Annotated in this window: 65 protein-coding genes and 1 pseudogene (1 of these 66 only partly in view); 57 read left to right on the top strand and 9 right to left on the bottom strand. The window is 71.7% G+C overall.

The annotated features are described in order from the left end of the window. The 37 genes from ABT238_RS02025 to glmM all read left to right on the top strand — a co-directional run. Positions 1-1325 carry the 3' portion of a hypothetical protein gene (locus ABT238_RS02025; protein ID WP_350561912.1) on the top strand. The gene continues 481 nt to the left of window position 1, outside the view, so 1325 of the gene's 1806 nt are visible here — the last part of the coding sequence; its start codon lies beyond the left edge, outside the window; its stop codon occupies positions 1323-1325. Between the two features lie 397 nt (positions 1326-1722). Further along, positions 1723-2031, top strand: coding sequence for a 30S ribosomal protein S10 (rpsJ, locus tag ABT238_RS02020; RefSeq protein WP_012785157.1), 309 nt, complete (start codon positions 1723-1725; stop codon positions 2029-2031). A 14-nt stretch (positions 2032-2045) separates the two neighbouring features. After that, the gene (rplC, locus tag ABT238_RS02015; RefSeq protein ID WP_350561914.1) at positions 2046-2693 is read left to right on the top strand and encodes a 50S ribosomal protein L3; all 648 of its coding nucleotides are present in this window, start codon (positions 2046-2048) and stop codon (positions 2691-2693) included. Positions 2694-2697: 4 nt separating this feature from the next. Continuing rightward, positions 2698-3375, top strand: a complete 678-nt coding sequence (gene rplD, locus ABT238_RS02010; RefSeq protein WP_350561916.1) for a 50S ribosomal protein L4 — start codon at positions 2698-2700, stop codon at positions 3373-3375. Further along, complete coding sequence (rplW, locus tag ABT238_RS02005) at positions 3375-3692, top strand: 50S ribosomal protein L23 (RefSeq protein ID WP_030300381.1); 318 nt, start codon at positions 3375-3377, stop codon at positions 3690-3692. Before rplD ends, rplW begins: the two co-directional genes overlap by 1 nt. A 36-nt stretch (positions 3693-3728) precedes the next feature. After that, positions 3729-4565, top strand: coding sequence for a 50S ribosomal protein L2 (gene rplB / locus ABT238_RS02000; RefSeq protein ID WP_030232466.1), 837 nt, complete (start codon positions 3729-3731; stop codon positions 4563-4565). 11 nt (positions 4566-4576) lie between these two features. After that, positions 4577-4858 (top strand): 30S ribosomal protein S19, encoded by a 282-nt coding sequence (rpsS, locus tag ABT238_RS01995; RefSeq protein ID WP_035848164.1) that lies wholly within the window; start codon positions 4577-4579, stop codon positions 4856-4858. 57 nt (positions 4859-4915) lie between these two features. Further along, positions 4916-5263 (top strand): 50S ribosomal protein L22, encoded by a 348-nt coding sequence (rplV, locus tag ABT238_RS01990; protein WP_095874452.1) that lies wholly within the window; start codon positions 4916-4918, stop codon positions 5261-5263. Continuing rightward, positions 5263-6087, top strand: coding sequence for a 30S ribosomal protein S3 (gene rpsC / locus ABT238_RS01985; RefSeq protein ID WP_097237487.1), 825 nt, complete (start codon positions 5263-5265; stop codon positions 6085-6087). Before rplV ends, rpsC begins: the two co-directional genes overlap by 1 nt. 5 nt (positions 6088-6092) lie before the next feature. Continuing rightward, positions 6093-6512 carry a 50S ribosomal protein L16 gene (gene rplP / locus ABT238_RS01980; RefSeq protein ID WP_030232476.1) on the top strand — a complete coding sequence of 140 codons (420 nt, stop codon included), beginning with the start codon at positions 6093-6095 and terminating at the stop codon, positions 6510-6512. Continuing rightward, positions 6512-6736, top strand: coding sequence for a 50S ribosomal protein L29 (rpmC, locus tag ABT238_RS01975; protein ID WP_350561919.1), 225 nt, complete (start codon positions 6512-6514; stop codon positions 6734-6736). Before rplP ends, rpmC begins: the two co-directional genes overlap by 1 nt. After that, on the top strand, positions 6736-7008 hold the full coding sequence (rpsQ, locus tag ABT238_RS01970; protein WP_014136278.1) for a 30S ribosomal protein S17: 273 nt from the start codon (positions 6736-6738) through the stop codon (positions 7006-7008). The genes rpmC and rpsQ overlap by 1 nt, the downstream gene beginning before the upstream one ends. Before the next feature lie 102 nt (positions 7009-7110). Continuing rightward, positions 7111-7482 carry a 50S ribosomal protein L14 gene (gene rplN, locus ABT238_RS01965; RefSeq protein ID WP_030232481.1) on the top strand — a complete coding sequence of 124 codons (372 nt, stop codon included), beginning with the start codon at positions 7111-7113 and terminating at the stop codon, positions 7480-7482. A gap of 15 nt (positions 7483-7497) precedes the next feature. Continuing rightward, a complete protein-coding gene (gene rplX / locus ABT238_RS01960) occupies positions 7498-7809 on the top strand; it encodes a 50S ribosomal protein L24 (protein WP_100892787.1) in 312 nt (103 codons plus the stop codon). Beyond that, a complete protein-coding gene (gene rplE, locus ABT238_RS01955; protein WP_350561921.1) occupies positions 7809-8378 on the top strand; it encodes a 50S ribosomal protein L5 in 570 nt (189 codons plus the stop codon). The genes rplX and rplE overlap by 1 nt, the downstream gene beginning before the upstream one ends. A gap of 4 nt (positions 8379-8382) precedes the next feature. After that, entirely contained in the window at positions 8383-8568 is a 186-nt protein-coding gene (locus ABT238_RS01950) for a type Z 30S ribosomal protein S14 (RefSeq protein WP_030055830.1), read from the top strand. 272 nt (positions 8569-8840) lie between these two features. Then, positions 8841-9248, top strand: coding sequence for a 30S ribosomal protein S8 (gene rpsH / locus ABT238_RS01945; protein ID WP_030055831.1), 408 nt, complete (start codon positions 8841-8843; stop codon positions 9246-9248). A gap of 22 nt (positions 9249-9270) precedes the next feature. After that, positions 9271-9810, top strand: a complete 540-nt coding sequence (gene rplF / locus ABT238_RS01940; RefSeq protein WP_350561923.1) for a 50S ribosomal protein L6 — start codon at positions 9271-9273, stop codon at positions 9808-9810. Positions 9811-9813: 3 nt separating this feature from the next. Then, positions 9814-10197, top strand: a complete 384-nt coding sequence (rplR, locus tag ABT238_RS01935; protein WP_350561925.1) for a 50S ribosomal protein L18 — start codon at positions 9814-9816, stop codon at positions 10195-10197. Positions 10198-10245: 48 nt separating this feature from the next. Continuing rightward, positions 10246-10869, top strand: coding sequence for a 30S ribosomal protein S5 (gene rpsE, locus ABT238_RS01930; RefSeq protein ID WP_350542294.1), 624 nt, complete (start codon positions 10246-10248; stop codon positions 10867-10869). Next, positions 10869-11051 (top strand): 50S ribosomal protein L30, encoded by a 183-nt coding sequence (rpmD, locus tag ABT238_RS01925; protein ID WP_030055835.1) that lies wholly within the window; start codon positions 10869-10871, stop codon positions 11049-11051. Before rpsE ends, rpmD begins: the two co-directional genes overlap by 1 nt. Positions 11052-11053: 2 nt before the next feature. Continuing rightward, positions 11054-11506 (top strand): 50S ribosomal protein L15, encoded by a 453-nt coding sequence (gene rplO, locus ABT238_RS01920; protein ID WP_255752515.1) that lies wholly within the window; start codon positions 11054-11056, stop codon positions 11504-11506. Between the two features lie 329 nt (positions 11507-11835). Continuing rightward, a complete protein-coding gene (secY, locus tag ABT238_RS01915; RefSeq protein WP_350561927.1) occupies positions 11836-13146 on the top strand; it encodes a preprotein translocase subunit SecY in 1311 nt (436 codons plus the stop codon). Further along, positions 13146-13799 (top strand): adenylate kinase, encoded by a 654-nt coding sequence (locus ABT238_RS01910; RefSeq protein WP_350561929.1) that lies wholly within the window; start codon positions 13146-13148, stop codon positions 13797-13799. The genes secY and ABT238_RS01910 overlap by 1 nt, the downstream gene beginning before the upstream one ends. 129 nt (positions 13800-13928) lie before the next feature. Continuing rightward, positions 13929-14768, top strand: a complete 840-nt coding sequence (gene map / locus ABT238_RS01905) for a type I methionyl aminopeptidase (RefSeq protein ID WP_350561931.1) — start codon at positions 13929-13931, stop codon at positions 14766-14768. A gap of 143 nt (positions 14769-14911) precedes the next feature. Next, positions 14912-15337 (top strand): large conductance mechanosensitive channel protein MscL, encoded by a 426-nt coding sequence (gene mscL / locus ABT238_RS01900; protein ID WP_350561933.1) that lies wholly within the window; start codon positions 14912-14914, stop codon positions 15335-15337. A gap of 172 nt (positions 15338-15509) precedes the next feature. Beyond that, the gene (gene infA / locus ABT238_RS01895) at positions 15510-15731 is read left to right on the top strand and encodes a translation initiation factor IF-1 (RefSeq protein WP_003956442.1); all 222 of its coding nucleotides are present in this window, start codon (positions 15510-15512) and stop codon (positions 15729-15731) included. A 33-nt stretch (positions 15732-15764) separates the two neighbouring features. Beyond that, positions 15765-15878, top strand: coding sequence for a 50S ribosomal protein L36 (rpmJ, locus tag ABT238_RS01890; RefSeq protein WP_003956441.1), 114 nt, complete (start codon positions 15765-15767; stop codon positions 15876-15878). Between the two features lie 173 nt (positions 15879-16051). Then, positions 16052-16432, top strand: a complete 381-nt coding sequence (gene rpsM, locus ABT238_RS01885; RefSeq protein ID WP_344338008.1) for a 30S ribosomal protein S13 — start codon at positions 16052-16054, stop codon at positions 16430-16432. A gap of 72 nt (positions 16433-16504) precedes the next feature. Next, a complete protein-coding gene (gene rpsK, locus ABT238_RS01880; RefSeq protein WP_030232513.1) occupies positions 16505-16912 on the top strand; it encodes a 30S ribosomal protein S11 in 408 nt (135 codons plus the stop codon). Between the two features lie 131 nt (positions 16913-17043). Then, complete coding sequence (locus ABT238_RS01875) at positions 17044-18066, top strand: DNA-directed RNA polymerase subunit alpha (RefSeq protein WP_030055844.1); 1023 nt, start codon at positions 17044-17046, stop codon at positions 18064-18066. A gap of 127 nt (positions 18067-18193) precedes the next feature. Further along, positions 18194-18676, top strand: coding sequence for a 50S ribosomal protein L17 (gene rplQ / locus ABT238_RS01870; protein ID WP_350561935.1), 483 nt, complete (start codon positions 18194-18196; stop codon positions 18674-18676). 86 nt (positions 18677-18762) lie between these two features. Continuing rightward, positions 18763-19698 (top strand): tRNA pseudouridine(38-40) synthase TruA, encoded by a 936-nt coding sequence (truA, locus tag ABT238_RS01865; RefSeq protein ID WP_350561937.1) that lies wholly within the window; start codon positions 18763-18765, stop codon positions 19696-19698. A gap of 41 nt (positions 19699-19739) precedes the next feature. Further along, on the top strand, positions 19740-21416 hold the full coding sequence (locus ABT238_RS01860) for an ABC-F family ATP-binding cassette domain-containing protein (protein WP_350561939.1): 1677 nt from the start codon (positions 19740-19742) through the stop codon (positions 21414-21416). A 206-nt stretch (positions 21417-21622) separates the two neighbouring features. Continuing rightward, on the top strand, positions 21623-22066 hold the full coding sequence (gene rplM, locus ABT238_RS01855; protein WP_030055846.1) for a 50S ribosomal protein L13: 444 nt from the start codon (positions 21623-21625) through the stop codon (positions 22064-22066). Positions 22067-22112: 46 nt separating this feature from the next. Beyond that, on the top strand, positions 22113-22616 hold the full coding sequence (rpsI, locus tag ABT238_RS01850) for a 30S ribosomal protein S9 (RefSeq protein ID WP_030300426.1): 504 nt from the start codon (positions 22113-22115) through the stop codon (positions 22614-22616). Positions 22617-22786: 170 nt separating this feature from the next. After that, positions 22787-24151, top strand: coding sequence for a phosphoglucosamine mutase (glmM, locus tag ABT238_RS01845; RefSeq protein ID WP_350561941.1), 1365 nt, complete (start codon positions 22787-22789; stop codon positions 24149-24151). Between the two features lie 81 nt (positions 24152-24232). Here glmM and coaA read toward each other — a convergent pair whose 3' ends face one another. After that, positions 24233-25228 (bottom strand): type I pantothenate kinase, encoded by a 996-nt coding sequence (gene coaA / locus ABT238_RS01840; RefSeq protein ID WP_350561943.1) that lies wholly within the window; start codon positions 25226-25228, stop codon positions 24233-24235. Positions 25229-25327: 99 nt separating this feature from the next. Between coaA and glmS the strand changes: the two genes are divergently transcribed. Further along, positions 25328-27184 (top strand): glutamine--fructose-6-phosphate transaminase (isomerizing), encoded by a 1857-nt coding sequence (glmS, locus tag ABT238_RS01835; RefSeq protein ID WP_350561945.1) that lies wholly within the window; start codon positions 25328-25330, stop codon positions 27182-27184. Positions 27185-27215: 31 nt separating this feature from the next. On the opposite strand, the gene ABT238_RS01830 is transcribed toward glmS, so the two are convergent. Next, a complete protein-coding gene (locus ABT238_RS01830; protein ID WP_350755257.1) occupies positions 27216-27773 on the bottom strand; it encodes a Uma2 family endonuclease in 558 nt (185 codons plus the stop codon). Positions 27774-27943: 170 nt separating this feature from the next. On the opposite strand from ABT238_RS01830, the gene ABT238_RS01825 reads away from it, so the two are divergent. The 3 genes from ABT238_RS01825 to ABT238_RS01815 all read left to right on the top strand — a co-directional run bounded on the left by ABT238_RS01825 (position 27944) and on the right by ABT238_RS01815 (position 32125). Next, complete coding sequence (locus ABT238_RS01825) at positions 27944-29476, top strand: NAD(P)H-hydrate dehydratase (RefSeq protein WP_350755255.1); 1533 nt, start codon at positions 27944-27946, stop codon at positions 29474-29476. Between the two features lie 271 nt (positions 29477-29747). After that, the gene (gene alr / locus ABT238_RS01820) at positions 29748-30932 is read left to right on the top strand and encodes an alanine racemase (protein ID WP_350572542.1); all 1185 of its coding nucleotides are present in this window, start codon (positions 29748-29750) and stop codon (positions 30930-30932) included. Beyond that, positions 30929-32125: an alpha/beta fold hydrolase gene (locus ABT238_RS01815; RefSeq protein ID WP_350755253.1), complete on the top strand. Its 1197-nt coding sequence runs from the start codon at positions 30929-30931 to the stop codon at positions 32123-32125. Before alr ends, ABT238_RS01815 begins: the two co-directional genes overlap by 4 nt. Positions 32126-32181: 56 nt before the next feature. Here ABT238_RS01815 and ABT238_RS01810 read toward each other — a convergent pair. After that, a pseudogene (locus ABT238_RS01810) lies at positions 32182-32951 on the bottom strand (transposase family protein). A 186-nt stretch (positions 32952-33137) separates the two neighbouring features. On the opposite strand from ABT238_RS01810, the gene tsaE reads away from it, so the two are divergent. Beyond that, a complete protein-coding gene (gene tsaE / locus ABT238_RS01805; RefSeq protein WP_350755251.1) occupies positions 33138-33647 on the top strand; it encodes a tRNA (adenosine(37)-N6)-threonylcarbamoyltransferase complex ATPase subunit type 1 TsaE in 510 nt (169 codons plus the stop codon). 118 nt (positions 33648-33765) lie between these two features. Then, a complete protein-coding gene (locus ABT238_RS01800) occupies positions 33766-33984 on the top strand; it encodes a hypothetical protein (protein ID WP_350572113.1) in 219 nt (72 codons plus the stop codon). Between the two features lie 31 nt (positions 33985-34015). Here ABT238_RS01800 and ABT238_RS01795 read toward each other — a convergent pair whose 3' ends face one another. Next, positions 34016-34654 (bottom strand): hypothetical protein, encoded by a 639-nt coding sequence (locus ABT238_RS01795; RefSeq protein WP_350572128.1) that lies wholly within the window; start codon positions 34652-34654, stop codon positions 34016-34018. 195 nt (positions 34655-34849) lie between these two features. On the opposite strand from ABT238_RS01795, the gene tsaB reads away from it, so the two are divergent. From tsaB to ABT238_RS01770, 5 genes are all read left to right on the top strand, one after another. Then, a complete protein-coding gene (gene tsaB, locus ABT238_RS01790) occupies positions 34850-35506 on the top strand; it encodes a tRNA (adenosine(37)-N6)-threonylcarbamoyltransferase complex dimerization subunit type 1 TsaB (protein WP_350572114.1) in 657 nt (218 codons plus the stop codon). Between the two features lie 59 nt (positions 35507-35565). Further along, complete coding sequence (gene rimI, locus ABT238_RS01785; RefSeq protein ID WP_350572129.1) at positions 35566-36099, top strand: ribosomal protein S18-alanine N-acetyltransferase; 534 nt, start codon at positions 35566-35568, stop codon at positions 36097-36099. Then, positions 36092-37180 (top strand): tRNA (adenosine(37)-N6)-threonylcarbamoyltransferase complex transferase subunit TsaD, encoded by a 1089-nt coding sequence (tsaD, locus tag ABT238_RS01780; protein WP_350572115.1) that lies wholly within the window; start codon positions 36092-36094, stop codon positions 37178-37180. The genes rimI and tsaD overlap by 8 nt, the downstream gene beginning before the upstream one ends. After that, positions 37177-37440 carry a hypothetical protein gene (locus tag ABT238_RS01775; protein ID WP_502884413.1) on the top strand — a complete coding sequence of 88 codons (264 nt, stop codon included), beginning with the start codon at positions 37177-37179 and terminating at the stop codon, positions 37438-37440. Before tsaD ends, ABT238_RS01775 begins: the two co-directional genes overlap by 4 nt. Positions 37441-37539: 99 nt before the next feature. Further along, entirely contained in the window at positions 37540-38454 is a 915-nt protein-coding gene (locus tag ABT238_RS01770; protein ID WP_350572116.1) for a polysaccharide deacetylase family protein, read from the top strand. On the opposite strand, the gene ABT238_RS01765 is transcribed toward ABT238_RS01770, so the two are convergent. Both ABT238_RS01765 and ABT238_RS01760 read right to left on the bottom strand, forming a co-directional pair. Continuing rightward, a complete protein-coding gene (locus ABT238_RS01765; RefSeq protein WP_502884414.1) occupies positions 38430-39659 on the bottom strand; it encodes a class I SAM-dependent methyltransferase in 1230 nt (409 codons plus the stop codon). The two genes, ABT238_RS01770 and ABT238_RS01765, sit on opposite strands and share 25 nt — an antisense overlap. Before the next feature lie 15 nt (positions 39660-39674). Beyond that, entirely contained in the window at positions 39675-39848 is a 174-nt protein-coding gene (locus tag ABT238_RS01760; RefSeq protein WP_350755249.1) for a hypothetical protein, read from the bottom strand. Between the two features lie 397 nt (positions 39849-40245). Between ABT238_RS01760 and groES the strand changes: the two genes are divergently transcribed. From groES to ABT238_RS01745, 3 genes are all read left to right on the top strand, one after another. Next, a complete protein-coding gene (gene groES / locus ABT238_RS01755) occupies positions 40246-40551 on the top strand; it encodes a co-chaperone GroES (protein WP_014136232.1) in 306 nt (101 codons plus the stop codon). A gap of 116 nt (positions 40552-40667) precedes the next feature. Next, complete coding sequence (gene groL, locus ABT238_RS01750) at positions 40668-42302, top strand: chaperonin GroEL (RefSeq protein ID WP_350572119.1); 1635 nt, start codon at positions 40668-40670, stop codon at positions 42300-42302. Positions 42303-42468: 166 nt separating this feature from the next. Next, a complete protein-coding gene (locus ABT238_RS01745; RefSeq protein ID WP_350572120.1) occupies positions 42469-43473 on the top strand; it encodes a LysR family transcriptional regulator in 1005 nt (334 codons plus the stop codon). An 85-nt stretch (positions 43474-43558) separates the two neighbouring features. On the opposite strand, the gene ABT238_RS01740 is transcribed toward ABT238_RS01745, so the two are convergent. Continuing rightward, the gene (locus ABT238_RS01740; protein ID WP_350572121.1) at positions 43559-43885 is read right to left on the bottom strand and encodes a WhiB family transcriptional regulator; all 327 of its coding nucleotides are present in this window, start codon (positions 43883-43885) and stop codon (positions 43559-43561) included. Between the two features lie 572 nt (positions 43886-44457). Between ABT238_RS01740 and ABT238_RS01735 the strand changes: the two genes are divergently transcribed. The 4 genes from ABT238_RS01735 (at position 44458) to ABT238_RS01720 (ending at position 49156) form a co-directional block, all read left to right on the top strand. Continuing rightward, a complete protein-coding gene (locus tag ABT238_RS01735; RefSeq protein ID WP_014136228.1) occupies positions 44458-45069 on the top strand; it encodes a response regulator transcription factor in 612 nt (203 codons plus the stop codon). Positions 45070-45386: 317 nt separating this feature from the next. Next, positions 45387-46055 carry an RNA polymerase sigma factor ShbA gene (gene shbA / locus ABT238_RS01730; protein ID WP_350755247.1) on the top strand — a complete coding sequence of 223 codons (669 nt, stop codon included), beginning with the start codon at positions 45387-45389 and terminating at the stop codon, positions 46053-46055. A 286-nt stretch (positions 46056-46341) separates the two neighbouring features. Beyond that, the gene (guaB, locus tag ABT238_RS01725; protein ID WP_350572123.1) at positions 46342-47847 is read left to right on the top strand and encodes an IMP dehydrogenase; all 1506 of its coding nucleotides are present in this window, start codon (positions 46342-46344) and stop codon (positions 47845-47847) included. Positions 47848-48028: 181 nt separating this feature from the next. Then, positions 48029-49156 carry a GuaB3 family IMP dehydrogenase-related protein gene (locus ABT238_RS01720; RefSeq protein WP_350572124.1) on the top strand — a complete coding sequence of 376 codons (1128 nt, stop codon included), beginning with the start codon at positions 48029-48031 and terminating at the stop codon, positions 49154-49156. 84 nt (positions 49157-49240) lie between these two features. Here the strand turns inward: ABT238_RS01720 and ABT238_RS01715 are convergent, their stop codons facing one another. Next, positions 49241-49855, bottom strand: a complete 615-nt coding sequence (locus ABT238_RS01715) for a hypothetical protein (RefSeq protein ID WP_350572125.1) — start codon at positions 49853-49855, stop codon at positions 49241-49243. Positions 49856-50110: 255 nt separating this feature from the next. Here ABT238_RS01715 and ABT238_RS01710 point away from each other — a divergent pair, with 255 nt between their 5' ends. Then, entirely contained in the window at positions 50111-51982 is a 1872-nt protein-coding gene (locus ABT238_RS01710) for a serine/threonine-protein kinase (RefSeq protein WP_350572126.1), read from the top strand. Between the two features lie 42 nt (positions 51983-52024). Here ABT238_RS01710 and ABT238_RS01705 read toward each other — a convergent pair whose 3' ends face one another. Continuing rightward, a complete protein-coding gene (locus ABT238_RS01705) occupies positions 52025-52567 on the bottom strand; it encodes an SHOCT domain-containing protein (RefSeq protein WP_350755244.1) in 543 nt (180 codons plus the stop codon). An 86-nt stretch (positions 52568-52653) separates the two neighbouring features. Here ABT238_RS01705 and ABT238_RS01700 point away from each other — a divergent pair. Beyond that, positions 52654-53625 (top strand): protein kinase (locus tag ABT238_RS01700; RefSeq protein WP_350755242.1); only part of this gene is annotated, 972 nt, incomplete at its 3' end.

Genomic DNA, 53625 nt, shown 5'->3' with positions numbered 1-53625 from the left:
ACGACAAGGGCCTGCCCGGGGTCTACCCGCCCGGCTTCCCGGCGCTGATCGCGCTCTGGGCGAAGATCCGCTACCACGGGGTCGGCGGTGAGGGCTTCGCCCTGCACGACCTGCAGATCCTCTTCAGCGCGCTGGTCGGGCCGATGAGCTACCTGGCCTGGCGGCTGCTGCTGCGGCCGTTCTGGGCGCTGCTGATCGCGCTGCCGGCCGCGGTGGTCTTCCTGGACCCGATCCGCCCGTACAGCCACGTCGTGATGATCATGCTGGTGCCGCTGCTGACCGCGGTGCTGCGCGAGGTCCGCCGGGCCGGCGAGATGTCGACCCGCACGGCGCTGCTGCGCGGTCTGGGCTTCGGCGTGGTCTTCGGCCTGCTGTTCCTCTGGTACTCCGGCTGGTACCTGTGGTCGGCTCCCGGCATCGCCGTGCTGACGCTCTTCGTCTTCCCCTGGCGCGGGGGGCGCACGGCCGTGCGCAACGGGCTCGCGCTGATCGGCACCACCGTGGTGAGCGCCGGGATCGTCGGCTCGCCGCTGCTCTACCAGCTGGCCACGATCGGGGCGGACGTCCCGGACCGGTACGGCTACATCATGGTCTACACCGACCCGACCTACATCATGGGCTGGATGTCCGACCGGGTCGGCCAGACCACCTACCACAACTACCCGGTCTCGGGCGAGCTGGCCGGCCAGAGCGGCTTCGCCGTGCTGCTGATCGTCGGCGTCGGGCTCGGCCTCGGGCTGGGGCTGCGCAGCCTCGCGGTGCGCACGGCCGCCGCCGTGCTGGCCGGCGCCTGGCTGATGCGGTTCACCTTCGCCGGGAAGATGGCGCAGACCGGGACCGTCGCGCTGTACCCCCGGACCACCTGGATCATCCTGTACTGCCTGATGATCCTCGCCGTGCTGGGCCTGATGGCCGCCTACCACCGCGGCAGCGGCTGGCTGGAGCGGGTGCTGCGCAAGGACGACGCGCCGGCCGGTTCGTCGGTGCTCTCCGGCCGGATGCTGCGCCAGTTCGCCGCGGGCCTGGTCTGCGCCCTCGCGCTGTTCGGCACCATGGGCGCCTCCTGGTCGGTCAACCGGTACATGCCGGAGGACGAGAAGGCCGGGACGATGGGGCTCGACGCCTGGCGCGCGCACACCATCAAGAAGGCCGACGGCAGCTGCCCGCGGTACGCGCCCGTCTCGACCTGCGCGGACATCATCATCAAGGACTGGACCCCGGACAAGGACGACAAGAAGTTCGTCTGGTGCGCCGGCGTCCCGACCGAGGACTGGAAGGCGGTCTGCGGCCGCCGCGCTCCCTGGGACAACGGCCCGGCCAAGTAGCCGGGAGCAGCCCGCGCGAGCGCGTCGGGGCCGGTGAGGTGCGCCTCACCGGCCCCGATTGGCTTTCCGGCTCACGCCTGTGGCAGTATGTCCAAGTTGCTCGGTTGAGTGCCGATGCTGCGCGCCTCCCGCCGGGAGGACCGGAAGCGAGTCCCACGTACTCGTCGTTCCCGTGATGGCCGTCAAGCGTGAGTGTTACGCCACGGCAGCTGCGGGGCGAAAGTACGGGAATCTTCCGGGAAGCGTGTGCGGGGCCTCGGCCCGGTTCCCCCCTCCCCGAAAGTTCGAAACCGACGATTTGATCGCCGGTTTTTTGCAAGCGCGAGTGCGACACGCCCGAGCGCGGGGGTCGGCGGGGGTCGTGCAGTGACTAAGACAGAAGGACTACAAAGTAGCCATGGCGGGACAGAAGATCCGCATCCGGCTCAAGGCCTACGACCACGAGGTCATCGACTCCTCGGCGAAGAAGATCGTCGAGACGGTGATCCGTACTGGTGCGCAGGTCGCGGGCCCGGTGCCGCTGCCCACTGAGAAGAACGTGTACTGCGTCATCCGCTCGCCGCACAAGTACAAGGACTCGCGCGAGCACTTCGAGATGCGTACTCACAAGCGTCTGATCGACATCCTCGACCCCACGCCGAAGACGGTTGACTCGCTCATGCGTCTCGACCTGCCGGCGGGCGTCGACATCGAGATCAAGCTCTGAGAGGCGCACCGAAGATGGCTAAGCAGATTAAGGGCATCCTGGGCGAGAAGCTCGGCATGACCCAGGTCTGGGACGAGAACAACCGGGTCGTCCCGGTGACCGTCGTCAAGGCTGGGCCGAATGTCGTGACCCAGGTCCACACCGCCGACAGCTCGGCCGGCTACGACGCCGTCCAGCTCGGTTTCGGCGAGATCGACCCCCGCAAGGTGAACAAGCCCCTCGCGGGCCACTTCGCCAAGGCCGGCGTCACCCCGCGCCGCCACCTGGTCGAGATCCGTACCTCGGACGCGTCCGAGTACACCCTGGGCCAGGAGCTCACCGCCGAGGTGTTCGAGGCGGGTGTCAAGGTCGACGTGACCGGCACCTCCAAGGGCAAGGGCTTCGCCGGTGTCATGAAGCGCCACAACTTCCGTGGTCTCGGCGCCGGTCACGGCACCCAGCGCAAGCACCGCTCGCCCGGTTCCATCGGTGGCTGCGCCACCCCGGGCCGCGTGTTCAAGGGCCTGCGCATGGCGGGTCGGATGGGCCACGAGCGTGTGACCACCCAGAACCTGACCGTTCACGCGGTCGACGCGGAGAAGGGTCTGCTCCTCATCAAGGGCGCGATCCCGGGCCCGAACGGCGGCCTCGTCCTCGTCCGCACCGCGGCGAAGGGGCTGTGAGGAAATGACCACCATTGACATCCTGTCGCCGGCTGGCGACAAGACCGGCAGCCTTGAGCTCCCGGCCGAGATCTTCGACGCGAAGGTCAGCGTTCCGCTGATGCACCAGGTCGTCGTGGCGCAGCTCGCTGCGGCCCGTCAGGGCACCCACAAGACCAAGACGCGTGGCGAGGTCCGCGGTGGCGGCAAGAAGCCGTACCGCCAGAAGGGCACCGGCCGCGCCCGTCAGGGCTCGACCCGCGCGCCGCAGTTCGCCGGCGGTGGCGTCGTGCACGGTCCCGTGCCGCGCGACTACTCGCAGCGGACCCCGAAGAAGATGATCGCCGCCGCCCTGCGCGGTGCGCTCACCGACCGGGCCCGCCACAACCGCATTCACGTCATCACCGACGTGACCGCGACCGAGGCGCCGTCGACCAAGGCCGCCAAGAGCCTGTTCGGCAAGATCACCGAGCGCAAGAACGTCCTCCTGGTCGTCGAGCGTGCGGACGAGCTGGGCCTGAAGTCCGCTCGCAACCTGCCGAACGTCCACATCCTGGACGCCGGTCAGCTGAACACCTACGACGTGCTCGTCTCCGACGATGTGGTCTTCACCCAGGCCGCCTTCGAGCGTTTCGTGGCCGGTCCGGCCGCGTCCGCCAAGGCCGTTGCCGCTGAGGGCGAGCTCGAAGGGAGCGCCGCCTGATGAGCGACGTTACGAGCAAGACGTTCACGGACCCCCGTGACGTCCTGGTGAAGCCGGTTATCTCCGAGAAGAGCTACAGCCTTCTCGACGAGAACAAGTACACGTTCATCGTGTCGCCGGGCGCCAACAAGACCCAGATCAAGCAGGCCGTCGAGGCCGTCTTCTCGGTCAAGGTCGAGGCTGTCAACACGATCAACCGTCAGGGCAAGCGCAAGCGCTCCAAGACGGGCTTTGGCAAGCGCAAGGACACCAAGCGCGCCATCGTGACGCTGGCCGAGGGCAACCGCATCGACATCTTCGGTGGTCCGACCTCCTGACGGAGGCCGTGATCGTCGATCAAGACGAGGACGAAAATGGGTATCCGCAAGTACAAGCCGACTACGCCGGGCCGTCGTGGCTCGAGCGTGGCCGACTTCGTCGAAATCACGCGGTCCACGCCGGAGAAGTCGCTGGTTCGCCCGCTGCACAGCAAGGGCGGCCGTAACAACGCCGGTCGTGTCACCGCTCGCCACCAGGGTGGCGGTCACAAGCGCGCCTACCGTGTGATCGACTTCCGTCGTCACGACAAGGACGGCGTGCCGGCCAAGGTCGCGCACATCGAGTACGACCCGAACCGCACCGCGCGCATCGCGCTCCTGCACTACGCGGACGGCGAGAAGCGCTACATCATCGCGCCGCGCGGCATCGCGCAGGGTGACCGGATCGAGAACGGCGCTGGCGCCGACATCAAGCCGGGCAACAACCTGCCGCTGCGCAACATCCCGGTCGGTACCACCATCCACGCGGTGGAGCTGCGTCCCGGTGGCGGTGCCAAGCTGGCCCGCTCGGCCGGTTCCGGCATCCAGCTGCTGGCGCGTGAGGGCAAGATGGCGCACCTGCGCATGCCCTCCGGTGAGATCCGCCTGGTCGACGCGCGCTGCCGTGCGACCGTCGGCGAGGTCGGCAACGCCGAGCAGTCGAACATCAACTGGGGCAAGGCCGGCCGTATGCGCTGGAAGGGCGTCCGCCCGACCGTGCGTGGTGTCGCCATGAACCCGATCGACCACCCGCACGGTGGTGGTGAGGGTAAGACCTCCGGTGGTCGCCACCCGGTCTCGCCGTGGGGTAAGCCCGAGGGCCGTACCCGTCGCCCGAACAAGGCGTCGGACAAGCTCATCGTGCGCCGCCGCAAGACCAACAAGAAGCGCTAGGAGCAGGTCAGATGCCGCGCAGTCTTAAGAAGGGCCCCTTCATCGACGGCCACCTCATCAAGAAGGTGGACGCGCAGAACGAGGCCGGCACGCAGAACGTCATCAAGACCTGGTCCCGCCGCTCCGTGATCTCCCCGAGCATGCTCGGCCACACGATCGCGGTTCACGATGGTCGCAAGCACGTCCCGGTGTTCGTCACCGAGTCGATGGTCGGCCACAAGCTGGGCGAGTTCGCTCCGACCCGCACTTTCCGCGGCCACGTCAAGGACGACCGCAAGTCGAAGCGTCGCTAGTCGCCTGAGCTTCACCGCCAGATCGACTCAATGACTTACTCCATTAAGGGGACAACCATGGAAGCCAGGGCACAGGCGCGGTACATCCGCGTGACGCCCATGAAGGCCCGCCGCGTGGTGGACCTCATCCGCGGCCTGCCGGCCACGGAGGCCCAGGCGGTCCTGCGTTTCGCTCCGCAGGCCGCCACCGTGCCGGTCGGCAAGGTGCTCGACAGCGCCATCGCCAACGCCGCGCACAACTACAACCACTCCAACGTGGACGACCTCTACATCTCCGAGGCGTACGTTGACGAGGGCCCGACCCTGAAGCGGTTCCGTCCGCGTGCCCAGGGCCGTGCCTACCGGATCCGCAAGCGGACCAGCCACATCACCGTGGTCGTCAGCAGCAAGGAAGGGACCCGGTAATGGGCCAGAAGGTTAACCCGCACGGGTTCCGCCTCGGCATCAGCACGGACTTCAAGTCCCGCTGGTACGCCGACAAGCTGTACAAGGACTACGTCAAGGAAGACGTTGCCATTCGTCGCATGATGACGAAGGGCATGGAGCGCGCCGGCATCTCCAAGGTCGAGATCGAGCGCACCCGCGACCGCGTCCGCGTCGACATCCACACCGCTCGCCCCGGCATCGTCATCGGCCGCCGTGGCACCGAGGCCGACCGCATCCGCGGCGACCTCGAGAAGCTGACCGGCAAGCAGGTCCAGCTGAACATCCTCGAGGTCAAGAACCCCGAGCTGGACGCCCAGCTCGTGGCTCAGGGCGTCGCGGAGCAGCTGTCCTCCCGCGTCTCCTTCCGCCGTGCCATGCGCAAGTCGATGCAGGGCACCATGAAGTCCGGCGCCAAGGGCATCAAGGTCCAGTGCTCCGGTCGTCTCGGCGGCGCCGAGATGAGCCGTTCGGAGTTCTACCGCGAGGGCCGTGTGCCGCTGCACACCCTGCGCGCGAACGTCGACTACGGCTTCTTCGAGGCCAAGACCACCTTCGGCCGCATCGGCGTGAAGGTCTGGATCTACAAGGGCGACGTCAAGAACATCGCCGAGGTCCGCGCTGAGAACGCCGCTGCCCGCTCGGGCAACCGCCCGGCCCGTCCCGAGGGTGGTCGTCCCGCCCGCGGTGGCGAGCGCCGTGGTGGCGAGCGCGGTGGCCGTGGCCGTCGTCCCGCCGCCGCCGAGGCCCCCGCGGCCCCGGCCGTCGAGGCTCCGGCTGCCGAGAACACCGGAACGGAGGCCTGACCGCAATGCTGATCCCCCGTCGGGTCAAGCACCGCAAGCAGCACCACCCGAAGCGCCGTGGCGCTGCCAAGGGTGGCACCGAGCTGGCGTTCGGCCAGTTCGGCATCCAGGCCGTGACCCCGGCCTACGTGACGAACCGTCAGATCGAGTCCGCTCGTATCGCGATCACCCGTCACATCCGCCGTGGCGGCAAGGTCTGGATCAACATCTACCCGGACCGTCCGCTGACCAAGAAGCCGGCCGAGACCCGCATGGGTTCCGGTAAGGGTTCGCCGGAGTGGTGGATCGCGAACGTGCACCCGGGTCGGGTCATGTTCGAGCTGTCGTACCCGAACGAGAAGGTCGCTCGTGAGGCGCTCACCCGCGCCGCCCACAAGCTGCCGATGAAGTGCCGGATCGTCCGGCGCGAGGACGGTGAGAGCTGATGTCGGCCGCTACCAAGGCTGCTGACCTCCGCCAGCTGGACAACGAGGGTCTCGTTGCCAAGCTGCGCGAGGCCAAGGAGGAGCTGTTCAACCTCCGCTTCCAGGCGGCGACCGGGCAGCTCGACAACCACGGACGGCTCAAGCTCGTCCGTAAGGACATCGCGCGGATCTACACCCTGATGCGCGAGCGCGAGCTGGGCATCGAGACGGTGGAGAGCGCCTGATGACTGAGAACACCAACGAGACGCGCGGTTTCCGCAAGACCCGTGAGGGTCTCGTCGTCAGCGACAAGATGGACAAGACCGTCGTCGTCGCCGTCGAGGACCGCGTCAAGCACGCTCTGTACGGCAAGGTCATCCGCCGTACGAACAAGCTGAAGGCGCACGACGAGCAGAACGCGTGCGGTGTCGGCGACCGTGTCCTCCTCATGGAGACCCGGCCGCTGTCCGCGACGAAGCGCTGGCGCGTCGTCGAGATCCTCGAGAAGGCCAAGTAACGAAGCCGATGAGGTACGGCCGTATGTGCAGCGGGCCCCGCGCGGGCGCCGGTGTGAGCAGCGGCCGGCCCGTCGACTCTCGTTGACGATCAGGAGAACGTTGTGATCCAGCAGGAGTCGCGACTGCGTGTTGCCGACAACACTGGTGCCAAGGAGATCCTTTGCATCCGTGTTCTCGGTGGCTCCGGTCGCCGCTACGCCGGCATCGGGGACGTCATCGTCGCGACCGTCAAGGACGCGATCCCCGGTGGTTCGGTGAAGAAGGGTGACGTCGTCAAGTGCGTCGTCGTCCGCACCGTGAAGGAGCGCCGTCGTCCGGACGGTTCCTACATCCGGTTCGACGAGAACGCCGCCGTCGTCCTCAAGAACACCGAGGGTGACCCCCGCGGTACCCGCATCTTCGGCCCGGTGGGCCGCGAGCTGCGCGACAAGAAGTTCATGAAGATCATCTCGCTGGCGCCGGAGGTGCTCTAACCCATGGCGAACAGCATGAAGATCAAGAAGGGTGACCTGGTTCAGGTCATCACCGGCAAGGACAAGGGCAAGCAGGGCAAGGTCATCCAGGCCCTGCCGGCCGAGAACAAGGTCCTGGTCGAGGGTGTGAACCGGGTCAAGAAGCACACCAAGCCGGGTCCGGGCACTCAGGGTGGCATCGTCACCGTCGAGGCCCCGGTGCACGTCTCCAACGTCCAGCTGGTCGTGGAGAAGGACGGCAAGAAGGTCGTCACCCGCGTTGGCTACCGCTTCGACGACGAGGGCAACAAGATCCGCGTTGCCAAGCGAACCGGTGAGGACATCTGATGTCTGAGACGTCTGTTGAGAAGGTGGCCCCCCGCCTCAAGGAGAAGTACAACTCCGAGGTCAAGGGCCAGCTGCAGGAGCAGTTCTCGTACGAGAACGTCATGCTGACGCCGGGCCTGGTCAAGGTCGTCGTCAACATGGGTGTCGGCGAGGCCGCCCGTGACAGCAAGCTGATCGAGGGCGCGATCCGCGACCTGACCGCCATCACGGGTCAGAAGCCGGCCGTGACCAAGGCTCGTAAGTCCATCGCGCAGTTCAAGCTGCGCGAGGGCCAGCCGATCGGCACCCACGTCACCCTCCGTGGTGACCGCATGTGGGAGTTCCTGGACCGTCTGGTGTCGCTGGCCCTGCCGCGTATCCGTGACTTCCGTGGCCTCTCCCCGAAGCAGTTCGACGGCCGTGGCAACTACACCTTCGGTCTGACCGAGCAGGTTATGTTCCACGAGATCGACCAGGACAAGGTCGACCGTCAGCGCGGTATGGACATCACCGTCGTGACCACCGCTCAGACCGACGACGAGGGCCGGGCGCTCCTGCGCGCCCTGGGCTTCCCGTTCAAGGAGGCGTGAGCCAATGGCGAAGAAGTCCCTCATCGCGAAGTCCGAGCGCAAGCCGAAGTTCGGCGTCCGGGCCTACACCCGGTGCCAGCGCTGCGGCCGTCCGCACTCGGTGTACCGCAAGTTCGGCCTGTGCCGTGTCTGCCTCCGTGAGATGGCGCACCGCGGCGAGCTGCCGGGCGTGACCAAGAGCTCCTGGTAATCCAGCAGCCCTAGGCACACCAGCGACACAGAGGTGCCCGATCCCACACCGCTCATTTTTGGGCTGCCGTACGGAATCCCGTAAGGTTGTGGGGTCGGGCCCCCTGTCACGGCGTCTCCATGGGCGACCGTGGCCTTCCCCCCGGGGGAGGGCTCGCATCCCAGTCTTACTACGTCGCAGGTCCCCTGCGCTTGTGCCCCTGTCGGACTCCTCGGAGTGCGGCAGGGGGACCTGGTGCGGAGAAACCACGGCGAGAGAGGCCTGAGGCCATCATGACCATGACCGACCCCATCGCAGACATGCTCACGCGTCTGCGTAACGCGAACTCGGCGTACCACGACTCCGTGGCGATGCCGGCCAGCAAGATCAAGGCGCACGTCGCCGAGATCCTGCAGCAGGAGGGTTACATCTCCTCCTACAAGGTTGAGGAGCCCGTTGAGGGCGAGGTCGGCAAGAAGCTGACCATCGAGCTCAAGTTCGGCCCCAACCGTGAGCGCTCCATCGCCGGCATCAAGCGCATCAGCAAGCCGGGTCTGCGCGTTTACGCAAAGTCCACCAACCTGCCGAAGGTGCTCGGCGGCCTGGGCGTGGCGATCATCTCCACGTCCTCGGGTCTCCTCACTGACAAGCAGGCCGCCAAGAAGGGCGTAGGCGGAGAAGTTCTCGCCTACGTCTGGTAATTCGGGAAAGGGAGGTACAGCAATGTCGCGCATTGGACGGCTGCCCATCCAGGTTCCCGCTGGTGTGGACGTCACCATCGATGGCCAGGCGGTCTCGGTGAAGGGCCCGAAGGGCTCGCTCACCCACTTCGTCGCCGAGCCGATCGAGATCGGCAAGGGCGAGGACGGCACCGTTGTCGTCACCCGCCCGAACGACGAGCGTCGCTCGAAGGCCCTGCACGGCCTGACCCGCACGCTGGTGGCGAACATGATCACCGGCGTGACCGCGGGCTACCGCAAGTCGCTGGAGATCAGCGGTGTCGGCTACCGCGTCGCGGCGAAGGGCTCCGACATGGAGTTCTCGCTCGGCTACAGCCACCCCATCCTGGTCACCGCGCCGGAGGGCATCTCCTTCGTCGTCGAGTCCCCCACCAAGTTCCACGTGGACGGCATCGACAAGCAGAAGGTCGGCGAGATCGCCGCGAACATCCGCAAGCTGCGCAAGCCCGACCCGTACAAGGCCAAGGGCGTCAAGTACGCGGGCGAGGTCATCCGCCGCAAGGTCGGAAAGAGTGGTAAGTAAGCGATGAGCGTCTCTGTCAAGATCGGCAAGGGCAACGCCTACAAGAGCGCCGCTCGCAAGCGCCGCGCGATCCGCGTTCGCAAGCGCATCGTCGGCACCGAGGTGCGTCCGCGTCTCGTCGTGACGCGCTCGAACCGCCACATGGTCGCCCAGGTCATCGACGACGCCAAGGGTCACACCCTGGCGTCGGCGTCCACCCTCGACGTGTCCATCAAGGGCACCGAGGGCGACAAGACCGAGCTGGCCAAGAAGGTCGGAAGCCTGGTCGCCGAGCGCGCCAAGGCCGCCGGCATCGAGTCGGTCGTCTTCGACCGCGCGGGCAACCGGTACGCCGGCCGCATCGCCGCCCTGGCGGACGCGGCCCGTGAGGCCGGGCTCGACTTCTAAGCCGCTCGTCGACTCTGTCGGCGGACGTAATCGAGAGAGGTAATTCCAATGGCTGGACCCCAGCGCCGCGGTAGCGGCGCCGGCGGCGGCACCGGTGGCGAGCGGCGCGACCGTAAGCGCGACGACCGGGGCAACGCCCCCGCCGTCGAGAAGACCGCTTACGTCGAGCGCGTCGTCGCGATCAACCGCGTCGCCAAGGTTGTCAAGGGTGGTCGTCGCTTCTCCTTCACCGCGCTGGTCGTGGTGGGCGATGGCGAGGGCACCGTGGGTGTCGGTTACGGGAAGGCGAAGGAGGTTCCGGCCGCCATCGCCAAGGGCGTTGAGGAGGCCAAGAAGAACTTCTTCAAGGTTCCCCGTATCCAGGGCACCATCGCTCACCCCGTCCAGGGTGAGAAGGCCGCCGGCGTCGTGCTGCTGAAGCCCGCCGCCCCCGGTACCGGTGTTATCGCCGGTGGTCCGGTGCGCGCCGTCCTGGAGTGCGCCGGCGTTCACGACATCCTGTCGAAGTCGCTCGGCTCGGACAACGCGATCAACATCGTGCACGCCACCGTTGCCGCGCTCAAGCAGATCCAGCGTCCCGAGGAGGTCGCGGCCCGCCGTGGCCTGCCGCTCGAGGACGTGGCTCCGGCTGGTCTGCTGCGTGCCCGTGCCGCTGCCGGGGTGAGCGCCTGATGGCTCGCCTGAAGATCACGCAGACCAAGTCGTACATCGGCAGCAAGCAGAACCACCGCGACACCCTGCGCTCGCTTGGCCTCAAGCGGATGCACGACGTCGTGGTGAAGGAGGACCGTCCCGAGATCCGCGGGATGGCCCACACGGTCCGTCACCTGGTGACGGTTGAGGAGGTGGACTGATCATGGGCGACAACCCGATCAAGATCCACAACCTGCGTCCCGCCCCGGGTGCCAAGACCGACAAGATCCGTGTGGGTCGTGGTGAGGGCTCCAAGGGTAAGACCGCCGGTCGTGGTACCAAGGGCACCAAGGCCCGCTACCAGGTTCCGCAGCGCTTCGAGGGTGGCCAGATGCCGCTCCACATGCGTCTGCCGAAGCTGAAGGGCTTCAAGAACCCGTTCAAGATCACGTTCCAGGTTGTCAACCTCGACAAGCTGGCCGAGCTCTACCCGCAGGGTGGCGAGGTCACCGTCGAGGACCTGGTCGCCAAGGGCGCGGTTCGCAAGAACTCCCTCGTCAAGGTGCTCGGCACCGGCGAGATCTCGGTTGCCCTGCAGGTGACGGTCGACGCCGTCTCCGGCTCGGCCGCCGAGAAGATCACCGCCGCCGGCGGTACCGTCACCGAGCTCGTCTGAGCCCGCTGACCCGAGCGAGCCCCGCGTCTCCCGTTCCGGGAGGCGCGGGGCTCGCGTCGTTTCCCGGTGTTTCCGTGCGCGGACGGCCGGAATGCGGTGGCGGGGCTCTCGTTCTTTTGTGTGGCAAATCCGGGCATCCCGTACCCCGTGAGTGGGGGAGCGGCCGTACGCGCTTCTTTCGAGTGGCCGTGCACTGTTAGAGTCCGTGGAGTTCCCTTGTAGGCTGCGCGTAGGCTCGCCTGTGCCGTCTGTACGGGAGCCCGAACCGCAAACTCCCCATTCAGGACCGACCCTCCCGCCGACGACGCGCGGGAGGCGCAGGAGGCACCGTGCTCAGTGCGTTCGCGCGGGCGTTCCAGACGCCCGACCTGCGCAAGAAGCTGCTGTTCACGCTGGGCATCATGGTGCTGTTCCGGCTGGGCTCGCACGTTCCCGTACCAGGGGTCGACTTCGAGGCGGTTCACGCCTGCATCAAGGAGACCAAGAACAACGGCCTGTTCGGGCTGGTGAATCTGTTCTCCGGTGGCGCACTGCTCCAGCTGACGATCTTCGCCCTCGGCATCATGCCGTACATCACGGCGAGCATCATCCTCCAGCTCCTCACCGTCGTGATCCCACGACTCGAGGCGCTGAAGAAGGAGGGCCAGGCCGGCCAGGCGAAGATCACCCAGTACACCCGGTACCTGACCATCGCGCTGGCGGTGCTCCAGGGCACCGGCATCGTGGCGACCGCGTCCAGCGGCGCCCTGTTCTCGGGCTGTGTCTACGCGAACCAGATCGTGCCGGACACCGGCGTCTTCCGGATCGCGGTCATGGTCCTGACCATGACCGCCGGCACCACGGTGATCATGTGGCTCGGCGAGCTCATCACCGACCGCGGCATCGGCAACGGCATGTCGCTGCTGATCTTCACGTCGATCGCGGCGCAGTTCCCCACCTCGATGTGGGCGATCAAGCAGTCCGGCACCATCGGCGGCGGCTGGGTCGAGTTCCTCTCGGTCATCGCGATCGGCGTCATCGTTGTGATGCTGGTCATCTTCGTCGAGCAGGCCCAGCGCCGGATCCCGGTCCAGTACGCGAAGCGGATGATCGGGCGCCGGGCGTTCGGCGGGACGTCGACCTACATCCCGCTCAAGGTGAACCAGGCCGGTGTCATCCCGGTCATCTTCGCCTCGTCGCTGCTGTACATCCCGGCTCTCGTGGTCCAGCTGACCAACAGCCAGGCAGGCTGGGCGGTGTGGATCAACCAGCACTTCGTGCGCGGTGACCACCCGATCTACATGGCCACCTATTTCCTGCTGATCGTCTTCTTCGCCTTCTTCTACGTCGCCATCTCCTTCAACCCCGAAGAAGTTGCCGACAACATGAAGAAGTATGGTGGGTTCATCCCGGGTATCCGGGCCGGCCGCCCGACGGCCGAGTACCTGAACTACGTGCTCACCCGAATCACGTGGCCGGGTTCGCTCTACCTGGGCCTGATCGCGTTGATCCCGATGATCGCCCTGGTCGCCTTCGGACAGCAGACCAACTTCCCGTTCGGCGGCACCAGCGTGCTCATCGTCGTCGGCGTCGGACTCGAAACTGTGAAGCAGATCGAGAGCCAGCTCCAGCAGCGCAATTACGAAGGGTTCCTCCGCTGATGCGTATCGTCCTCGTCGGACCCCCCGGGGCCGGGAAGGGTACTCAGGCGCACCTGCTCGCCAAGACCCTGTCCATCCCCCACATCTCCACCGGCGACCTGTTCCGCGCCAACATCGGTCAGGGCACCCCGCTGGGTGTCGAGGCCAAGAGCTACATGGACGCGGGCCGCCTGGTGCCCGACGAGGTCACGATCGGGATGGCCAAGGACCGCATGCTCCAGGAGGACGCCGCCCACGGCTTCCTGCTGGACGGCTTCCCGCGGAACCTGGGCCAGGCCAAGGCACTGGACGAGTTCCTCGCCGAGCAGGGCATCAAGCTCGACGGCGTGCTCGACCTGGAGGTCCCCGAGGACGAGGTCGTGCGCCGGATCGCCGGCCGCCGGCTGTGCCGCAACGACGGCGGCCACGTCTTCCACGTGGACTACAACGCGCCGAAGACCGAGGGCGTCTGCGACGAGTGCGGCGGCGAGCTGTACCAGCGCTCGGACGACACCGAGGAGGCCGTGCGCACCCGGCTGGAGGTCTACCACACGGAGACCGAGCCGATCATCGACTACTACCGCCAGCAGGGCCTGATCGCCACGATCCCGGCCCTCGGCAAGGTCGACGAGGTCACCCGGCGCGCGATCGAGGCGCTGAAGCAGGACAGCTGATTTCTTAGCGACGTCCGTACGGCCGCGCTGCCCGCTCCAGGGCAGCGCGGCCGTACGGCGTCGTACGGTGGAACGAGTGCACGGCCGCCCGGCAAGGACCGGGCGGGTACCCAAGGAAGGCGTGACCAGATGGTGGAGATCAAGACCCCCGAGCAGATCGCGAAGATGCGAGCGGCCGGGCTGGTCGTCGCCGAGGCGCTCAAGGCATGCCGGGAGGCGGTCGCCCCGGGCATCACCACCCAGGAGCTCAACGACATCGCCGACAAGGTCATCACCGGCCACGGCGCCACCTCGAACTTCCGGGCCCACCACGGCGGCCTCTGGTTCCCGGGCGTGATCTGCGCCTCGGTGAACAACGAGGTCGTGCACGGCATCCCCGGCGAGCGGGTGCTGCAGGAGGGCGACCTCATCTCGATCGACTGCGGCGCGATCCTGGACGGCTGGCACGGCGACGCGGCGATCACCGTCGCGGTCGGCGAGGTCGCCCCCGAGGTCGAGATGCTGAGCAAGGTCACCGAGGGCTCCATGTGGGCCGGCATCGCCCAGATGAAGAAGGGCAACCGCCTGGTCGACGTCTCCAAGGCGATCGAGGGCTACATCCGCCGCCAGCCGCTGCCGCCGAAGGGCAAGTGGGGCATCACCGAGGGCTACGGCGGCCACGGCATCGGCACCGCGATGCACATGGAGCCGCACGTGCTGAACTACGTCGAGCGCGGCCGGGGCAAGGGCCCGAAGCTGATCCCCGGCACCGTGCTGGCGATCGAGCCGATGGTCTCGCTCGGCACCCCGCACACCAGCGTGCTGGAGGACGACTGGACCGTCGTCACCAACGACGGCACCTGGGCCTCGCACTGGGAGCACTCGGTGGCCGTCACCGAGCAGGGACCGGTCGTGCTGACCGCCTTCGACGGCGGCAAGGAGATGCTGGCCAGGCTGGGTGTGACGGCCGCGCCGGACCCGCTGGCGTAGTCGCGCGGGACTCGCGCGGGAGCGGCTCGACGTGATCAGCAGCCGCTGCTGACAAGGGATCAGGGCCCTGGGAGTTTGGACTTCCAGGGCTTTTGTCCTATTTTTATGCGCCGGCAGTGGCTACGAGCGAGCAGGAGAGAGCAGTGCTCAAGGGATTCCGCGACTTCATGATGCGCGGCAACGTCGTCGACATGGCGGTCGGTGTGGTGATCGGCGCCGCGTTCACCGCGGTGGTCACCGGCTTCGTCTCCGCCTTCCTCACCCCGCTGGTGGGCGTGGTGGTCGGTGCCGCGGGCGACTTCGGCTCCTACAAGGCGACCATCGCCGGCGTGACCTTCCCGTACGGGCAGTTCCTCAACGTGCTGATCGCGTTCCTCATGACCGCGGCCGTGCTGTACTTCTGCGTCGTCCTGCCGGTGACCAAGGCCACCGCCCGCTACATGCCGAAGAAGCCGAAGACCCCGAAGCGCCCGTGCCCCGAGTGCCTGACCGAGATCCCCGAGGCCGCCCGCCGCTGCTCGGCCTGCACCGCCCACGTGGAGCCGCTGACCGTTCCGGTCGCCCGCTGATCGGGTACCCCCGTTTTGGAGCAGCCCGGGCGCTGGCGTAGGATGGACCGTCGGCTCACTCGTAGCGTGCTCCAGCACGCCCTCTTCCCCCTCGCCGGGGTCGGGGTGGACCCAGGTTCGCACGAGCGTTCCGCATACGGTAGCCGGTCCCGGAAGGTGGATCTCGCAGTTCATGGCTAAGAAGCAAGGCGCCATTGAGATCGAGGGCACCGTGATCGAGTCTCTTCCGAACGCGATGTTCAAGGTCGAGCTGCAGAACGGTCACAAGGTCCTCGCGCACATCAGTGGCAAGATGCGCATGCACTACATCCGCATCCTGCCGGACGACCGGGTCGTGGTGGAGCTCAGCCCCTACGACCTCACGCGCGGCCGGATCGTCTACCGCTACAAGTAAGAACGTCAGATCTAGACCCGGAGAACCTGAAGCATGAAGGTCAAGCCGAGCGTCAAGAAGATCTGCGACAAGTGCAAGGTGATCCGCCGTCACGGCCGGGTCATGGTGATCTGCGACAACCTGCGCCACAAGCAGCGCCAGGGCTGATCGTCCCCCAGCATTTCTCGTAGTACTTCGCGCGACGCGAAAACGTCATAAGCGGGCCACCCGATCCGTCCCCCGGACGGACTGCCGCCCCCGGTCAGAGGCCGGGGCTCCCTCACCGTGAGGTGTCGGAGTAGGTGGCACGCCAGACCTCTGAAGAACCACAGGAGCCTTGAATGGCACGCCTCGCCGGCGTTGATCTCCCCCGTGAGAAGCGGATCGAGATCGCCCTCACCTACGTGTACGGCATCGGCCGTACCCGCGCCCAGCAGACCCTCGCCGAGACCGGCGTCAACCCGGATGTCCGCGTTCGCGACATCGCCGAGGAAGACCTGGTCAAGCTGAGCCAGTACATCGACGCCAACTTCACGGTCGAGGGTGACCTCCGCCGCGAGGTGGCCGCCGACATCCGCCGCAAGGTCGAGATCGGCTGCTACGAGGGTCTGCGTCACCGCCGCGGCCTGCCGGTCCGCGGTCAGCGCACCCACACCAACGCGCGTACCCGCAAGGGCCCGCGTCGCGCGATCGCCGGTAAGAAGAAGCCGGGCAAGAAGTAGTCCGTCCCGTAACCGGACATCCCTCCGGCCCGCGGGTCAGCGGACCGACCACCTCAGTAGGAGAACAGACTTATGCCCCCCAAGGGTCGTCAGGCTGCCGGCGCGAAGAAGATCCGCCGCAAGGAAAAGAAGAACGTCGCTCACGGCCACGCGCACATCAAGAGCACGTTCAACAACACCATCGTTTCGATCACCGACCCCGCGGGCAACGTGATCTCCTGGGCCTCCGCCGGCCACGTCGGCTTCAAGGGCTCGCGCAAGTCCACCCCGTTCGCCGCGCAGATGGCCGCCGAGGCCGCTGCCCGTCGCGCGCAGGAGCACGGCATGCGCAAGGTCGACGTCTTCGTGAAGGGTCCGGGCTCCGGCCGCGAGACCGCGATCCGCTCGCTCCAGGCCACCGGCCTCGAGGTCGGCTCGATCCAGGACGTCACCCCCACCCCGCACAACGGCTGCCGTCCGCCGAAGCGCCGCCGCGTCTGACGCAGCGCCTTCGGGCACGCTGGGTTCTGCTTTAAACCTCGTACGGGGTCCCGTTTCGTGCGGGACCCCGTACGCTGGTTCTGTTCGGCATCAAATAGTGGGTGCCGAAGATCACTGGAGGATCTGAAAACATGCTGATCGCTCAGCGTCCCTCGCTGACCGAAGAGGTCGTCGACGAGTTCCGCTCGCGGTTCGTGATCGAGCCGCTGGAGCCGGGCTTCGGCTACACCCTCGGCAACTCTCTGCGTCGCACGCTCCTGTCGTCGATCCCGGGTGCCGCTGTCACCAGCATCCGCATCGACGGTGTCCTGCACGAGTTCACCACCGTGCCGGGCGTCAAGGAGGACGTCACCGACCTCATCCTCAACATCAAGCAGCTGGTCGTCTCCTCGGAGCACGACGAGCCGGTCGTGATGTACCTGCGCAAGCAGGGCCCGGGTGTGGTCACCGCCGCCGACATCGCGCCGCCGGCCGGTGTCGAGGTGCACAACCCCGAGCTGGTCCTCGCCACCCTGAACGGCAAGGGCAAGCTGGAGATGGAGCTGACCGTCGAGCGCGGTCGCGGCTACGTCTCCGCCGTGCAGAACAAGGCCTCCGGCCAGGAGATCGGCCGCATCCCGGTCGACTCGATCTACAGCCCCGTGCTGAAGGTCACCTACAAGGTCGAGGCCACCCGTGTCGAGCAGCGGACCGACTTCGACAAGCTGATCGTCGACGTCGAGACCAAGCCCGCCATGCGTCCGCGCGACGCCATGGCCTCGGCCGGCAAGACCCTGGTGGAGCTGTTCGGCCTCGCCCGCGAGCTGAACATCGACGCCGAGGGCATCGACATGGGCCCGTCCCCGACGGACGCCGCCCTGGCCGCCGACCTGGCGCTGCCGATCGAGGAGCTGGAGCTCACCGTCCGCTCCTACAACTGCCTCAAGCGCGAGGGCATCCACACCGTGGGTGAGCTCGTCGCCCGCTCCGAGGCCGACCTGCTCGACATCCGCAACTTCGGCGCGAAGTCGATCGACGAGGTCAAGGCGAAGCTGGCCGGCATGGGCCTGGCCCTCAAGGACAGCCCGCCCGGGTTCGACCCGACCGCCGCCGCCGACGCCTTCGGCGCCGACGACCTGGACGACGCGGGTTACGCGGAGACCGAGCAGTACTGAAAGACTTGACCGCGGGGGCGGTTCCCCGGAACCGCCCCCGTCGTCGTGAAAGCCGTGCGGGCACCGTGCCCGTACGCCCGCTGCGGTACCTGGTACGGCCGCAGTCGGAGATTCGAGGAGTAATTCCATGCCGCGTCCCACCAAGGGTGCCCGCCTCGGCGGCGGCCCGTCCCACGAGCCCCTGCTGCTCGCCGGTCTGGCCCGTGAGCTGTTCCAGTACGGCCGCATCACCACCACCGAGGCCAAGGCCCGCCGCCTGCGCCCGCTGGCGGAGAAGCTGATCACCAAGGCGAAGAAGGGCGACATCCACAACCGTCGCCTGGTGCGCAAGACCATCACCGACATCTCGGTGCTGCACACCCTCTTCACCGAGATCGCGCCGCGCTACGAGAACCGCCCGGGTGGCTACACCCGCATCACCAAGATCGGTCCCCGTCGTGGCGACAACGCCCCGATGGCCGTGATCGAGCTGGTCGAGGCGCTGACCGTCGCGCAGACCGCCGTCGGCGAGGCCGAGGCCGCCACCAAGCGTGCCGTCAAGGAGGCCGACGCCAAGGTCGAGGCCACCGAGACCAAGGCCGACGAGGCCGAGGCCGCCGAGCAGGCCTGACACCGTTAGGTGTGCCGCGGGTCCGCTCTCCCAGCGATGGGGGAGCGGGCCCGTTCCTCGTTTCCGGAGAACTGGGAGTAACAGCAGTGGTCAACGATTGCGCCGAGCGGCCGCCGGTCAAGGACGGCCCGGCCGACGGGTACGTCCGGATCCGGCTCGACCTCGCGTACCACGGCGCCGACTTCTCCGGCTGGGCCCGGCAGAAGGGCGGCCGCCGGACGGTCCAGGAGGAGATCGAGACCGCTCTGCAGGTCGTCACCCGCAGCTCCGAGCCGTTCCCGCTCACCGTGGCCGGCCGCACCGACGCCGGCGTGCACGCCCGCGGCCAGGTCGCCCACGTCGACCTGCCCGCCGAGCTGTGGGCCCAGCACGGCGAGAAGCTGCTGCGCCGGCTCGCCGGGCGGCTGCCCGGCGACGTCCGGATCTACCGGGCGGCCGAGGCCCCGGCCGGCTTCGACGCCCGCTTCTCGGCGGTCTGGCGCCGGTACGCCTACCGGGTCGCCGACCACCCCGGTGGCGTCGACCCGCTGCTGCGCGGCCACGTGCTCTGGCACGACCGGCCGCTGGACCTGGACCGGATGAACGCCGCCGCGAAGCTGCTGCTCGGCGAGCACGACTTCGCCGCTTACTGCAAGAAGCGCGAGGGCGCGACCACCATCCGCACCCTGCTGGAGCTGCACTGGGACCGCGTCCCGGTCGACGTCTACGCCGCCCAGGAGGGCTCGCTCGCGGTCGCCACCGTCCGGGCCGACGCCTTCTGCCACAACATGGTGCGGGCGCTGGTCGGCGCGATGCTGCTGGTCGGCGACGGCCACCGGCCGGTGGAGTTCCCCGGCGAGGTGCTGGCCGGCGGCGTGCGCAACTCCGCCGTCAACGTGATCCGGCCCTACGGGCTGACGCTGGAGGAGGTCGGCTACCCGGCGGACGACCAGCTCGCCGAGCGCAGCCGGGCCGCCCGCCGGATGCGCACCCTGCCGGGCGCCGCCGCCCCCGGGGCGGGCCCGCGGCCGGCGGACGGTTAATCGGTTTTGGTCCGGGGCGGTCGCTTGGGACAATCGCCCCCATGGGACACGTCGAGATTTCGCACCTGGAGTACTACCTGCCGGACGGGCGGGTGCTGTTCGACGACGCGTCCTTCCGGGTGGGGGAGGGCGCGGCGGTCGCGCTGGTCGGCGCCAACGGCGCGGGCAAGACCACCCTGCTGCGCATGATCGCGGGCGACCTCCAGCCGCACGGCGGCTCGGTGACGATCAGCGGCGGGCTCGGCGTGATGCGCCAGTTCGTCGGGACCACCGGCCGCGAGGAGCAGCGCCGGGCCGACGACGAGGGCGGCCCCGGCGCGCTGCCCGCCGACGCCTCGGTGCGCGACCTGCTGGTCTCCGTCGCCCCCGAGCGGATCGCCAAGGCGGCCCGCGCGGTCGACGCCGCCGAGCTGGCGATGATCGCCCAGGACGACGAGAAGACGCAGATGGCCTACGCCCAGGCGCTCTCCGACTGGGCCGACGTCGGCGGCTACGACTACGAGACCGACTGGGACGTCTGCACCATGGCGGCCCTCGGGGTGCCCTTCGACAAGGCCCAGTGGCGCGGTCTGAACACGCTCTCCGGCGGTGAGCAGAAGCGGCTGGTGCTGGAGGCGCTGCTGCGCGGCCCCGAGGAGGTGCTGCTGCTCGACGAGCCGGACAACTACCTGGACGTCCCGGGCAAGCGCTGGCTGGAGGAGGCCATCAAGGCCACCCCGAAGACCGTGCTGTTCATCTCGCACGACCGCGAGCTGCTCTCCCGCACCGCCGAGAAGATCATCAGCGTCGAGTCCGGCGCGGCCGGCTCCAGCGTCTGGGTGCACGGCGGCGGCTTCGACTCCTTCCACGAGGCCCGCAAGGCCCGCTTCGAGCGCTTCGAGGAGCTGCGCCGGCGCTGGGACGAGGAGCACGCCAAGCTCAAGAAGCTGGTCGTCACCCTGCGCCAGGCCGCCTCGATCAGCCACGACATGGCCTCCCGGTACGCGGCCGCGCAGACCAGGCTCAAGAAGTTCGAGGACGCCGGCCCGCCGGAGGCGCCGCCGCGCGAGCAGAGCATCACCATGCGGCTCAAGGGCGGGCGCACCGGCGTGCGCGCCTTCACCATGGAGCGGCTGGAGCTCACCGGCCTGATGCAGCCCTTCGACCTGGAGGTCTTCTACGGCGAGCGGATCGGTGTGCTCGGCGCCAACGGCGCCGGCAAGTCGCACCTGCTGCGGCTGCTGGCCGGGGACGAGACGGTCGCCCACACCGGAAGCTGGAAGCTCGGCGCCCGCGTGGTGCCCGGCCACTTCCGGCAGACCCACGCCCACCCCGAGCTGCTCGGCCGTACGGTGCGCTCGATCATCGAGGAGGAGCACGCGCTCAGCCGCGGCGCCGCGATGGGCGCGCTGCGCCGCTACGAGCTGGACCGCCAGGAGGAGCAGAAGTTCGAGTCGCTGTCCGGTGGCCAGCAGGCCCGGCTGATGATCCTCAAGCTGGAGCTGTCCGGCGTCACCGCGCTGCTGCTCGACGAGCCGACGGACAACCTGGACCTGGAGAGCGCCGAGGCGCTGCAGGCCGGTCTGGAGGCCTTCGACGGCACGGTGATGTGCGTCACCCACGACCGCTGGTTCGCCAAGACCTTCGACCGGTTCCTGGTGTTCGGCGCCGACGGCCGGGTCTACGAGTCGGCCGAGCCGGTCTGGGACGTCACCCGGGTCGAGCGGGATCGCCGATGAATTTTGACCCGCCCGTCGCCTCCCGGTAGCCTGGGCGCTTGATGTGCGTATTGGCTCGCTCTATCTCACGTGAGAGGTCGGTACGCCGGAGACATCGGGTCGACGACCAGCGGCTCCCCCTTGAATTGCGTCCAAGGCGGCCAGGCTGATCCCTCCTCCAGGTGCTCCTGTCAGGACTCACTCACTGAAAAGCGAAGGCTACGACCGTGCGTACGTACAGCCCCAAGCCCGGCGACGTCCAGCGTCAGTGGCACGTCATCGACGCGACCGACGTCGTGCTCGGCCGCCTGGCCTCCCAGGCCGCCAACCTCCTCCGGGGCAAGCACAAGGCGATCTACGCGCCGCACGTTGACACCGGTGACTTCGTCATCATCATCAACGCGGACAAGGTGCACCTGTCGGGTAACAAGAAGACCCAGAAGCTGGCGTACCGCCACAGCGGCTTCCCGGGCGGTCTCCGCTCGGTCCGCTACGACGACCTCCTGGCCAACAACCCGGAGAAGGCCGTCGAGAAGGCCATCAAGGGCATGATCCCCAAGAACAGCCTGGGCCGCCAGATGCTCTCCAAGCTGAAGGTCTACTCGGGCGACCAGCACCCGCACGCTGCCCAGCAGCCGGTGCCGTTCGAGATCACCCAGGTCGCGCAGTAATTCCGGCCACCTAGCCCCCCAACACTGAAAAGAGCTGAGGAACACCGTGGCCGAGACCACCGAAACCCTTGAGGTCGACTTCGACGAGACTGTCGTCGAGGGCGAGTACACCTCCGAGGAGAGCTACACCTCCGAGTCCCTGGCCGGCCGCTTCGGCGAGGCCGTCCCCGGCGCCGGCCTCGGCCGTCGCAAGGAGGCGATCGCCCGCGTGCGCATCGTCCCGGGCACCGGGCAGTGGAAGATCAACGGTCGCACCCTGGAGAACTACTTCCCCAACAAGGTGCACCAGCAGACCGTCAACGAGCCCTTCAAGCTCCTGGAGCTGGACGGCCGTTACGACGTCGTCGCCCGCATCACCGGCGGCGGCGTGTCCGGCCAGGCCTACGCGCTGCGCCTCGGCGTGGCCCGTGCCCTGAACGAGGCCGACGTGGACAACAACCGCGGCGCCCTCAAGAAGGCCGGCTTCCTGACCCGTGACGCCCGCGCCGTCGAGCGCAAGAAGGCCGGTCTGAAGAAGGCCCGCAAGGCGCCGCAGTACAGCAAGCGCTAATTGCGCCCCCGGGGGTGCGTACCGCCCTGGTGGTGCACGCCCCCGGATGCGCTCTACACGCCCCGGAGTACCCCGTGTACTCCGGGGCGTCGTGTTCCCCGGCCATTGTGCGGAGCCCGGGGATTCGATCGGATTCACTGCAAGGCATTGCGGCGATGGAGGACGGGACAGTGGGACGACTCTTCGGTACGGACGGCGTGCGCGGTGTGGCCAACGAGGGACTGACGGCGGAGCTGGCGCTCGGCCTGTCGGTCGCGGCGGCGCATGTGCTCGGTGAGGCGGGGGCCTTCGACGGCCACCGGCCGGTCGCGGTGGTCGGCCGCGATCCGCGCGCCTCGGGCGAGTTCCTGGAGGCCGCGGTCATCGCCGGCCTGGCCAGCGCGGGTGTCGACGTCCTGCGGGTCGGTGTGCTGCCCACCCCTGCGGTGGCCTATCTCACCGGCGTGCTCGGCGCCGACTTCGGCGTGATGCTCTCCGCCAGCCACAACGCGATGCCGGACAACGGCATCAAGTTCCTCGCCCGCGGCGGCCACAAGCTGGACGACCGCATCGAGGACGCCATCGAGGCCCACTACCACAAGCACGCGGCGGGCGGCGAGGAGTGGAACCGCCCGACCGGCGCCGCCGTCGGCCGGGTCCGCGAGTACACCGAGGGCTTCGACAAGTACGTCGCCCACCTCATCGGCGTGCTGCCCAACCGCCTGGACGGCATCCGGGTCGTCATCGACGGCGCGCACGGCGCGGCCGCGTACGTCGCCCCCGAGGCCTTCGCCCGGGCCGGCGCCGAGGTCGTGCACACCCTGGGCGCCGAGCCCACCGGCCTCAACATCAACGACGGCGTCGGCTCCACCCACCTGGACCGGCTGCGCACCGCCATGCGCGAGCACGCGGCCGACCTCGGCATCGCGCTGGACGGCGACGCCGACCGCTGCCTGGCCGCCGACGCGGACGGCAACGAGGTGGACGGAGACCAGATCATCGCGATCCTGGCCGTCGCCATGAAGGAGGCCGGCACGCTGCGCCGCAACACCGCGGTCGCCACCGTGATGTCCAACCTGGGCTTCAAGCTGGCCATGGAGCGCGAGGGCGTCGAGCTCGTCGAGACCGCCGTCGGCGACCGGTACGTGCTGGAGGCGATGAAGGAGCAGGGCTTCGCGCTGGGCGGCGAGCAGTCCGGCCACGTCATCCTGCTGGACCACGCGACCACCGGCGACGGCACGCTGACCGGCCTGATGCTGGGCGCCCGGCTGGCGGCGACCAAGCAGCCGCTGGCGGACCTGGCCGCCGTGATGACCCGGCTGCCGCAGGTGCTGATCAACGTCAAGGGCGTCGACAAGGGCCGGGTGAACACCAGCGTGGAGCTGTCCGCCGCGGTCGCCGCGGCCGAGGCCGAGCTGGGCGCCACCGGGCGGGTGCTGCTGCGGCCGTCGGGCACCGAGCCGCTGGTGCGGGTGATGGTCGAGGCGGCCGACGAGGTGCAGGCGCGGTCCGTCGCCGAGAAGCTGGCCGAGGCGGTCCGCACCCACCTGGGCTGACCGGGCCGGGCTGACCGGGCGCACGCACACCGGAAGGCCCCCGCCGCGGGCGTCCGCGGCGGGGGCCTTCCGGCCGTTCCCTCAGAGCTTGCGCAGCAGCGCCCGGCGGACCTTGTGGTCCGGGCCCTTCTGCAGGATCAGGGTGGCCCGGCCGCGGGTCGGCAGCACGTTCTCCAGCAGGTTGGGCCGGTTGATGGTGCGCCAGACCTGGCGGCCGTACTCCATCGCCTCCTCCTCCGGCACCTCGGTGAAGCGGCGGAAGTAGGAGTTCGGGTCCTGGAAGGCGGTCTCGCGCAGCTTGCGGAACCGGTCCAGGTACCAGCTCTCGATGTCGTCGGTGCGGGCGTCGACGTAGATGGAGAAGTCGAAGTAGTCGGCCACCGCCAGGCGGGTGCGGCCGTCGGTGCCGGGCAGGGCCGGCTGGAGCACGTTCAGGCCCTCGACGATCAGGATGTCCGGGCGCTCCACGGTGAGCCGCTGCTCCGGCACGATGTCGTACACCAGGTGCGAGTAGACCGGCGCGGTGACCCGCTCCTTGCCGGCCTTCACGTCCGCGACGAAGCGTGTCAGCGCCCGGCGGTCGTAGGACTCGGGGAAGCCCTTGCGGGCCATCAGGCCGCGCCGGCGCAGCTCGGCGTTGGGCAGCAGGAAGCCGTCGGTGGTGACCAGCTCGACCCGGGGGTGCTCGGGCCAGCGGGCCAGCAGCGCCTGGAGCAGGCGGGCGGTGGTGGACTTGCCGACCGCGACCGAGCCGGCCACGCCGATGATGAACGGGGTGCGGGTGCGCTCGGTGTCCGGGGTGTCCAGGAAGGTGCCCAGCGTGCCGCGCAGCTCGTGCGTGGCGTGGATGTAGAGGTTCAGCAGCCGGGACAGCGGCAGGTAGACGTCCCGGACCTCGTCGAGGTCCAGGGCGGTGCCGAGGCCGCGCAGGCGTTCCACCTCCTCGGCGGTCAGCGGCAGCGGCGTACGCTCGCGCAGCGCGCTCCACTCGGCCCGGCTGAGGTCCACGTAGGGGGACGGCGAGGGGCCGGGTGTGGTGTCGCCCCGCGTACAGAGTTCGGTCAGCACATGCTCCATTGTGGGCCGTAGCGCCGTTCGGGGTGGTTGTGGTGTCGGTCACGGCCTGCGGGCGAACCGTGCGAATGGGGCGTTCGGAGCGCCCTTATGCTGGCACGCATGTGCGGAATTGTTGGATACGTGGGCTCCCAGCCCGCCCTTGACGTTGTAATCGCAGGCCTGCAGCGACTGGAGTACCGGGGTTACGACTCGGCCGGTGTCGCGGTGCAGGTGCAGGGCTCCGACGGGCAGTGGAGCCTCGCCACCGACAAGCGGGCCGGAAAGCTCGCGAATCTGGAGAAGTCGCTCGCCGAGGCCCCTCTTCCCGGCGGCACCACCGGCATCGGCCACACCCGCTGGGCCACCCACGGCGGTCCGACGGACGCCAACGCCCACCCCCATCTGGACGACGCCGCCCGGGTGGCGGTCGTCCACAACGGCATCATCGAGAACTTCGCCCAGCTCCGGGCCGAGCTGGCCGAGCGCGGCCACACGCTGCGCTCGGAGACCGACACCGAGGTCGTCGCGCACCTGCTCGGCGAGGAGTACCGGGGCGACCTGGCCGAGGCCATGCGGGTGGTCTGCCGCCGGCTGGAGGGCGCCTTCACCCTGGTCGCGGTGCACGCCGACGCTCCGGACGTGGTGGTCGGCGCCCGCCGCAACTCGCCGCTGGTGGTCGGGCGCGGCGAGGGCGAGAACTTCCTCGCCTCCGACGTCGCCGCGTTCATCGCGCACACCCGCGAGGCGATCGAGCTGGGCCAGGACCAGGTCGTCGAGCTGCGCCGGGACGGCGTGACGGTGACGAACTTCGACGGCACCCCCGCCGACGTGCGCGAGTACCACGTCGACTGGGACGCCTCGGCCGCCGAGAAGGGCGGCTACGACTACTTCATGCTCAAGGAGATCGCCGAGCAGCCGAAGGCCGTCGCCGACACCCTGCTCGGCCGGATCGGCACCGACGGCCGGCTGACCCTGGACGAGCTGCGGATGTCGGACGCCGACCTGCGCTCGGTGGACAAGGTCGTCATCGTCGCCTGCGGCACCGCCTTCCACGCGGGCATGATCGCCAAGTACGCGATCGAGCACTGGACCCGGATCCCCTGCGAGGTGGAGGTCGCCTCCGAGTTCCGCTACCGCGACCCGATCATGGGTCCGGGCACGCTGGTCATCGCCATCTCGCAGTCCGGCGAGACCATGGACACCCTGATGGCGCTGCGGCACGCGCGCGAGCAGGGCGCCAAGGTGCTGGCGATCTGCAACACCAACGGCTCGACCATCCCGCGCGAGTCGGACGCGGTGCTGTACACCCACGCCGGCCCGGAGGTGGCCGTCGCCTCCACCAAGGCGTTCCTGACCCAGCTGGTCGCCTGCTATTTGGTGGCGCTGTACCTGGGCCAGGTGCGCGGCACCAAGTGGGGCGACGAGATCTTCGCCGTCATCAAGGAGCTCGGCGACGCGCCGAAGCAGGTCGAGCAGGTGCTGGAGACCATGGAGCCGGTGCGCGAGCTGGCCCGCTCCCTGGCGGACGCGCGCTCGGTGCTGTTCCTGGGCCGGCACGTCGGCTTCCCGGTGGCGCTGGAGGGCGCGCTCAAGCTCAAGGAGCTCGCCTACATGCACGCCGAGGGCTTCGCGGCCGGCGAGCTGAAGCACGGGCCGATCGCGCTGATCGAGGAGGGGCTGCCGGTGGTGGTCGTCGTGCCGTCGCCGCGCGGGCGGTCGATCCTGCACGACAAGATCGTCTCCAACATCCAGGAGATCCGGGCCCGTGGTGCGCGGACCATCGTGATCGCGGAGGAGGGCGACGAGGCGGTCGTCCCCTACGCCGACCACCTGATCCGGATCCCGGTCACGCCGACCCTGCTGCAGCCGCTGGTCTCCACCGTGCCGCTGCAGGTCTTCGCCTGCGAGCTGGCCACGGCCAAGGGCCACGAGGTCGACCAGCCGCGCAACCTGGCGAAGTCGGTCACCGTCGAGTAGTCCGGCCGGGTGCCCCTGCGGTGGCTGCGTCCTACCGCAGGGGCGCCGTGTCGAGCGCGAACGAGAACGGCGCGGGCGGTTTGATCCGCCTGCCGGACTCGGTCTCGTGGATGGTGGTGTCATCGCCGTCCTCGGGGTCCGTGAACAGCGTCACCTTGCCTTCACCGCGGTCGAGGAGGAGAGAGCACGGGACGCCCGCGGCGGCATGGCCCAGGCGATTGGGCTCTCGGTCCTTGACGGGGCTGGTCGATGTGACCGCGAGGACGAGTGCGACCCCCACGGTGGACGACCACGACTCCTGGGCGCGGAAGTGACCGGCGGGAGCGACCGTGGCATCGGGGATGAACCGGCCCTTCGGAGTGATCAGCCCCTTGCCGCCGCTGACGTACAGCTCCTCGGCCGCCTCCCGCGCGACGGCTCGGGCGAACCGGGCGATCGCATCCTCGTGGTCACCGTCCGGCGGTGGCGTCACGGCGATCTCCCCTTCGATCAGCTCGGCCTTGAAGCCCGGAGGCGTGTCCAGCTCCAGGAACGCCCGGAGGACGTCGTCCCCGCCCATCGGGTGCTCGACCGCCGGCATGGCGACCATGGCCCTTCTCCCTCCTGTGGGTCCGTGCCGAGCCACACGGCAGGCACCCGGACCGACACCGGCGGGGGATCGAAGTGGTTGTCACTCGAAAGTGTGCCGCAGGCCCGGCTGCCGTGCGGCGGCGGCGCGGGCTAGCGTCGGCGGTAGCCGACCGCTGAAGGAGTCTCCGTATGCGTCACGCCCATCGCGTCGAAGTCGTCCGTGCCGCCGAGGCCGCGCTGATGGCGCGGCTCCCCGAGGGGACGCTGATGCAGCGCGCCGCCGTCGGGCTCGCCGCGACCTGCGCGCGGCTGCTGACCCGCCGCCGCGGGCGGGTGTACGGCAGCCGGGTGGTGGTGCTGGCGGGCAGCGGGGACAACGGGGGCGACGCGCTGTACGCCGGTGCGGCGCTGGCGCGGCGCGGGGCGCGGGTGTCGGCGGTGCTGCTCGTCCCGGAGCGGGCGCACACCGCGGGGCTCGCGGCGCTGCGGGCGGTCGGCGGGCGGGTGGTACCGGAGCAGGAAGTCGGCCTGGCCGACTTCTCGCGCGCGGACCTGGTGCTGGACGGCATCGTCGGCATCGGCGGGAAGGGCGGGCTGCGGGCGGAGGCCCGGCCGTACGCGCGCGCCGGGCGGGCGGGGGTGGTGGTGGCCGTCGACGTGCCGAGCGGGGTGGACGCCGACACCGGTGAGGTCGCGGGGGTGGCGCTGCGGGCGGACGTCACGGTCTGCTTCGGTACGTACAAGCCCGGGCTGCTGATCGACCCGGGCGCCTCGTACGCCGGGGCGGTGCAGCTGGTGGGGATCGGGCTGGAGCTGCCGCCGGCCGAGGTCGCGGCGCCGCAGCACGCGGACGTGGCCGCCCTGCTGCCGGTGCCGGGGGCGGAGAGCGACAAGTACCGGCGCGGGGTGGTCGGGGTGGCGGCCGGATCGGCGCGGTACCCGGGGGCCGCGCTGCTGGCGGTCGCGGGCGCGCTGCGCGGCGGCGCGGGCGCGGTGCGGTACGTGGGGACGGCGGCCGAGGAGGTGGTGCGGCGGTTCCCGGAGGCGCTGGTCACCGAGGGCGGGCCGGCCGGTGCGGGGCGGGTGCAGGCCTGGGTGGTCGGGCCGGGCGGGGGCGAGGGGGCCGAGCGGGCGCTCGCGGAGGCGCTGGCCGCGGACGTGCCGGTGCTGGTCGACGCGGACGGGCTGACCGAGCTGGCCCGGCTCGGGCCGGGCGCGCTGGCCGGGCGGACGGCGCCGACGCTGCTGACCCCGCACACCGGCGAGGCGGCCCGGCTGCTCGCCGGGGCGCAGGGCGCCGGGGGCCGTGCGGGCGACGGGGGCGGCCGGCCGCCGGCCGCCGACGAGCTGGCGGCCGCCCGGCTGGCCACGGCGCGGCGGCTCGCGGCGGCGTACCGGGCGACGGTGCTGCTGAAGGGTTCGACCACGGTGGTCGCCGATCCGGGCGGCGCCGTGCGGGTGAACCCGACCGGTACCTCCTGGCTGGCGACGGCCGGCAGCGGCGACGTGCTGGCCGGTCTGGCCGGCTCGCTGCTCGCCGCGGGCCTCGCCCCGCTGGACGCCGCCTCGGTGGCCGCCTACCTGCACGGCCTCGCCGCCCGCCGCGCCGCCGCCACCCCCGGCGCCCCCGTCACCGCCCTGGACGTGGCCGCCGCCCTCTCCGGCGCCTGGAACGACGTCCGCTCGGCAGCCGCCGAGCCGGCCACGGAACCGGCCGCGTAGGAATATGCAGACCGGTCTGCTTACTCGCCGGAGCAGGAAGTCGGCCCGGCCGACTTCCCACTCCACGCCCGGGCTGCGCCCGGGGCGAATCGGTAGACCGGTCTGCATATTCCGGGCGGGCCGGGGGTGGGGGCGGAACCGTGGAGTGATTCGTGGGCGTCCGGGAGGTGTGGTGGGGGGTTGCGTGGGGTGGGGTGCCGACGGGCCGTTCGGCGAGGACCCTGGGATGTCTGGGAGACTGACCCTGATGACAACTGCGAAGACGACCGTTATGGCCACTCTCACCGAAGGCGCGCGGGCCGAGGTGACCATCGATCTCGCCGCCCTGCGCGGCAACCTCGACGCGCTGCGCGAGCGCATCGGCGGAACCACGGTGATGGCCGCGGTCAAGGCGGACGCCTACGGGCACGGCGCCGTCCGCTGCGCCCGGGAGGCGGTCGCCGCAGGAGTCCGCTGGCTGGGCACCGCCACGCCGGACGAGGCGCTCGCGCTGCGCGCCGGCGGCATCCGGCCGGACCAGGCCCGCATCCTCTGCTGGCTGTGGACCCCCGGCGGCCCCTGGCGCGAGGCCCTCTTCGCGGACCTCGACATCTCCGTCAGCGGCCAGTGGGCGCTCACCGAGCTGCTCGCCGCCGTCCGCGCCACCGGCGTCCCGGCCCGGGTCCACCTCAAGGCCGACACCGGCCTCGGCCGCAACGGCTGCCAGCCGCACGACTGGCCCGAGCTGGTCGCCGCCGCCCGCCGCGCCGAGCTGGACGGCCTGCTCACCGTGGTCGGCGTCTGGTCGCACTTCGCCGCCGCCGACGAGCCGGGCCACCCCTCCATCCAGGCCCAGCTGGACGCCTACCGCGCCGCCCTGGCCACCGCCGAGGCGGCCGGCCTGCGCCCCGAGGTCCGGCACCTGGCCAACTCGCCGGCCACCCTGCTGCTCCCGCAGTCGCACTTCGACATGGTCCGCACCGGCCTCGCGGTGTACGGGCTCTCGCCGGTCCCGGACGTCGGCTCGCCCGCCGACTTCGGCCTGCGCCCGGTGATGTCGCTGACCGCCCGGCTGGCCCTGGTCAAGCACGTTCCCGGCGGCCACGGCGTCAGCTACGGCCACCACTACACCACCCCCGGCCCGACCACGCTGGGCCTCGTCCCGCTCGGATACGGCGACGGCATCCCCCGGCACGCCAGCGGCATCGGCCCGGTGCAGGTCGACGGCAAGTGGCGCACCGTGGCCGGCCGGGTGGCGATGGACCAGTTCGTCGTCGACCTCGGCGGCGACACCCCACCGATCGGCGGGGAGGTGCTCGTCTTCGGCAACGGCGAGCGCGGCGAGCCGACCGCCGAGGACTGGGGCCGCGCCTGCGGCACCATCTCCTACGAGATCGTGACCCGGATCGGCTCCCGGGTGCCGCGCCGCTACGTCGGCGGCCTGGACGAGGCCGCGGACGGGGGCCTGCTCGGATGAGCGAGCAGGCCGGCGCCGACCCGGTCGAGGCGGTGAGCGGGGTGGCCCGCGCCGTCAAGGCGGCCGGGGCGGCCACCGGCGTGAGCCGGGCCGGCCTGATCGGCATCTCGGTCGGCGTGCTCGCGGCCGGCGCCGCCGCCGGCGTGGCGATCGAACGGCTGACGGTCGGCCGGACGATGCGCCGCCGGGCCCGCGCCGAGCTGGACGCCAAGGCCCCGTACGGCTCGCTGCGCGGACGCCCCCGCACCGTGGCCGCCGCGGACGGCACCGAGCTCTACGTCGAACTGGACGGCACCGGCCGACCGGGCGGCGCGGACGGCGGCCCCGAACCGCTGACCGTGGTCTTCTGCCACGGCTACTGCCTCAACCAGGACAGCTGGCACTTCCAGCGCGCCGCGTTCCGCGACGGCCTGCGCCTGGTCTTCTGGGACCAGCGCAGCCACGGCCGCTCCGAGCGCTCCCGCTCCTTCCTGGCCGGCGAGCCCGCCGGCATCGACCAGCTGGGCGGCGACCTCAAGGCCGTGCTGGACGCCGTCGCGCCGACCGGCCCGCTGGTCCTGGTCGGCCACTCGATGGGCGGCATGACGGTGATGGCGCTGGCCGACCAGCACCCCGAGCTGTTCCGCGAGCGGGTCGCCGGCGTGGCGCTGATCGGCACCCTGGCCGGGAACTGGGACGCCGTCACCTTCGGCCTGCCGCAGGCGGGCGCCAAGCTGTTCCGCCGGGTCGCCCCGGGCATGATGAAGCTGCTCGGCCGTCAGGTGGGCCTGGTGGAGGCGACCCGCCGGCTGGGCGCTGACGTCAGCGCCGTCTTCTACCGGCGCTACTCCTTCGGCGACAAGGACGTCGACCCCGGGGTGGCCCGGTTCGCCGAGCAGATGCTGGACGCCACCCCGATCGACGTGGTGGCCGAGTTCTACCCGGTGTTCTCCGCGCACGAGAAGACCGAGGCCCTCGCCGCCCTGCGCGGCATCCCGGTCCTGGTGCTGACCGGCACCAAGGACCTGCTGACCCCGCCCGGCCACGGCGAGGCGATGGCCGAACGGCTGCCCGGCGCGGAGCTGGTCCTGGTCGAGGACGCCGGCCACCTGGTGATGCTGGAGCGCCCGGACGTGGTCGACCGCCGGCTGGCCGAGCTGTTCGAGCGGGCCGCCCGCTTCCGCGGCGCCGCCCCCGTGGAACCCCCGGCCTGAAGCTTGTTGCAGAAGCCTGGGTGTGGGCAGGTTGGTGTGTGTTCTGGCCTGCTGGTTCAGGCGGTTCGGGCGGGGTTGTGCATGTGGGCGACGGCCCGCACCGCGTGGTGCGGGCCGTCGCCTTCCTGCCGGCATCTCGGAGGATCTTGTAGTCCTTCATGCGGGCGAAGGCGTGCTCGACTCGGGCGCGTACGCGGCGGTGTTCGGCGTTGTCGTCCTCCTGGGCCCGCGGCAGGGGGCGGCCGGCGCGTTTGCGGTGGGGGACGACCAGGCCGGTGTTGAGGTGGGCGCCGTCCGCGAGCACGGTGGCGCCGGCGCAGGTGGCGGGCAGGCCGGAGGCGCGCCAGGCGTGGGCGTCGGCCTTGTTGCCCGGTACGGGGCGGGCGGTGGCGGCCACGAGGCGGGTGTCGGCGTCGATGACGACCCGCACGTTCGCGGAGAACCGGTAGTTGCGGCTGGAAGCCCCCACCGAACGGTCGCGTACCGGGATCAGGGTGCCGTCCACGATCCACAGCCGCTGCCCGCCCGCGGCCGGGCGGGCAGCGGCTTCGAGAGCCAGCAGCGGGCCGAGGCGCTGGACGACGCGGCACACCGTCGCCGTCGAGACCACGAACAGCGGCGCGAGCTGCCGCATCGTGAGGTCGGTCCGGTAGTGGACCGCGACCAGCAGGATCCGGTCGGGCGGCGGCAGGCACCACGGCCTGCCGCCGCCCGGCCCGTTGCCGCCCCGCTCCCGCACCACCCGCGCCAGACCCTCGGCCTGCCGCAGCCGCAGCCCCGTGAACGACTCCGCCCAGACCGGCTCAGCCCGAAGCACCCCACCCATGCCGGAGAAAGGCCCCGCACCAGACCTCTGGAACAGGCTTTAGGGCCCGTCGCCGGACCCCGGGAGCCCCGGTGGGGTGCCCCGCGGAGCGGGTGCGGCGCGACCGCCGCCGGCGATGTGGCACGGTAGCGGGAGGCGCCCGAGGGCCGGTGCGCCGCCGTACGGACCGAAGGGCTTGATTCACGCATGGGCTCGCACGCCACTCTCACCGCCGCCACCCCCGACCGGATGGGCCGGCTCGGCCGGGAGCTGGCCGCGCTGCTGCGGCCGGGGGACCTGGTGCTGCTCTCCGGCGAGCTGGGCGCGGGGAAGACCACGCTGACCCGGGGCCTCGGTGAGGGGCTCCAGGTGCGCGGCGCGGTCACCTCGCCGACCTTCGTGATCGCCCGGGTGCACCCGTCGCTGGTCGGCGGCCCGGCACTGGTGCACGTGGACGCCTACCGGCTGGGCGGCGACCTCGACGAGATGGAGGACCTCGACCTGGACGTCTCGCTGCCCGAGTCGGTGGTGGTGGTCGAGTGGGGCGAGGGCAAGGTCGAGCGGCTCTCGGAGGACCGCCTGGAGGTCCGGATCGAACGGGCCGTCGGCGCCGAGGCGCCGGGCAGCGCGGCGGACGAAGGCCTGGACCCGCGCGAGGTGCGGCTGACCGGCATCGGCCCCCGCTGGGAGGGCGTCGACCTGTCCGTGCTGGCCTGAGGGATCCGGCCGGCCGGGTCACGGTTTGCCGACAGGCTGTCGGGAAGATGTTGCGGTCGGGGTCCCGGGCATGGTGGGATGGTTTCCGAGGTTAGGTCTGCCTAACTAGGGAGGCGTCATGCCGAGCACCACGCCCGCCCCGGAGCGCGAACCGCGCGGGACCGGGGCCGAGGGGCCCGACCGCCGTGCCGCAGGGGAGCCGATGCGGGCCCTGCTGGCCGCCCGCGCGGCGGCGGAGGCGGTCTCCACCCCGCCCGGACGCCGTCCGGCCGCCGGGAAGGCGCGGACCGGGGAACCGGCGGACGGCGGCGCCCACGACACCCGCCGCGCCGCCTGATCCCATGGTTCCGTGACCCCGCTCGCCCGGGTCAGGCGATCACGACCACCTTGGTGTCCTTCGGGGCGAAGTCCCAGAGCAGCTGGCCGTCGGCCCGGCTGCTGCGGATGCCGCCGGTCTTGGCCGTCTTCGGGGCGCCGCTCGCGCTGCCCCCGATCGAGGACGGCCCCGAGGCGGAGGCCGTCGGGGCGGCGGCCGGCGTGCCCGAGGCACCGTCCACGGCCGCGCTGAAGCCGAACACCACGCCGTTCTGCTGGGCGAACCGCACCACGTGCTCGATCTGCTTGCCGTCGGTGCCGGTGCCGGTCGGGTTGCGGCTGTACACGGGGTAGCTGCCGGGGGCCGGCTCGACGGTGCCCGGGGTGACCGGGAACGCGGCCACCACCTGCGGGGTCTTCTTCGGGTCGATCAGCCAGACGTAGTGCGCGCCGATCGAGTAGACGACCCGCAGTCCGGTGCCGGTGCCCGCGGTGGGCAGTGCCGGGACGGTCGGCGTGGGCGCGGTGCTCGGGGTGGCCGGGGCGGCCGACCCGGTGGACGAGGCCGCGGTGGTCGTGCCGGGGTTGGCGGCCGCCGCGCGGCCCTGCGCACCGTTGGCCTGGAAGGCCAGCAGGCTCACCACCGCCAGGGCCCCCAGGGTCAGCCCCGTGACCACCACTCCAGGACCCATCTTCGCCACGTGTGCTCCCACCGCCGTCCCAAAACCGTCGGCCCCATCGTGCCAGGTTCGCCCGTCCGGTCCGCATCGCGTCGGACGTGTGTTCCGCGCTGCCGCGGGTTTTCGATCGTGCGGCGCACACGCCCCGGGCGCCGGGACGGGGCCGGGCCCGGACCGGTCACCGCCCGACCGGTCTAACCTTGACCCGTGCTGCTGCTCGCGTTCGACACCGCTACCCCCGCCGTCACCGCCGCCGTCCACGACGGCACGGCCGTCCTCGCCGAGACCGACCAGGTCGACGCCAGACGCCACGGCGAACTGCTGCTGCCCGCCATCGACCAGGTGCTGCGGGCGGCCGGTGTCGACAAGCACCGGCTGACCGGCATCGCCGTGGGCGTCGGCCCGGGCCCGTACACCGGTCTGCGGGTCGGTCTGGTCACCGCCGCCGCGCTGGGGGACGCCCTCGGCCTGCCGGTGCACGGCGTCTGCACCCTGGACGCGATCGCCCACGCCGCCCGTGCCGAGGGCCTGGCCGGCGAGCCGTTCACGGTGGCCACCGACGCGCGCCGCAAGGAGGTCTACTGGGCCGCCTACGACGCCGAGGGCCGCCGGACCGAGGGCCCGTCCGTGGACCGCCCGGGCGAGCTGACGCCGCCGGCCCGCTCGGTCGGCGCCGGTGCCCTGCTCTACCCGGACGCCTTCCCCGGCGCGCACGGCCCCGAGCACGTCTCGGCCGGCGCGCTCGCCGACTACGCCGCCACCGAGCTGGCCGCAGGCCGCGCCCTGCTGCCCAACGCCCCGCTCTACCTGCGCCGCCCGGACGCCCAGGTGCCGGCCGGCTACAAGGCGGTGCTCCCGGCGTGACCGGCCCGAGCACCGACGGGGCCGTGCGCACCGCGGCTCCCGTCGCCACCCTGCGCCCGATGCGCTGGTGGGACATCGCCCCGGTGCTGGCGCTGGAACGGGAACTGTTCCCCGAGGACGCCTGGTCCGCCGGCATGTTCTGGTCCGAGCTGGCCGAGGCCCGCCCCGGCGGCACCCGCCACTACACCGTGGCCGTCGCCCCGGACGGCACGGTCGTCGGCTACGCCGGACTGATGGCGGTGGCCGGCGAGGGCGACGTGCAGACCATCGCCGTCGACGGCCGCCACCAGGGCGCCGGCCTCGGCGCGCTGCTGCTGGCCGACCTGGTCCGGGAGGCCGCCCGGCGCGGCTGCGCGGACCTGCTGCTGGAGGTCCGGGTGGACAACACCCGCGCCCAGCGGCTCTACGAGCGGTTCGGTTTCGAGCCGGTCGGCATCCGGCGCGGTTACTACCAGCCCGCGAACATCGACGCGCTGGTGATGCGCCTGGACCTCGCGGCCGCCGCCGTCGACGGCGCCACCGCTCCCGAAGACCTCGACGAACCCGCGGACCACCCGCGACCGGATGTGAAGAAGGACACCCCCCATGGCTGACGAACCGCTCGTCCTCGGCATCGAGACCTCCTGCGACGAGACCGGCGTCGGCATCGTGCGGGGCACCACCCTGCTCGCCGACGCGGTGGCCTCCAGCGTCAACGACCACGCCCGGTTCGGCGGCGTCGTCCCCGAGATCGCCAGCCGCGCGCACCTGGAGGCGATGGTCCCCACCATCCAGCGCGCCCTGGACACCGCCGGCGTCAAGGCGAGCGACCTGGACGGCATCGCCGTCACCGCCGGCCCCGGCCTGGCCGGCGCGCTGCTGGTCGGCGTGAGCGCCGCCAAGGCCTACGCCTGGGCCCTGGACAAGCCGCTGTACGGCGTCAACCACCTCGCCTCGCACATCTGCGTGGACCAGCTGGAACACGGCCGCCTGCCGTCCCCGACGATGGCCCTGCTGGTCTCCGGCGGGCACTCCTCGCTGCTGCTCAGCGAGGACATCACCAGCGACGTGCGCCCGCTCGGCGCGACCATCGACGACGCGGCCGGCGAGGCCTTCGACAAGGTCGCCCGGGTGCTCGGGCTGGGCTTCCCCGGCGGCCCGGTGGTCGACCGCACCGCCCGCGAGGGCGACCCCGAGGCGATCGCCTTCCCGCGCGGCCTGACCGGCCCCAAGGATCCGGAGTACGACTTCTCCTTCTCCGGCCTGAAGACCGCCGTCGCCCGCTGGGTGGAGGCCAGGCGCCGGGCCGGCGAGGAGGTGCCGATCGCCGACGTCGCGGCGTCCTTCCAGGAGGCGGTCACCGACGTGCTGACCCGCAAGGCGGTCAAGGCCTGCAAGGACAACGGCGTCGACCACCTGATGATCGGCGGCGGCGTCGCGGCCAACTCGCGGCTGCGCGAGATGGCCCAGCAGCGCTGCGACCGGGCCGGCATCCGGCTGCGGGTGCCCCGCCCGGGCCTGTGCACCGACAACGGCGCGATGGTCGCCGCGCTCGGCGCCGAGATGGTCCGGCGGGACCGCGCGCCGTCCTCCTTCGACCTGTCGGCGGACTCCTCGCTGCCGGTGACCGAGGTCCACGTGCCGCACCAGGACTTCCACGGCCAGGCCTACCAGGCGCTGGGCGGCCAGGAGTGAGCACCACCGCCGCGATGTGGGAGGCCCGGGCCGCCGACGGGCGGGGCGCCGAGCTCTCCGCCTGGGTGCGGGAGACCGCGCTGCCCGCGCTGCGCGGCGGCGCGGGGCTGCTGCGCGCCGAGCTGTTCGCCGCCCCCGGCGAGCGTGTGCTGCTGATCACCTGGTGGTCCGGCGAGCCGCTCCCGGTGGCCGAGCCGCCCGCCGGGCTGCTGGGCCGTCCGGTGCACCGCTGGTCGTTCACCAGCGAGCACGTGGAGTAGCCCGGGCCGGCCGTCCGCACGCCCGACCGGGAACCGAACGTGCGACCGTTACCGTGCTAGCGAGCGAGATCGCTGAACGGGAACGGGGAGCACGGCGCGGTGAACAGGCACGGGTGGAGCAGGACGACGGCGTACGCGGCGGGGGCGGCGGTCCTGCTGGCCGCCGCCACCGGCTGCGCGGGCGGCGGCGACAGCGGCGCCGCCTCCGCCGCCCTGGTGGCGCCGAGCAGCGCCCCCGCCGGGTCCGCCGCGCCGCAGCAGGGCGCGGCCACCCCGCCGCCGAGCGCGGCGCCCGCCCCGGCCGCGGGGGACGCCGCCGCCTGGGCGAAGTGGCACCTCACGCCGCTGCCGCCCGCGCCCCCGGCGCCCGCCGACAAGCCGGTGAAGCTCCAGAAGACCGGCCCGGTCCCGGTGTTCAGCGAGGTGAAGACCACCGACAAGGTCGTCTTCGTCACCATCGACGACGGCGCCGAGAAGGACCCGAAGTTCGTCGAGATGCTGACCGACCTCAAGGTGCCGGTCTCGATGTTCCTGACCCGCGACATCGTCAAGGACGACTACGGCTACTTCAAGCGGCTCCAGGCGCTCGGCAACCACGTCCACAACCACACCACGGACCACGCCCAGCTGAGCAAGGTGACGCCGGAGAAGCAGCGGTCCGAGGTCTGCGACGCCCAGGCCGCGCTCACCCAGCAGTACGGCACCCCGCCGCTGCTGTTCCGCCCGCCCTACGGCGACGGCGCCCACACCCCGGCGCTGAACTCCTCGGTGCAGCAGTGCGGGCCGCGGGCGATCGTGCTGTGGCGCGAGTCGATGCAGATCCACGACATGCAGTACCAGGCGGCGGACAAGAAGCTGCGCCCCGGGGACATCGTGCTCGCCCACTTCCGGGGCCCCAAGGACCTCAAGGGCGAGACGATGACGGAGATGTTCGGGGAACTGCTGGCCCGGATCCAGGAGCAGGGCTTCGCGGTGGCCCGGCTGGAGGACTACATCGCGGCGCCGGCCGCCTGAACGGCCGCGGCCGGGCCGGTCACCGGCCGGCCGAGCATCATCAGCGGGCCGTGGTCGGTGCGGCTGAGGATCACCGTCACGGTGTTCGGGCCGCTGGGCTTCAGCTGGCGGCGCAGCTCCTCCGGGGTGATCGCCATCCCGCGCTTCTTGATCACCACGGTGCCGACGCCCCGCTCGCGCAGCAGCGCCTTGAGCCTCTTGATGTGGAACGGCAGGACGTCGGTCAGCTCGAAGCCGTGCGCGTACGGGGTGTCGACCAACTCGTCCGAGGTCACGTAGGCGATCTTCGGATCGATCAGCCGCCCGTTCACCCGCTGCGCCACCTCGGCGACCAGGTGGGCGCGGATCACCGCGCCGTCCGGCTCGTAGAGGTAGCGGCCGACCGGGCCGGCCGGCGGGTCGGGCAGGTCGCCGCCGGTGAGGCTGGCCCGCTGCGGCAGCAGGGTGGCGCGGTGCGGGTGCCCGGCCCGGGTGCCGAACCAGAGCACCGCCTCCTTGACGTCGCCGTGGTCGGAGACCCACTCGGCCTCCGCGTCGGCCGGCACCGCCTCGTGCGGGATGCCGGGGGCCACCTTGAGCGCGCCGACCGGGGTGCGCCGTCCGGCCTCGATCGCCCAGGACAGCGGCGGCGCGTACGCCTCGGGGTCGAAGACCCGGCCGCGCGAGGTGCGCCGGGCGGGGTCGGTGAAGACCGCGTCGAAGCCGGTGACGTCGACGTCGGCGACGTCCGCGCAGCGCACCTCGACCCGGTCGGCCAGGCCCAGGGCGGCCGCGTTGGCGGCGGTGGCGGCGCAGGCGGCCGGGTCCTTGTCGACGGCGAGCACCTCGACACCGGCCCGGGCCAGCGCCAGCACGTCGCCGCCGATCCCGCAGCAGAGGTCGGCCAGCCGCTTCACCCCGAGGTCCGCGAAGCGCCGCGCCCGCCACTCGGCGACCTCGCGCCGGGTGGACTGCTCGACGCCGTTGGGCGTGAAGTACATGAGGTCGGCGTCGGCGCCGAACTTGGCCCGGGCCCGCTGCCGCAGCCGGGCCTGCCCGAAGGCGGCCGACACCAGCTCGGCGGGGTGCTCCTTGCGCAGCCGGGTGGCCAGCGCCAGCTCCTCCCCGGGCGCGAAGTCGCGCAGTTCGGCGAGCAGGGCCTGGCCCCGGTCGGTCAGCAGGGGCCGCAGGTCGTCGTTCTCCACGGGGCCATTCTCGCCGGTCACGGACGGCCCGGACGGTCAGAGCAACTGCTGCAGCCACCAGGGCGCGGTCAGCGGGGCGAGCAGCGCGGCGGCGGGGACCACCCGCCAGCCGGCTCGCGCGGTGCGCCAGGTGACCAGGCCGGCCGGCGCGAGGGCGAGCACGACGCCCGCCGGGAGGAGCAGCGCGACCGGCCCACCGGCGTCGCTCATGGCCAGCCCCATCAGGACGGCCAGGACGCAGACGCCGATCAGGGCGGTGACGCCGCCGACCAGCGGGAGGGTGACGAGGGCGACCAGCAGGTCGCGGTGGAGCAGGGGGGCGGGTGTGCGCGGTGGTCTCGGCCATGGCCCGAGTGTGCGATCCGGAGCCGCCCTCGCACATGAGTACGGCGACTCATCCCTCCCAAGGGGCCGGCGACCCGGGCCGACCCGCGTGGCGTTGGCACTCTGGTTGACTGAGTGCTAACCGCGGCCTATGGTCATCACTAGCACTCCCCACCGGGCGAGTGCTAACGCGACAGTGTGTGTCTGACCCCCGCGACGGCAGACGCGCGAGTTCGCCCCTACCCGTTAGAAAACCCCGTAATCTCCGAAGGGGAGCTCGGACGTGACCACCAGCAGCAAGGTTGCCATCAAGCCGCTCGAGGACCGCATCGTGGTCCAGCCGCTCGACGCCGAGACCACCACGGCCTCCGGCCTGGTTATCCCGGACACCGCCAAGGAGAAGCCCCAGGAGGGCGTCGTCCTGGCCGTCGGCCCGGGCCGCTTCGAGGACGGCCAGCGTCTGCCGCTCGACGTCGCCGTGGGTGACATCGTCCTGTACTCGAAGTACGGCGGCACCGAGGTGAAGTACCAGGGCGAGGAGTACCTGGTGCTCTCCGCCCGCGACGTTCTCGCCATCATCGAGAAGTAAGGCGTCCCGCCACGCCCCGGATCCGCGTCCCTAGTGACCGGGGACCGGGGCGTGGTCGTTGGTTCACGTAGTCGAGCGGCCGCCGCGACGGCCGCACCCCCGAGGGAATAGGGAACATGGCGAAGATCCTGCAGTTCGACGAGGACGCCCGCCGCTCGCTGGAGCGCGGTGTCAACAAGCTGGCCGACACCGTCAAGGTGACCATCGGCCCCAAGGGCCGCAACGTCGTCATCGACAAGAAGTTCGGCGCCCCGACCATCACCAACGACGGCGTCACCATCGCCCGTGAGGTCGAGCTCGACGACCCGTACGAGAACCTTGGCGCGCAGCTCGTCAAGGAGGTCGCCACCAAGACCAACGACGTCGCGGGCGACGGCACCACCACCGCCACCGTGCTGGCCCAGGCCCTGGTCAACGAGGGTCTGCGCAACGTCGCCGCCGGCGCCGGCCCGGCCGCCCTGAAGAAGGGCATCGACAAGGCCGTCGCCGCCGTCTCCGAGCACCTGCTGTCGGTCGCCCGTGAGATCGAGGGCAAGGACGACGTCGCCGCCGTCGCCACCCTGTCCGCCCAGGACGCCCAGGTCGGCGAGCTGATCGCCGAGGCGATCGACAAGGTCGGCAAGGACGGTGTCATCACCGTCGAGGAGTCGAACACCTTCGGCGTGGAGCTGGACTTCACCGAGGGCATGCAGTTCGACAAGGGCTACCTGTCGCCGTACTTCGTCACCGACGCGGAGCGGCAGGAGGCGGTCCTGGAGGACCCGTACATCCTGATCAACCAGGGCAAGATCTCCTCCATCCAGGAGCTCCTGCCGCTGCTGGAGAAGATCCTGCAGGGCGGCACCTCCCGCCCGCTGCTGATCATCGCCGAGGACGTCGACGGCGAGGCGCTGTCCACCCTCGTGGTGAACAAGATCCGCGGCACCTTCAACGCGGTGGCCGTCAAGGCCCCGGGCTTCGGCGACCGCCGCAAGGCGATCCTCGGTGACCTGGCCGTCCTGACCGGCGGCACCGTGATCTCCGAGGAGGTCGGCCTCAAGCTCGACCAGGCCGGTCTGGACGTGCTGGGCTCGGCCCGCCGCGTGACCGTCACCAAGGACGACACGATCGTCGTCGACGGTGCCGGCGAGTCCGAGGCCGTGGCCGGCCGCGTCGCCCAGATCAAGGGCGAGATCGCCAACACCGACTCGGACTGGGACCGCGAGAAGCTGCAGGAGCGCCTGGCCAAGCTGGCCGGTGGCGTCTGCGTGATCCGCGTCGGTGCCGCCACCGAGGTGGAGCTCAAGGAGCGCAAGCACCGCCTGGAGGACGCCATCTCGGCGACCCGCGCCGCGGTCGAGGAGGGCATCGTCGCCGGCGGCGGCGCCTCCCTGGTCCACGCCGCCAAGGTGCTGAACGACGGCCTGGGCCTGTCCGGCGACGAGGCCACCGGTGTCGCGGTCGTCCGCAAGGCGCTGCACGAGCCGCTGCGCTGGATCGCCCAGAACGCCGGCCTGGAGGGCTACGTCATCACCTCCAAGGTCTCCGAGCTGGAGCAGGGCCAGGGCTACAACGCCGCCACCGGCGAGTACGGCGACCTGGTCAAGGCCGGTGTCATCGACCCGGTCAAGGTCACCCGCTCCGCCCTGGAGAACGCCGCCTCGATCGCCTCCCTGCTGCTCACCACCGAGACCCTCGTGGTGGAGAAGAAGGAGGAGGAGGCCGACAACGGTCACGGCCACTCGCACGGCGGTCACGGCCACTCGCACTGAGGCCACAACCGCTGAGCGCGGCCACCGCGCGCAGTCACCGACCGCAGGCCCGGTCCGCACCCCGCGAGGGGTGGCGGGCCGGGCCTGCGGCCGTTCCGGGCCGTTCCAGCCTTCAACTATCAGTTGAATTTTGCGTAATGCAAAGAATCCCTTATATCTTGGGGGCATGATCGAGGCCCGCCATCTGCGCGTCCTGCGTGCCGTCGCCCGCACCGGCTCCTTCTCCGCCGCCGCCCGCGAGCTGGGCTGTACCCAGCCCGCCATCAGTCAGCAGATGAAGGCCCTGGAGAAGTCCGTGGACACCCCGCTGGTGGTCCGTTCGGGCCGCGGGATGCAGCTGAGCGAGGCCGGGCGGGTGCTGCTCAAGCATGCCACCGGGATCCTCGCCGGGCTCTCCGCCGCCGAGGAGGAGGTCGCGGCGATCGCCGGACTGCGGGCCGGGCGGGTGCGGCTGGTGTCCTTCCCGACCGCCAGCTCGACCCTGGTGCCGCCGGCCGTCGCCCGGCTGCGGGACAGCCATCCGGGCGTGCGCGTGTCGCTGGTCGAGGCGGAGCCGCCGGAGTCGCTGGCGATGCTGCGCGGCGGCGAGTGCGAGGTCGCGCTCGCCTTCCGCTATCCGCAGGCCCCCGGTTCCACCCTCGCGCCGGCGCCCGCGCCCGCGCACGGCACGCCCCGGGAGGCGCGCGCGGAGGCCAATCTGGAGGCCCAGCAGCTGAGCGCGGGGGCCGACTGGTCCGACCTGGTGGTCACCCCGCTGCTGGACGACCCGCTGGTCGGACTGCTGCCCGCCGGGCACCGGCTGGCCGGGCGCGGCGGGCCGGTGGAGCTGGGCGAGCTGGCGGGGGAGCAGTGGATCGCCGGCTGCCCGCAGTGCCGGGGCCACCTGGTGGAGCTGTGCGCGGGCGCCGGCTTCGAGCCGCGGATCGACTTCGCGACCGACGACTACCCGGCGGTGGTCGGACTGGTGGCCGCCGGGCTCGGCGTGGCGGTGCTGCCGGGGCTGGCGCTGGAGTCGGTGCGCCCCGACGGGGTGGCGCCGGTGGCGGTGCACGCCGCCTCGGGAGCGCCGGCGGTGCGGCAGGTGGTCGCGCTGACCCTGCCGGACCTCGCCGAGGTGCCGGCGGTGGCGCTGATGCTGGAGCGGCTGGCGGGGGCGGCGGCCGGGCACTGACCCGCCGGAGCGGCGGGACCGGGGCAGCCGGGTGCGCCGCACCCCGAGAAGAAACGTTTCTTCCCGGCGAGGCGGAACCGGTGGCCTACTGCTGGACCGCGCCCGGCGCGGCGAGCGGCACCTCCACCAGGCGGTTGCGCGAACGGCCCATCATCTCCTCGCGCTCGTCCTCGGTCAGGCCTCCCCAGACGCCGTACGGCTCGCGGACCGCCAGCGCGTGCGCGGCGCACTCGGTGCGCACCGGGCAGCGCATGCAGACCTCCTTGGCACTCGCCTCGCGCGAGCTGCGGGCCGCGCCGCGCTCGCCCTCGGGGTGGAAGAAGAGCGAGCTGTCCACGCCGCGGCAGGCCGCGGAGAGCTGCCAGTCCCAGAGGTCCGCGTTGGGGCCGGGGAGTCGGGAGAAATCTGCCATGGCTCATTCCCTTCAGAGGTCGTCGACCGCGGGGCCGGTCGCCGGCGGGGTGCGTCGGCGGCGGCACGGCGGGGCGTCCGGCGCGGTGTGGACACCTGGAAATATGACTTACGGCAACTCCATGGACAAGTCACCCACAGAGTGGCACAACAGTCAATGACCATACAAAAGCTCTAAAAACGGGCATAGTGCGCATGGCGGTTGGGCAGGCGGGCGCCGGGCGCGGATGGGGCAATCGGGTGGCCGACGGGCGCGCGCGGGCCCCCGTGGGTGTGCGGGTTGTACGCCGACCGCGCGCGAGCTGCGCAAAAGTGCGGCGTGTGCACCGCGATGCGGCTGATCGGTAACGGGTCGGCCACGTACAGTGGTGGAGATGGCCCCGAAGGCCGTAACTCATTCGAGTGACGGTCGTTGGATGTGCGGAGGCGGTTAGCGGACGCCGGACGTCGGGAACGATCGCGGGGAATCTCAGGCGATCAGCACGGAGTCTGTCGCCGATCGGCCGTGTCGGAGAGGTTCGTACCAGCCAGGAGGCTCAACGTGACGCGGATCAGCTGCGGAGGACGACGGTCATGACTTCCGTTCTCGTTTGCGACGATTCCCCGCTCGCCCGCGAGGCGCTTCGCCGCGCGGTCGCGACCGTACCCGGTGTCGATCGGGTCACCACCGCGACGAACGGGGAGGAGGTCCTCCGCCGCTGGGTGGCCGACCGCTCCGATCTCGTCCTGATGGACGTCCGGATGCCCGGCCTCGGCGGGGTGGAGACGGTCCGGCGGCTGCTGTCCGCCGACCCGGGCGCCCGGATCATCATGCTCACCGTCGCCGAGGATCTCGACGGCGTCGCCCTCGCGGTCGCCGCGGGGGCCCGCGGGTACCTGCACAAGGACGCCTCGCGCGCCGAACTGCGGGCCACCGTCACCCAGGCGCTCGCCGACCCGACCTGGCGGCTCGCCCCCCGCCGGCTGCGCAGCCCCGACATGGGCGCCGCGCCGACGTTGACGGCGCGTGAGATCCAGGTGCTCGAAGGCATGAGCCACGGCCGCAGCAACGCCGAGATCGGCCGCGAGCTGTTCCTCTCCGAGGACACCGTCAAGACCCACGCCCGACGGCTGTTCAAGAAGCTCGGCGCCTCGGACCGCGCGCACGCGGTGGCGCTGGGCTTCCGCTGGGGCCTGGTCCGCTGACCGCCGCCGGCACCGCCGGTTCCGGCACGCTCCGCGCGATTGCCCGCGCGGGGGCGTGTGACGTTACGGTCCCGAGGTTGCACCATGGAGGAGTGGAGCACCTCGGGGACCAGCGGACAGGAACTGCGGCGAACCACGCAGCCGCAGGAGACTCGGCGGACGGCGCCGCGGACGGGACCACCCGGGGCGGTGGGGCGGGAGGCGGGACGGTGCAGGAGGGGCCGGTGGTGCGGACCGGTGCGGCACCGCATAACGTTCCGGTGCACAACTCCGGACGCGGTGCCGCGTTTTCCCGCGCGACCAGGCACCATGGACCGATGCGTGACGACGTGACCGGGGCTCCCGGCGAGGCGGACCCGGTGGAGGCCGAGCCCTCCGCGCCCGGGTCCGGCCCGGGGTACGCGGAACCGGCCGACGGGCCCGGCGCGCTCGCCGAACTGGTCGCGGCCGCCGTCCGCGGCGAGGGCCCGGCGATCGACGCGCTGCTCGCCCACGTCCATCCGCTGGCGCTGCGCTACTGCCGCGGCCGGCTGGTCCGGCTGCCCGGCGGCGCCCGGCACCACGTGGACGACATCGCCCAGGAGGTCTGCGTGGCGGTGCTCTGCGCGCTGCCCCGCTACCGGGACCAGGGGCGCCCCTTCGAGGCCTTCGTCTACGGGATCGCCGCGCACAAGATCGCCGATCTGCAGCGGGCCGCGATGCGCGGGCCCGGCTCGACGGTGATCCCGCAGGACGACCTGCCGGAGGTGCCGGACGACGCGCTCGGCCCGGAGGAGCGGGCGCTGCTCAGCAGCGACGCGGCCTGGGCGAAGGAGCTGCTCTCCAACCTGCCGGCCCGCCAGCGCGAGCTGGTGCTGCTGCGGGTGGCCGCCGGGCTCTCGGCGGAGGAGACCGGTGAGGTGCTCGGGATGTCGCCGGGGGCCGTCCGGGTCGCCCAGCACCGTGCGCTGAGCCGGCTGCGGGCGCTCGCCGAGGAGTCGTCCTAGTTCGTCGGGGTTCGTTCGCCGGGGTTCGCGGGCCTTCCGGCCGGCCGGAATGGCCCATGGCCGGTCTTTGTTGTCAAGGGCACACGAGAGCGCATTCGCGGTGCCAGTACCATGGGGTATCGGCGCCTGGGCGGGTCGCCAAAGTTTCGACGGTGCGCGCGGGGTTCCCCTGGAGGATCCTCCAGTGGCCACCGGGCTTTCGGCGGTCCGAGCGAGTGAGCTGATGACAGCGCCCCCACCCTCAGGGCGCGAGCTGATCGAGCCGGCCACGGAAGGTACCCCCGAAATGTCTTACAACGCCGCAGGCGTACCCGAGAAGTTCGCGATGCTCGGACTCACGTACGACGACGTCCTGCTGCTGCCGGGGGCGTCCGAGGTGCTGCCGAACGAGGTCGACACCTCCTCGCGGGTCTCCCGCAACGTGCGCGTCAACATCCCGCTGCTCTCCGCGGCGATGGACAAGGTCACCGAGTCGCGGATGGCGATCGCGATGGCCCGCCAGGGCGGCGTCGGCGTCCTGCACCGCAACCTCTCGGTCGAGGACCAGGCCAACCAGGTCGACCTGGTGAAGCGCTCCGAGTCCGGCATGGTCACCGACCCGATCACGGTCGGCCCGGACACCACGCTCGCCGAGGCCGACGCGCTCTGTGCCAAGTTCCGGATCTCCGGTGTGCCGATCGCCGACGGGAGCGGCAAGCTGCTCGGCATCGTCACCAACCGCGACATGGCCTTCGAGACGGACCGCACCCGGCAGGTCCGCGAGATCATGACCCCGATGCCGCTGATCACCGGCAAGGTCGGCATCTCCGGCGTCGACGCCATGGCGCTGCTGCGCCGCCACAAGATCGAGAAGCTGCCGCTGGTCGACGACGAGGGCCGGATCAAGGGCCTCATCACGGTCAAGGACTTCGTCAAGGCCGAGCAGTACCCGAACGCCGCCAAGGACGCCGAGGGCCGGCTGCTGGTCGGCGCCGCCGTCGGCGCCAGCGCCGAGGCCTTCGACCGCGCCCAGGCCCTGGTCGAGGCGGGCGTGGACTTCCTGGTCGTCGACACCTCGCACGGCCACAGCCACAACGCGCTGGCCTGGATCGCGAAGATCAAGTCGGCCGTCGGGGTCGACGTGGTCGGTGGCAACGTCGCCACCCGGGACGGCGCCCAGGCGCTGATCGACGCCGGCGTGGACGGCGTCAAGGTCGGCGTCGGCCCGGGCTCCATCTGCACCACCCGCGTGGTGGCCGGCATCGGCGTCCCGCAGGTCACCGCGATCTACGAGGCGGCCGTCGCCTGCCAGGCCGCCGGCGTGCCGGTCATCGGCGACGGTGGCCTGCAGTACTCGGGCGACATCGGCAAGGCGCTCGCCGCCGGTGCCGACACCGTGATGCTGGGCTCGCTGCTGGCCGGCTGCGAGGAGTCCCCGGGCGAGCTGCTGTTCATCAACGGCAAGCAGTTCAAGTCCTACCGCGGCATGGGCTCGCTGGGCGCGATGCAGTCCCGCGGCCAGGGCCGCTCCTACTCCAAGGACCGCTACTTCCAGGCCGAGGTCGCCTCGGACGACAAGCTCGTCCCCGAGGGCATCGAGGGCCAGGTGCCCTACCGCGGCCCGCTGTCCGCGGTGCTGCACCAGCTGGTCGGCGGCCTGCGCCAGACCATGGGCTACGTCGGCGCGGCCACCGTCGCCGAGATGGAGAGCAAGGGCCGGTTCGTCCGGATCACCTCGGCGGGCCTCAAGGAGAGCCACCCGCACGACATCCAGATGACCGTCGAGGCGCCGAACTACAGCGCCCGCCGCTGAATCGGGTACCCCGCCGCAGGGCCCGCCACCGAGGGGTGGCGGGCCCTGCGGGCTGTCCGGGCGGCACCCGTCGGCGGCCCGGGCGGCGGGCGGCGCCGTGCGGCGGCGGGAGGGTGCGGGATACTGGGGGGCGGCCGGGGTGACCCGGCGGGCATGAGCAATACCACCAGAAGGGCTCGAAGTGACTGAGATCGAGATCGGGCGAGGCAAGCGCGGCCGTCGGGCGTATTCCTTCGACGACATCGCCGTCGTCCCCAGCCGCCGTACGCGTGACCCGAAGGAGGTCTCGATCGCCTGGCAGATCGACGCCTACCGGTTCGAGCTGCCGTTCCTGGCCGCTCCGATGGACAGCGTGGTCTCCCCGCAGCAGGCCATCACCATCGGCCGCCTCGGCGGCCTGGGCGTGCTGAACCTGGAAGGCCTCTGGACCCGCTACGAGGACCCGCAGCCGCTGCTCGACGAGATCGCCGCGATCGCCGACGAGTCCGTCGCCACCCGCCGCCTGCAGGAGATCTACGCCGAGCCGATCAAGGCCGAGCTGATCAAGCAGCGGATCCAGGAGGTCCGCGACTCCGGCGTGGTCACCGCCGCCGCGCTCTCCCCGCAGCGCACCGCCGAGTTCTCCAAGGCCGTGGTGGACGCCGGCGTCGACGTCTTCGTCATCCGCGGCACCACCGTCTCCGCCGAGCACGTCTCCGGCGCGGCCGAGCCGCTCAACCTGAAGCAGTTCATCTACGAGCTGGACGTCCCGGTCATCGTCGGCGGCTGCGCCACCTACACCGCCGCGCTGCACCTGATGCGCACCGGCGCGGCCGGCGTGCTGGTCGGCTTCGGCGGCGGCGCCGCGCACACCACCCGCAACGTGCTCGGCATCCAGGTGCCGATGGCCACCGCCGTCGCCGACGTGGCCGCCGCCCGCCGCGACTACATGGACGAGTCCGGCGGCCGCTACGTGCACGTCATCGCGGACGGCGGCGTCGGCTACAGCGGCGACATCCCGAAGGCGGTCGCCTGCGGCGCCGACGCGGTGATGATCGGTGCCGCGCTGGCCCGGGCCACCGACGCGCCCGGCAAGGGCTACCACTGGGGCATGGAGGCCGTCCACGAGGAGCTGCCGCGCGGCAAGCGGGTCGACCTCGGCACCGTCGGCACCACCGAGGAGATCCTCACCGGTCCGTCGCACACCCCGGACGGCACCATGAACCTGTTCGGTGCGCTGCGCCGCGCGATGGCGACCACCGGCTACACCGAGCTCAAGGAGTTCCAGCGGGTCGAGGTGACCGTCAACCCGGCGCTCAACCACCGCTGAGCCGTACCGCTCCACCGGGCCCCCGTCGCGTCGCGCGGCGGGGGCCCGTGCGCGTGCGGGGCGGCGGCCGGCTGCCGGTGCCGGCTACTGGCGGGTGGCGGCGCGGCGGGTCAGCAGGAAGCCGCCGATCACGGCGATGCCGTAGAAGACCAGGTCCAGCGGGCGGCGGCCGTCGCGCCAGAGCGGGAGGGCGTCCTGCAGCAGCCCGCCGTACCCGGTGCCGGCCAGCGCGTGCAGCCGGCGGGCCTGGCCGAGCAGCTGGCCGAGGAACAGCGCGCCCGAGGCCAGCAGGGCGCCCAGCGGCGGCAGCAGCCGGCTCCGGCCACCGAGCCGGCCCAGCGGCCAGGCGACCGCGGCCGCCGGGGCGATGGCCAGCCAGCCGACGGTGGCCTCCGCGCGGGCCGGCGCGCAGCCGAGCGCCCCGGCGCCGGCCAGCATCGCGAGCACGGCCAGCGCCACGGCCGGTCCCGTCCGGTTCCGGTGGCGCCGGCGGCCCCGGGCGATCTCCCCGCCCTCGGCCGCGTCGGCGGGAGCGGAGCCGGGGGCCGGGTCGGCGGGGCGGTAACCGGCCACCGGGGCGCCGGGCATACCGGGGGCCACGTACCCCTCGGGGGTCTCCGGTTCCGGCGCGACCGAGAAGTGCGGGGCCGTGGGCGGTCGGCCCGACCGGCCGTCAGCGCCCGGTGCGGATGCGGTCATGGACGTCGTATTCCCCCCGGAAAGACGGTGAGCTGCCGAACGGTAGCAGGGCCCGGAGCAGGCCCGACAGAGTTTTCGATCACAGATCGGGCACGGAGCGCCGGGCCCGGCCGGGGCGCGGGCCAGGGTGGCCGGGGGCCGGGTGGTCGGGGGCCCGCGGGACAGGGGATGATGGAGGCTTGGGCGTTCGGGCCCGACGCCGGTCCGACGCGCCGTCACCACGACCGCCAGCAGCACATGGGGGAACGTTCCGAAATGACCCAGGCGCAGGGTTCCACCGGCCGCCTCCTGGCCGGACGCTACCGGCTGAACGCGGTGCTCGGGCGCGGTGGCATGGGCACCGTCTGGCGCGCCGAGGACGAGATGCTGGGCCGGACGGTCGCGGTCAAGGAACTGCGGATGAACGCCAGCGTGGAGGAGGACGAGAAGCACCGGCTGATCGTCCGGACCCTGCGCGAGGCCAAGGCGACGGCGCGGATCCGGCACAACTCGGCGGTCACCGTCTTCGACGTGGTCGAGGAGGACGACCGGCCGTGGATCGTCATGGAGCTGGTCGAGTCCCGCTCGCTGGCGGACGTGGTCCGTGAGGACGGGCCGCTGGCGCCGGCCCGGGCGGCGGAGATCGCGCTGGACGTGCTCGGCGTGCTGAGCGCCGCGCACGCGCTCGGCATCCTGCACCGGGACGTCAAGCCGTCCAACGTGCTGATCGGCGAGGACGGCCGGGTGGTGCTCACCGACTTCGGCATCGCCAGCGTGGAGGGCGACACCTCGGTGACCTCCACCGGCATGCTGGTCGGCGCGCCCTCCTACATCTCCCCGGAGCGGGCCCAGGGGCAGAAGCCCGGACCGCCGGCCGACCTGTGGTCGCTGGGCGGCACGCTGTACGCGATGGTCGAGGGCCGTCCGCCGTACGACCGGGGCTCGGCGCTGGCCACCCTGACGGCGGTGATGACGGAGGAGCTGACCACCCCGGTGAACGCCGGGCCGCTGCTGCCGGTGATCGAGGGGCTGCTGGCCAAGGACCCGGCGAAGCGGCTGACCGCCTCGCAGACCCGGTCCATGCTGAAGCGGGTGGTCGCGGAGGCGACCGCGCGGGCCGAGTCGACGACCGAGCAGGAGGTGCCGGTCGCGGAGGGCAGGGCGAAGCCGAAGCCGACGATCGGCGGGCTGCTCGGGACGGTCCGGGTGGGCAGCCGGGCCGGGGACGCCGGGAGCGGGGAGTCGCCGGCCGCGCCGGTGGCGCCCACGGAGCCGGCGGGTCCCGCGAAGCCGGAGGCTCCGTCGGGGCCGTCGGGGCCGGAGGCCGAGGTGCGGCCGGTGACCAGCGAGTGGACGCTGGGCGCGACCCAGGCCGCCGGGGCGGACCCGCGGACCGGCCGGCGGCGGCTGGCCGTGGCGACGGTCGTGGTGGTGCTGCTGCTGATCGCGGGCGTGGTCGCGCTGGTCCAGGCGCTCGGCGGTTCCGACGACGGCTCGGCGCAGGGCGCGCACGGCACCGCTCCGGTGGCGGCGACCACGGACAGCACGCCGGGTGACGGGGCACCGGCGTCGGCGTCGGCCCCGGAGAGCTCCGCTCCGGAGCAGAGCGCGGCGGCGCCCGAGCCCGCTCCCACGCCGACTCCCACGCCTACCCCGACTCCCACGCCCACCCCGACGCCGACTCCGACGCCGACCGGGGCGGTCGTGCCGGCCGGGTACCACGAGTACAAGGACCCGGCCGGCTTCTCGATCGTGCTGCCCGACTGGCTGCAGCTGGCGAGCTCGGAGTCGATCCGCCGCACCTTCAAGGGCAACGGCAGCACCCTGCGGATCGAGTGGACGACCACGCCGGGGGAGAGCGCGCTCGCCGACTGGCAGGCCTCCGAGCCCGGCCTGCGCGGCCAGGTGACCAACTACCAGCGGGTGCAGCTGCAGTCCGTCGCCTACCGCGAGTGGACCAACGCGGCCGACTGGGAGTGGATCAGCGGCACCCAGCGGACGCACTCGCTGAACCGCGGCTTCGTCACCGGCTCCCCGGCCAAGTACGGCTACGCGATCTACTGGACCACGCCCGACGCGGACTGGGCCGCGCCGCAGAACGCCCAGGCCCGGCAGACCGCGTTCGACACCTTCCAGCCGGCGCCGTGATCCGTCCGCTCGCCTCCCCTCCCCACCGGGCTCGGGCGGGTGTCAGCCGATGAGGCGTTGCTTCGCGCGGGTGAACTCGTCGTCGGTGAGGGCGCCGGCGGTGCGCAGGGCGGCGAGCCGTTCGAGCTGGTCCAGCAGGTCGGCGCCGGAGGCGGGGGCGGGGCCGGCGGGGGCCGGGGCGGCGAGCGCCTTCCGGGAGGCCTCGCGGGCCAGCCGCGCGGTGGCGCGGAGCTGCTCGGCGAAGATCTCCGCCTTGACCACGTCCTCGAAGCGGTGCGAGCCGGTCAGCGCGACCACCAGCAGCACCTCGCCGTTGATCCTGGTCCTGGTGACGGTCGCGTCGGTGACCGCCTCCAGCGGAACCGGGACCGGGGGCTTGCCGTCCTTGAGGAAGAGCAGCCGGTGGGTGGTCAGGACGAGGACGCCCTTGCGGAAGTGGTCGGGGTGGCGCCCGGCCGTGGAGGCGACCGGCTTCTCGTCGGGGGCGACGTTCGCCTGGACGGTGCGCAGGGCCGCGGCCCGGTTGTCACTGCTGCTGTTGCCGGCCACGTCGAAGGCCGCGTCGATCAGATCGGTCCAGTCCATGGACCGAGGGTAATCCGGGGCGCTCGCGCGGTGCCTCCCGCGGTCGGCCAGGGCCTAGGCTTGGCGATGAGCGGAGAGGAACACGCATGCGAGCGGGCCCGGGGCAGGTGCTGGCGGGGCGTTACCGGCTGACGGATCGTCCGGAGGCGCTGAGTGCGCTCGCCGTCGACGAGCGGAGCGGCGACGTCGTGCGGCTGCGCGCGTGGGAGCTGCCCGCGCCGCTGACCGTGGCTCAGGACGTGGACGGCGCCGGATCGGTGCACGGCGAGCGGCTGGTGCGCCGGGTGGCGGCGGTCGGCGCCGCGGCGCCGCGGCATCCGCGACTGCTGCAGGGGGCCGGGGCGTTCGTCGAGGGCGAGCTGCTCTGGACCGTCGAGGAGATGCCGGCCGGGCGGTCGCTGGCCGAGGTGCTCGCGGACGGCCCGCTGCCGCCGTACCGGGCGGCCGAGATCGCCGCGGACCTCGCCGCGGCGCTGCGGGCGCTGCACGACGCGGGCCTGGCGCACGGCAACGTGACGGCCGAATCGGTGCTGGTCTGCGAGGACGGCGCGGCGCTGCTGGGCGGGCTGCTCCCGGGGGTGGCCGAGGAGGTGCTGGCCGAGGAGCTGGGCGGACCGGGCGGCAGGCGCCGCTACGAGGTCCGGGCCGAGCTGGTCGGGTCGGTGGCCGAGCGCTGGCCGCTGGACGGCGGCCCGGCGGGTGACTGCTGGGCGCTCGGGGTGCTGCTGCACCGGATGGCGACCGGCCGCGCGCCGTACCCGGAGAGCGGGGTCCCCGAGCTGGTGACGGCGGTGCGCGAGGGCCGGCGGGTGCCGTCGGAGGCGTGCGGGCCGCTGGGGCCGCTGGTGGAGCGGCTGGTGCAGTCCGATCCGGGGCGGCGGCCGACGGCGGCGGAGCTCCGGCCGGAGCTGGCGGAGCTGCTGGCGGGCGCGCCGGAGCCGGCGGCCGGTGAGCGGCCGGTGCCGCCCCTGCCGGAGCCGCGCCGGCCCGCCGGGCGGCGCGGTGGTGGCGGGCGCGCCCGGGCGGCGGCGAAGGAGCCCCCGCCGGCGGAATCCGCG

Source organism: Kitasatospora sp. NPDC001527, assembly GCF_040298605.1.
In the GTDB taxonomy this organism is placed as follows: domain Bacteria; phylum Actinomycetota; class Actinomycetes; order Streptomycetales; family Streptomycetaceae; genus Kitasatospora.
This window is presented reverse-complemented; position numbering and strand designations above follow the sequence as displayed.

Coding starts and splice junctions, on each gene's coding strand:
- rimI (WP_350572129.1), top strand. CDS start 35,566: ATGCGCTGGTGGGACATCGCCCCGGTGCTGGCGCTGGAACGGGAACTG.
- rpsE (WP_350542294.1), top strand. CDS start 10,246: ATGGCTGGACCCCAGCGCCGCGGTAGCGGCGCCGGCGGCGGCACCGGT.
- rplF (WP_350561923.1), top strand. CDS start 9,271: ATGTCGCGCATTGGACGGCTGCCCATCCAGGTTCCCGCTGGTGTGGAC.
- ABT238_RS01860 (WP_350561939.1), top strand. CDS start 19,740: ATGGGACACGTCGAGATTTCGCACCTGGAGTACTACCTGCCGGACGGG.
- rplO (WP_255752515.1), top strand. CDS start 11,054: ATGGGCGACAACCCGATCAAGATCCACAACCTGCGTCCCGCCCCGGGT.
- map (WP_350561931.1), top strand. CDS start 13,929: ATGGTGGAGATCAAGACCCCCGAGCAGATCGCGAAGATGCGAGCGGCC.
- rpsQ (WP_014136278.1), top strand. CDS start 6,736: ATGACTGAGAACACCAACGAGACGCGCGGTTTCCGCAAGACCCGTGAG.
- groL (WP_350572119.1), top strand. CDS start 40,668: ATGGCGAAGATCCTGCAGTTCGACGAGGACGCCCGCCGCTCGCTGGAG.
- rplD (WP_350561916.1), top strand. CDS start 2,698: ATGACCACCATTGACATCCTGTCGCCGGCTGGCGACAAGACCGGCAGC.
- rpmD (WP_030055835.1), top strand. CDS start 10,869: ATGGCTCGCCTGAAGATCACGCAGACCAAGTCGTACATCGGCAGCAAG.
- rplC (WP_350561914.1), top strand. CDS start 2,046: ATGGCTAAGCAGATTAAGGGCATCCTGGGCGAGAAGCTCGGCATGACC.
- shbA (WP_350755247.1), top strand. CDS start 45,387: ATGCGTGACGACGTGACCGGGGCTCCCGGCGAGGCGGACCCGGTGGAG.
- ABT238_RS01715 (WP_350572125.1), bottom strand. CDS start 49,855: ATGACCGCATCCGCACCGGGCGCTGACGGCCGGTCGGGCCGACCGCCC.
- ABT238_RS01950 (WP_030055830.1), top strand. CDS start 8,383: ATGGCGAAGAAGTCCCTCATCGCGAAGTCCGAGCGCAAGCCGAAGTTC.
- glmS (WP_350561945.1), top strand. CDS start 25,328: ATGTGCGGAATTGTTGGATACGTGGGCTCCCAGCCCGCCCTTGACGTT.
- rpmJ (WP_003956441.1), top strand. CDS start 15,765: ATGAAGGTCAAGCCGAGCGTCAAGAAGATCTGCGACAAGTGCAAGGTG.
- rplX (WP_100892787.1), top strand. CDS start 7,498: ATGAAGATCAAGAAGGGTGACCTGGTTCAGGTCATCACCGGCAAGGAC.
- ABT238_RS01815 (WP_350755253.1), top strand. CDS start 30,929: ATGAGCGAGCAGGCCGGCGCCGACCCGGTCGAGGCGGTGAGCGGGGTG.
- ABT238_RS01795 (WP_350572128.1), bottom strand. CDS start 34,654: ATGGGTCCTGGAGTGGTGGTCACGGGGCTGACCCTGGGGGCCCTGGCG.
- rplB (WP_030232466.1), top strand. CDS start 3,729: ATGGGTATCCGCAAGTACAAGCCGACTACGCCGGGCCGTCGTGGCTCG.
- coaA (WP_350561943.1), bottom strand. CDS start 25,228: ATGGAGCATGTGCTGACCGAACTCTGTACGCGGGGCGACACCACACCC.
- ABT238_RS01710 (WP_350572126.1), top strand. CDS start 50,111: ATGACCCAGGCGCAGGGTTCCACCGGCCGCCTCCTGGCCGGACGCTAC.
- ABT238_RS01830 (WP_350755257.1), bottom strand. CDS start 27,773: ATGGTCGCCATGCCGGCGGTCGAGCACCCGATGGGCGGGGACGACGTC.
- ABT238_RS01800 (WP_350572113.1), top strand. CDS start 33,766: ATGCCGAGCACCACGCCCGCCCCGGAGCGCGAACCGCGCGGGACCGGG.
- ABT238_RS01875 (WP_030055844.1), top strand. CDS start 17,044: ATGCTGATCGCTCAGCGTCCCTCGCTGACCGAAGAGGTCGTCGACGAG.
- ABT238_RS01825 (WP_350755255.1), top strand. CDS start 27,944: ATGCGTCACGCCCATCGCGTCGAAGTCGTCCGTGCCGCCGAGGCCGCG.
- guaB (WP_350572123.1), top strand. CDS start 46,342: ATGTCTTACAACGCCGCAGGCGTACCCGAGAAGTTCGCGATGCTCGGA.
- ABT238_RS01760 (WP_350755249.1), bottom strand. CDS start 39,848: ATGAGCGACGCCGGTGGGCCGGTCGCGCTGCTCCTCCCGGCGGGCGTC.
- tsaD (WP_350572115.1), top strand. CDS start 36,092: ATGGCTGACGAACCGCTCGTCCTCGGCATCGAGACCTCCTGCGACGAG.
- rpmC (WP_350561919.1), top strand. CDS start 6,512: ATGTCGGCCGCTACCAAGGCTGCTGACCTCCGCCAGCTGGACAACGAG.
- rpsC (WP_097237487.1), top strand. CDS start 5,263: ATGGGCCAGAAGGTTAACCCGCACGGGTTCCGCCTCGGCATCAGCACG.
- ABT238_RS01745 (WP_350572120.1), top strand. CDS start 42,469: ATGATCGAGGCCCGCCATCTGCGCGTCCTGCGTGCCGTCGCCCGCACC.
- alr (WP_350572542.1), top strand. CDS start 29,748: ATGGCCACTCTCACCGAAGGCGCGCGGGCCGAGGTGACCATCGATCTC.
- rpsJ (WP_012785157.1), top strand. CDS start 1,723: ATGGCGGGACAGAAGATCCGCATCCGGCTCAAGGCCTACGACCACGAG.
- rplW (WP_030300381.1), top strand. CDS start 3,375: ATGAGCGACGTTACGAGCAAGACGTTCACGGACCCCCGTGACGTCCTG.
- rplP (WP_030232476.1), top strand. CDS start 6,093: ATGCTGATCCCCCGTCGGGTCAAGCACCGCAAGCAGCACCACCCGAAG.
- rpsK (WP_030232513.1), top strand. CDS start 16,505: ATGCCCCCCAAGGGTCGTCAGGCTGCCGGCGCGAAGAAGATCCGCCGC.
- tsaE (WP_350755251.1), top strand. CDS start 33,138: ATGGGCTCGCACGCCACTCTCACCGCCGCCACCCCCGACCGGATGGGC.
- rplV (WP_095874452.1), top strand. CDS start 4,916: ATGGAAGCCAGGGCACAGGCGCGGTACATCCGCGTGACGCCCATGAAG.
- ABT238_RS01910 (WP_350561929.1), top strand. CDS start 13,146: ATGCGTATCGTCCTCGTCGGACCCCCCGGGGCCGGGAAGGGTACTCAG.
- ABT238_RS01705 (WP_350755244.1), bottom strand. CDS start 52,567: ATGGACTGGACCGATCTGATCGACGCGGCCTTCGACGTGGCCGGCAAC.
- rplQ (WP_350561935.1), top strand. CDS start 18,194: ATGCCGCGTCCCACCAAGGGTGCCCGCCTCGGCGGCGGCCCGTCCCAC.
- ABT238_RS01740 (WP_350572121.1), bottom strand. CDS start 43,885: ATGGCAGATTTCTCCCGACTCCCCGGCCCCAACGCGGACCTCTGGGAC.
- rpsM (WP_344338008.1), top strand. CDS start 16,052: ATGGCACGCCTCGCCGGCGTTGATCTCCCCCGTGAGAAGCGGATCGAG.
- rpsS (WP_035848164.1), top strand. CDS start 4,577: ATGCCGCGCAGTCTTAAGAAGGGCCCCTTCATCGACGGCCACCTCATC.
- rplE (WP_350561921.1), top strand. CDS start 7,809: ATGTCTGAGACGTCTGTTGAGAAGGTGGCCCCCCGCCTCAAGGAGAAG.
- ABT238_RS01735 (WP_014136228.1), top strand. CDS start 44,458: ATGACTTCCGTTCTCGTTTGCGACGATTCCCCGCTCGCCCGCGAGGCG.
- rpsH (WP_030055831.1), top strand. CDS start 8,841: ATGACCATGACCGACCCCATCGCAGACATGCTCACGCGTCTGCGTAAC.
- rplR (WP_350561925.1), top strand. CDS start 9,814: ATGAGCGTCTCTGTCAAGATCGGCAAGGGCAACGCCTACAAGAGCGCC.
- infA (WP_003956442.1), top strand. CDS start 15,510: ATGGCTAAGAAGCAAGGCGCCATTGAGATCGAGGGCACCGTGATCGAG.